Source organism: Spirosoma oryzicola (genome assembly GCF_021233055.1).
In the GTDB taxonomy this organism is placed as follows: domain Bacteria; phylum Bacteroidota; class Bacteroidia; order Cytophagales; family Spirosomataceae; genus Spirosoma; species Spirosoma oryzicola.
Genome location: NZ_CP089538.1, coordinates 2577940 through 2632495 on the forward strand (window position 1 = coordinate 2577940; position 54556 = coordinate 2632495).

The window sequence follows — 54556 nt, forward strand, 5'->3', positions numbered from 1 at the left end:
GGTCTTCATGCGCCGGATGATGTAGTAGTCGACCGTATCCGATAAGTGCGTGGCCAGCTCCTGATCAGCGTCACCCGACTCGCTTGACTTGTCCTTCTCGTAGTTCATCTTGATGGGACTGTTCTCCATCGATATCACCGTGGCCTTAGCCTTCACCCCATCGATACGTACCTTGAACAGGTCATCGCCTTCGTGCTGCTCGCCCAGTACCTTGTTGATGTCATTGTGCTTGGTTACGTGTAATGGGTTATAGGTGAGTGGTGCTAGTACCACATCCCAGCCCGCCCCATCTAGTACAGCATACACCTGCTCATACATCGTCTGCTTACTGCCTGCTGACTTGTTGTGGCCATTGCGGTCGCCGGTTAGAACGATCTTCTTTTTAGCGTGCCCAGAAAAACGCTCCACAAATAAAGCCGCCCAGGCTTTGGCCATCGAGTTATCTTCCCCGGCCTCTTTCACAAACACGTTATCCACCAGACGCCCGTATATCATATCCTCCTGCCACAATGTAGCACTGGTAAAATGGGCGTTAAAATCCAGGCTGGCTACCAGCTCCTGCTTGGGGTTATAAAACAGGTTGCCATCGAGCGTTAGCGGCTCGTCTTCGTCGTGATCTTCCAGCACGTGCTTCTCACGAGTCAGGGCTGGGTAGAAGGTTTTAGGCAGCTTGGAAATTCGCTTGCCTTCGACTTCCACTTCAAAGACCATTCGGGTCAGGATTTTTTTAAGCCCTGCTATATAATCCTTTGGTAAAAACGCCTGGTTATCCAGCGTCTTTACTTCCTGGTAGAAATAATCGTTGGGCTCTTTTTTGGCGTTGGCTTCAATTTCGTACATCCACTGGCCTTCGGGCGTCCAGGGCGGAGACGAAAACACGAAAAACGAGTGGTGTAAAAAAGAGTCAAATTTTCCAGGGTTTGCCCGAAGGGTGGGCAATACGACGGTTAGCCAGGCTTTCTTAAAATTCAAGCCTTCGTCGACAACGTACATATCAAAGTTAGCGCCCCGGTTTTCTTCGGACGCCATTTTGAAGCCTTCGAACTCGATGGTAAAACCGTTGGCAAAACTGATGCAGTTTTCCCAGTTGTCGGGCGCTTCATAGGCACGATCAAAACTCGGCGGTGGCTCCCGCCAGAGCACGTATTCACCCGCTCCGGTTTTCCAGTCATACTCGAAGCAGTTCCACCGTTTCCAGCCGGCTTTTAGCCCCGACGTTAGCTTCGATTTTGCTTTGGCTACGGTCTTTACGCCCCAGCCGCACTTGGCCATCGGCATTTCTTCAGCGGCTAGTTTAAGCAGATCGGCGAGCGTGATCGATTTGCCCGATCCACGCCCGCCGACCATACCCACCATTTTATAATGGTGGGTCGTGACCGCATTCAGGAAAAGCCCTTGTTTTTCGTTGACCTCCAGTTCGATCTCGTCCTGGTTTTCAACTTCACTAGCTGATGACTTCATGGGCGATATCTTCGACTTTTTTGGGTTCAGCAGGGGCCTGGCCAATGTTGATTGTTTTGACCTTGATGGTCACCTTAGTTGGCTTTTTCTTCGATTCGACATCAACTTCCTTCTGGTTGTCGTAAGCGCCGTCGATTTTGGCTGCTTCCTTCAGTAGTGCAGCCTGGGCTTTGAAATCACCCATGTCGCCCGCATTTTTCGCGGCCTGGCGAAACATTTCGGAGTAAACAGCCTTGATGCCATCTTTATCACGGGATAGACGCAACTCGGCAAACACCGCGTAAGCCAGGGCTAAGATTTCCCGGCCCCGGCGCTCCTGAAGGCGAAAAATGCGTTTGATGCGGGAAAGCACCTGGCCATCGCTGAAGCCTTCGCGTAGCCAGGATCGGACGGCTTCGATGCGCTCGAAGTTTTCGGCCTGGGTCGTTGTCAGATCGGTGTCCGGATTGAGCAGGAATTTTTGATAGATGCTCAGCTCTTCCTGCACCTTGATTAGGTACTGATTGTGCTCTCTCATGGATGATTGATCAGGTAGTTTTATAAGAGGATCAAAACGATGGAAAAAATTTTGCGCTTTCTCAGAAAAGGCCATTCATTGCGTGGAAATGGCCTTTTTCTTAGCTTCCAGATCCTAGCTTTTTTGTGGATATCGCCAGGAAAAAGCCGCGATTTTTGGGGGTCTTCTGTTTTTGGGCGTTAGCGGGTTAATTCGGCTTCGTAGGCCAGTTTCAGACTTTGCAAACGGTCCAGCTCAGCCTGCCATTCGAAGGCGTTCTTGTGATCGGGGCGCTCAGCCAGTTTGGTCTGGTTTTTCGAGATATTGGTCCGGATGCGGCTCAGCTCCAGTTTGATCTCGGCTTCGCTCAGCCCTTCTTTTGGCTGGGTTGGTTTAGTGGCTTTCGGCTCCCGGCGCTGTTTGCCGGTCTTCAGCTCGTACTGGGCATCCTTCCACAGCTCCCGGATCTCTTCCAGCTGCTCGACTACCTTTAGCCGTCCCGCCACGTCATCGTCGGCAAAGTCAGCCAGTGTATTACTCAAAAGAGCAGCCTTGCTGTTAAGCCGTTCGGCTTCCAGCAAGAGCTGCTCTTTGCGTTCTTGTGATAGATTACTCGGCTCGTCTATTCGCTTTTTTTTTCTTCAGATTGGCCAGAATCACCATTATTGGTGGTGTCTGCAGGCTGGCCACCATCCTGATTGGTGGTGTCACCAGGTTGATTTGTTTCTGGTTTAGCCGGTTCAATCTTCGGTGCTGGGGGAGCCGGCAAGGTATTTACCGGCGCTGGTTTTGGGGCTGGGCTGTTCTCCTGCACAGCTGCTTTCATCGCCTGGTGGGCCTGCTGCTTAATGGCGTCCGGGTCATCGGTCGACACTTCGCCTGCTTCTGCAGCTACAATAGCGGCTTTCAGGTCCGATTCGGCTTTGTCCAGAGCCGCCTGGCTTTGTTCGCTTTTGTGAGAAAAATGATTGAGCAGAGCCAGGTCGCGGGCTCCTTTGAGTTGGGTGAGTGTACTCATGGTTGTAAAACGGGTTAAGCAGCGGCCTTACGCTTCGCTGCTGGTTTTTGGATCATTGATAAGAACGTACTGGCCCGGATGCTGATCAGCGACCAGCTCGGCTTGCTCCAGCGTCAGATCACCGACCCGGATTGTATCCGAGCCGATGCCAAACGTCGTACTGGGATCGCAGATCACCTGCACGGTGCGGGTTGGTTTGTCTTGTAGTTTGGCCATTGGGCAAATCAGAAAAAAAGGCTTCTGGACCTTTTGCGAGTTGGTCCAGAAGCCTGGTTAACGAATCAATTAAGCAACGCCCGGAATCGTGACCGAAGCGGCCAGGATGGGGTAGTTGAACATGTAGCCGTCCTGCTTGGCCTTGAGCGTCCATTCCCGACGGTCAGACCCTTTAGCGCCCGACGTATGGGTGATCTCGAACTGCAGACCCAAAAAGTTAGAGCCCAGTACCGCCCGCTGACCGTCGGTCATCGTGACTACGGCTACGACTTCCTGGTTGAGCAGCTTGTCGATGGCCGCACACTGAGCCTTGGTAAAGCCCGCAATTTTTACTTCCAGGCTTTGTTCCCAACTCTGATAGCCAGTCGGTCCTTTTAAGGCTCCGTCCGTTTTCAGCGAGTTATCCGATACTGATACTTCGATAAATGCGCCGGCTGGAATGGCAGGTGGCCCGACTACAGCAGCGGTCATCGTGGGCGCTACGGTCAGCTCGCCTTCGATAATATCCGCTTTCTTTGGCCATTCGCCCGAAATGCCATCGACCGGAGCCAGGAACAACCGGCGACCACCGCCTGGGTTAGCTACGCCCTGTTCGGGCTTTTTGACGGCGGTCAGTGCTCCAAACGCCAGACCCGATCCGGAAAATAGCGACTGACCCGTCACCAGCTGAAAGCCATACGTTAAGGCCGGAATGGTGGCCACGCCAGCCAGTACGTTACCTGTCTGATCAGTCACTAAGGCTGCAATGAATAAAAGGGACAAGCCCAGTAATACCTTGATACTTTTCATTTTTGTTAGCTGTCTAATAAAACCTTGGGTACTTCTAAAAAAAGAGGAAGGAACTAGCCGCCCACCGTCGCCAGTGGGCGGCACTGGGTACTCGGTACGCGGTACTGACTTAGATGGCGTCGTTCAAAAACAACAGCTCAGGGCTGGCGTAATCGAAACCAACCGACACCCGGATGCTGATCTGCCAGCTCTTCACCTGCTTGACGATGTTGATCGAGTACTGGCCTGGCGCTTCGTTGGCGATGAACTTCAGGTTGTCTTTTGGCGTGATCACTTTCGTGTTTTTGCCCGCCAGACCCGGATCGATCACGAAGGTGATGTTGGTGTAGTCGTCGAGCGTTGTTGGCTTGTCAGCGGGTCCAACGTGCTCTTTAAAGAGCGTCCGGCGATTCTTCCGGTACAGATCGTAATCGGTCTGCGAGATGTAGTAATTGAGCGGGATGCTCAGCAGATCGGGCCGGGCCGTGGTGATCAGGTTGGCCACGCCATTCACCTGGTCGTAGGCGTTATTGACCGTGATGGCCGCTGACGTAAAGACGTGGCTCGCTTTGATCTCGCCTGATGCCCGGCCAGCTGCCGTTTTCTTCAGTAGACCGTCTGCGATGTTCTCAGCACCCACTGGCGTTGGGTTGTAAATACCCTTCCAGGAAGTTTTCTGGCGCACGAACATGAAGTGGGCGGCAATGATCCGGCGCACGAAGAACAACTCAAACGGATTTTCGCGCACGTCGGCTTCGGTACGAGTCGGCTCCATGATCCAGCCCGCGTACGAACGGTAGGCTTTCTGAATATCGTCGAAGGTAATCTCCAGATCGATGTCGCCCTGGGTGAACTCGGCGTAACGGGGCCGGAGCACCATCGCCTGTTGACCCGTGAAGCTCTGCGAAGCCGCTTTGAAAGCGTCGATAAATTCCGCCGAAAGCAAAAGCGCCCGGTCGCGGGTCAGCTCGGTGGCGAAGTCGTTGCGCAAAGCCGCTACGCCATCCATCACCGCATTGGTGACAATGATGGTACCGCCATTGTCCTGGACGGTACGCATCAGGTCAGCCCCAAAATTTGAAAAATCAATTACTGGCTGTGCCATTTGTTAAAAAAAGAGAAAGGTGATACAGTTAAAAAAAAGCAAGCTGAAAGCCGCTTTTAAACGGCTTGAGCGGGCGTCCGGCGCTTGCGGAACATATCCAGAGCGGCACTGGAAGCCTCCGATAAATTGTTCTCCGCCTGCTCGCCCTTGTTCGTTGAGTCCGTTGCCGGTAGGGCCGTGGCCAGCGTCTTATGCTTATCGTGCCAGGCTTTGTAGCGGTCGCGGTCTGTAGTCAGGGCTGTTACCTGAGCGTTCAGCGTTGTTACCTGACCTTCGGCGTTCGTAGCGCGAGTGGTCATGACCGTTAGCTGGCTAGTCAGCTCCGAAGCCGATGGCTGGGGCGCTGGGACTTCGAGCGGCATCTGACCCGCTGCCGGAGCAGCGGGAGCAGCTACCGGAGCCGCTGGGGTAGCGGGAAGAGCTGCTACTGGAGCGGCTGGCGTTCCAGCGGCTGGCGTTCCAGCGGGTGGCGTTGTCTCCACGCCAGCCTGCATTTGCTGGTGCAGCACAGCCGCTTCCTGCTCGGCTTTGTTGACTTCATCCTGGGAAGCGTTCTCCAGGAACCACTTCGATGCGTTGGGGAACAACTTGGCGAAGAAGCTCCCGTTAACGGTGTTTTTAGACATAGTTTTTAGAAAGAGAAATTACACGGTTATAAGCCAACGTCAGGTCGCCTTTGCGGTCGGCCAGCCCGTTGCTAATGGCTTCATCGGCACCATACATCTTGCCGGTAAAAATTTCTTCGGATTTGATCTTGCCACCCCGACCCGCACGTATGGCTCCTTTGAAGGCTTTATTGGAGACGTCCAGGCTTCGCTGGATATCGGCTTCGGATTTTGCGTCGAGCGGCTCGATGCTGTTGGGCTTGGCTTTGTCGACTGATCCCGTAGACCGGAACAGCCTTACGTCGATGCCTTGTTGCTCCAGCGATTTGGCGTAATTGGTGTACATGTAGATGGTACCAATCGAGCCGATCTGAGCGACGGGGCCAGGCCGCATGATGATCTCGTTAGAAGGCGAAGCCGACCAAAGAGCCGCACTGGCGCAGCAGCTAACCAGCGAAACAAGCGGCTTTTTCTGCACAAAAGCGGCTACGGAAGCACAAAATTCATCGGTGGAGTCGACGGTACCCCCGCCCGAATTGTAGTCCAGAATGACACCTTTCTTCGCGTCATTTTCGGCGATGCTATTCAGCAAACGCATCAAGAACGTGTTGGAGAAATAATTGTCCCAGGAATAGCCCCGTGACATGGTACCCACCACGGGAATGACCACCACGTCGCCCTTGGTACCGACGCTTAGCTGATCAGCGTAGTAGCCCTCAATAGTAAAGCCGGCAGCGGCCATCGCACTGGCGGGAATGTCCGGGTGACCAGCCATGTAGGGTTTGAACTGGCTTGCCTGCAGAGCCGCCTGGACGGCGTAGCTGTGAACTTCGGATATGGCCCAGACGCCTAAAAGATTTTGGTACATCGCCGTAGCGGTTTAAAACGCTACGAAGGTGGAGCCGTGCCCGCCAAACGGAAAGGACACAAAAAAAGCCTGGCTCATTGCGGCCAGGCAGTCGTATCAGAACCAAACCACGAGCGGGGTGGTAGGGGGTGTTTTCATCACCAGCGGGCGGAGCACGTCCGGTAGATCACCGCTCAGCAGCCGAAAATTAGCGTGCCAGCCAGTACACAGCTGAGCCGGTGCCAGTTCGACGCCAAATTCGTCAACGATAGGCGGATCATACAACTTGCCCAGGTATTGCAAAGCGAAGTTTTCACCAGCCATTACCAGGTTGCCTTCCCCATCGATCAGGCCCGCAGCCGCCAGAGCCGCCATCAAGCCCTTGCGGGTGTCCGATTTGATATAGTAATCCATTAGGCAGTGAGGGCTTGAAGGTAGGAATTAGACAAACGACGTGGGTAGTAGACGCACTTACGCAGGTAGCCGTTTAGGCTGGCAGATCCACCACTTGAACCTAGATACATAGATGTAACAATAGGTATGTTGCCACTAGTAGCTTTTTGTACGCCTACGCCAGTATGACCAACCGCAAAATCATTTACCCGCCAGCTTCCAATTAGCTTATAGATGGAATTTGCAACGGCATTGTTGATTGCTGATAGAATGACCTGATCCACATTACTAGCCGTTACCCTGAGACGCTGAACTGAAGGTGTGGCTGCGCCAGATTCTAGCGCAATAATATTGCTCCCTGAACCAGACAAGAGCGCAAAGAACGATTGGTAGTTAGTTGCGGGTACTACTCCCCGAACGAACTCAATTAGCATCGTACCTTCACCTTGATTATACCAGCTGCCTAGGTTCGTAAAACACATATCCGCCGACCGTGTAACAGCCGCCGTAGTGGTCGGTATGTAGCTGGTGGCAAATGAGCCAACTTCAAACTGAGCTGCTAAGACAACAATCGTTTCATTCGACGTAGTACTATCCGGGCCTATACCTAGTCTAAAACCACCCGTATAATTAGGTACATATGTGTACGTAAATTTGCGTACCGTAGGGGTTATAAAGACATCCGTATAGGTGATTGTTCCTGCATTTGAGTTAGTGACACTCGAAGAACCAATTAAGCCATTCACAACCGTTTCGATTGCTCCATCTTGATTGCGAAACACGAATCTTAACCGGCCAGAGTTTCCCGTATTCTCGTACAATATAAAGCCACTGTAAGCTGTGCCTGATGTAAGATTGAAAGCAGGTGCCTCTGCTCGATGCCAATTTTGTCCCCCGCAGGCAATTGCATAGCGGTTAAGCCCCAGCGATGTGCCGGAAAGCAGTGTTGTTGTAGCACCCGTTTGGTTCCAGCTTGTTAACGTGTTACTAAAGTTTATGAAGTTCGTCCGCTGTTCTTCGATCAATAGCCCCCGCAACTGTTTACTGACCGGGTCGTAATCGAATCTAGGCGTGTTGATAGGGGCGGTTTGCAAAGTGCCTGTACTATCAAAATACGTACCCTGTGTGGCTCTGGTGAAGTTTAGTCCGACAGGCAGCACCCCCTTCATAAAATCCAGATTGAGCGAAGGTGTAAACTGGCTTACCGTAGCTCCAATGTGTCTAACCATGCCCGTTACTGTTTAGAGTAGAAACCATCCAGCGCATTACCTGCACTGGCCACGAGGGTAAACACCATCACGCTACCAGCAGCCGTGCTCCAGTCGATGGCCGCACCCGCTGGAAAGCGAACGGTAGCGGGGAAGGTAATTGTAAAGCTACCCGCCCCGCCCTGCACGGCCCGGATGTACAAACACTTTCCCTGTCCCACGTTGGTAAGGCTGAGCGTAACGTTACCAGTCAAGTTTAAAAACAGGTACGTGTTGTCATTCACGGCCATATCGACCGAGTAGGCCCCGGTTACATTGCCCGCATCGATCTTGCGATTGGTAGCCGCTGCCAGTGCATTGTTTTCGCTGGTCTTGGCGTTAGTCTCGCTGGTCTTTGCATTGGTTTCACTGGTACCGGCGGCATTCTTGGAAGCCAGGGCTGCAGCTGCCGATCCGGCGGCATTGGTCTCGCTGGTGCCAGCGGCATTCTTGGAGGCCAGGGCCGCTGATGCCGAACCAGCAGCATTGGTCTCACTGGTGCCAGCCGCGTTCTTGGAAGCTAGGGCCGCTGAAGCCGATCCGGCGGCATTGGTTTCGCTGGTGCCGGCGGCATTCTTGGAAGCCAAAGCTGCAGCGGCTGATCCGGCGGCATTGGTCTCGCTGGTCTTCGCGTTAGTTTCACTGGTACCAGCCGCGTTCTTGGAGGCCAGGGCTGCAGCCGCTGAACTGGCGGCATTGGTCTCGCTAGTGCCAGCGGCATTCTTGGAAGTCAGGGCTGCAGCGGCTGATCCGGCGGCATTAGTTTCACTGGTCTTCGCGTTAGTCTCGCTGGTACCGGCGGCATTCTTGGAAGCCAGAGCTGCAGTGGCTGATCCGGCGGCATTGGTCTCGCTGGTCTTCGCGTTAGTTTCACTGGTACCAGCCGCGTTCTTGGAGGCCAGGGCTGCTGAAGCCGATCCGGCGGCATTGGTCTCGCTGGTCTTGGCGTTGGTTTCACTGGTACCAGCGGCATTCTTGGAAGCCAGGGCTGCAGCCGCTGATCCGGCGGCATTGGTCTCACCCGTCTTGGCGTTGGTCTCGCTGGTACCAGCCGCGTTCTTGGAGGCCAGGGCTGCAGCCGCTGAACCAGCCGCGTCGGTAGCTTTCTGGGTGGCTACGCCGGCAGCGGATTCAGCCGCCTGCCGATCCGGAAAGATTGACTCTTTGAGATCGTCGATAATGGGCTGGAGCCCTTCGACGGTGAGTACTTCAATTTCTAGGCTCATAACAACGTGATGCTGATGGTTTTATAGCGGTTCTGGTTTTGGGTGTACTGAATACTTCCGCCTAAGCCGAGCCGTACACCCCGCTCGGTTTTGCCCACAAACGTCATAATGTTACCCGCCACTAGTACCGCCGTGTCAGCCGCTTCAGTAGCCAGCTCAGCGCTAGTATGGGCGGCTTGCTTGGAGGCCAGCGCCGAACTCGCCGAGTCCGTAGCACTGGTCGCACTGGCCTGGGCGATCTGTTTACTTTCCAGGGCCTGAGCCGCCGACTGCATGGCCGCTGCCGCTGCCTGGGCTACCAGCTCGGAAGCCGTCTGAACGGGTACGGTGAAGGTGACCTGGTCGGGTAAGCGAACCGTCAGTGGCTGAGCGGGTAGAATCGGAGCCGCCAGCGAAGCCGTCAGCTCCAGCACAAATTGCACCAGGCCGTACCAGCCGATCTCGATCAGGAGCGGCCCGCCCGATAGGTCCCGAAGAATGGCCATCTGCTCCAGGTTTAGCTGGAGCAGCAGCGTCGTGCCCTGACGCTGGATGGAAGGCTTGAGCGACGGGTAATCGCGCTGACCGCCTTCGCTGCAGGCCCGCACCGTCAGATCGAGCGGTACGCCCCCAGGAAAGGTGAAGGGAAAGGTAGCCGGGTTTTTGGCGTAGCGGATCATCTTGACCCGCCCGATTGAGTTATTCATCGTTCGATTAGTTTACCCACCAGGATCGACCAAAGAGCCGGCAGGCCAGGTACATACAATAATTGCGCAGGGGTTTGCGGGGCTCTACTTCCCGAAGCCGAAGGTACAGCTCCCGATCCGCCAGTCGCCGGGCCTGTTTAGCGCCCAGCGTATTCTCAAACAGCCGGTTATCGTACCAGTAGTCGTGCAGGATGGTGGCCCGGTTGTGCCGGCCAATGGGCGGGAAAACGCCCCAGAGCAGCATCGGTACCGACGCGAAATCGGTCACGTAGCCACGGGGCACGACTACCTTGCCCGCGTCGGTCTGAAACGTAACCGAATACACCAGCTCCCAGCGGTCAGCTTTGGGGTCTTCTTCTTTGTAGCGGACGACGATGGGCTGGTTCATAAGCCGCTCCGCGCATCGATGTTCAGAATTTCACCCTGCAAAAGCGCGTATAGCAACGAAGCGAAAGAGGTTTCGTCGTTAACCGTAAGCCCTTTTGCCTTCAGATCGCCCAGGGTGATGGCCTGAAAATAAGCCAGCTGGGGCACGGCTCCTGCCGTGCCTTCCGCTACGACCAGGCCCGTAGCGTCGACGAATGCGCCTGCCGTCTGGCGGGTGACGATCTGATCGGCGTAGCGCTGTAAACCCGCCAGCCGTTGTTCTAGGGTCAGCGTTTGATCGGCGCTAATGCGCTCGGTGAGCGGTTGGCCCTTGGCGTCGACGGTGATCACCCGCACCTGCTGCACCATGTTCAGGTCGGGGCCAATGCTGAAAATTTCGTGCTGAGCGATGCGCTTGAAGCTGGTGACGGGCTCGTCAGAAATGGGGGCTTTGATGGTGTTCATACGGAGGAAGGAAAAGGTGACGATTACCAGGAAGAAAGTTGAATGCGACGCCAGCCGTTCACGGTTTTGATATAGAACCAGGTGTCGTCCCAGCAGACGCTACCTGGTTGGCCGTTTGGATCGTTCGGCCCGCTGGGCGTGTATTTGTTCTCCAGCCGAAGCTGATCGTAGCCATTTGGCCCCTTCGCATGGAGCCGGGCGGTGGGGCTTGGGGTACCTACGCCCATATTGCCATTGGTGTCGATCCGTAGCCGCTCCGGGAAAGCGCCCCCACCGTAGCCCTGAATGATAAAGGAATCCGAACCGGCAGAAACCCCGTAACGCCAGATACCAATGCCGGCCTGGTGGATCTGAATGAGCGCCCCATTACCGCCTGATAGCCGGGTGTTCTGAAATTGGGTCAGTACGCCATTGTCGGGGTTGTCAGCCTGTACATCCAGTTTAAAGCCTGGCGTAGCAGCGCCAATGCCTACCTGGCCGCTACCTAAAAGGATCATCAGCAGGTTACTGGTATTGGCGGAACTGCCCGCGTAGAAAGCATGCTTGGAGGTCGGGGCATCCACCTGGTAGCGCAGTGTACTGGCATTGATCCCCAGCCCGTAAAACTGATGGTCGTTACCCGTAACATCGTTGAGTACGATCTTTCGGTTGGCGACATCGTTGCTTAAGCGAAAAACTTTGGTCAGCGAATCGATCACGATGGCGTAAGCCGCCTGCAGGCCCCAGGGGCCAAACTTGAAAACGCCATTCTGGTCGGTACCGATCTTGTCGATCCGCACGCCCGGATGGTGCAACTCGATGTACGAAGGCCCGCCGTTGACCGAGCTGACCCGCATGCCGGCCTGGTCGTTGGCCACTTCGGCCAGCGGTTTGCCGTCCGGTGTGCGGGTATAGGCTTCGATACTACCCTTGAAGCGGGTGACGCCGATCCGGTAGATGTCTTCGTTGTTGGAACCGCCTGGGCTGTTGTCTGCCGTGCGCTGCCAGGTCGACACGTTACTGTTGACCGCATCGCGCACCCAGCGCACAACGGTCTTTAGAATAAAACGCAACACACTCGGCTTGATATCGCGGGTGACGTTGTCGGCTAAATTCGAGTCGATCTGACTCTCTAGGGGAGCGGAATCTAAAGGCATGTTATGAATCAAAAGAAAGGTTGAAACCAAAATCAAAGGCTGAGCCAGCAAACAGTACCTCCGGATCGGTACTCTCCAGCCGCCAGATCGGGTGCGCACTCCGACCCGTAAACGTAAGCTGGATACCATTCGTGGCTCCCTGCAGCCGGGTCACCCCAAGCCGGAGCCCGTTGGCCGGATCGCCCGCGATCCAGCCCTGGCCATTATAATCCGCCCAGAACACGACCCAGCGGGCGCTGGCGTAGCGGGCGATGTAGTCGTCGAAAGCCGCCGATGGGCGGGGTAGGGGAAACTGCAGGGTAGGTACGTAGGTCATGCCCGCCAGCTCACGGCTGCTGGCTTCGTCGAAGGTGGCTGTTTTGGCTGGCAGCTGCAGCCGGCTCAGCAGCGCTCCGTTCCTGACCAGCAGGCCGGCCTTACTGACCGTCTGGGGTTGGCCGGCGACGGGATACTGCTGGGGGCTGAGCACGGCGGCTACGTCAGCGGCCCTAAGCAGCCAGGCCGCACGAACAAAGCCCGCGTTGGGCTGGCCCGCCGGCTGGCCCAGTATCTGTTGGGTGGTGGTCATACCCCAAAAGTAGACCGCAAAACCCCCGCCCGAAAGGACCGATTTGCGCACACTTTTTTTTAAAAAAAAGGCCCTGGCGATACACCAGAGCCCCTTTTAGCCGGACTTTTTACGCATGAGCCGGACTTTTTTGTCTGTAGCCGGACTTTTTAGTCTACAGCCGGACTTTTTACGCATAAATTTTCCTGCCTTTTTCGATTTTTCCGGTCATTTCGGTTCAAATAATCCCGGTAAATCTTGCGAACCGTCTCCCAGTCGATGTCCACGTCGCGTTTGATGTCGTAGCGGTCGAGAAACTGCCGGATGTGGGGCGCGTAGTCACCCCCCACCAGTTCATGCACTTTGCGCACCTCGAAGATCATCGCCGTGCGAAAAATCTCTTCCAGCTGGCGAACCATCGCCACGAGTTTGTCGGGTGCAATGTCGTAGCTTTTCTCCCGGCAGTAGTAGGCAAACGTGACGCTGGTACCGGGTACGGGTCGGGCGGGAATAGCCAGTGGGTAGGGCCGGGAGACCAGGTTGATCAGCTGCCCGATCTGGCTCGACTTTTCAACTTTGATAACGCCGGTTTGTGCGTTGTATTCCCCTTCCAAAAACTTCTTTAAATAGACAGGTACTGGTAAAGTAATGCGCTTTAGCATGAATGTTAAGTTAAAAAAGAGCAAGGTTTTGTGGGTGCGTCATGAGGGGAGCATTAAAGATAGGGCTCCCCGGTGACATTGCAAAGCAGGTAAAACTACCCGCACGGAATATTCTCCGCCAACCGTTACTTATTTACCCCCAAAGGTGCTGATAGCGCCTATCAACGCGTCCAGTCGACCTGCCTGGTTGCTGCCCCAGACGGCTCCCTGCACGCCATCGACGGCCCCCCGCACCTGCCAGACCGCGCCTTCGACGCTGTTGATCGAGCCTTTTAAACTGCGTACTTCTACCGATAAGCTGTCCACTGACTGAGTGGTACGAGTCGCTGATCGATCCAGAGCCGTCTCAGTGCGGTAGCCCAGGGTGCCCAGTGCCTGCTTCTGGTCTTTGTTGAGCGTATCGAGCGAGCCCGTCACGTCTTCGTCGAGTACGTCCAGCGAGCGGGTGACGTTCTGGCTCAACAGGGCCAGCGCCTTGGTCATATCCTTATCCAGCAGGGCCAGGGCCGTCTCGGTGCTATCGGCCAGCTCGTCCAGACTGTTGACCGTTGCTTTCTTCAAATCCAGCAGGGTCGTTTTCATCTCGTCCGAGAGATTGTCCAGGCTGGTGACCGTTTTTAGACTCAGACTCGCCAGCGCTTTCTGGTTGGCGGTGCTGGCCGCTGACATGGCCAGAATGGTTTTGGCCGTGGCTTCGTCCTGGTTTCTCTGGAGCTTATCGGTCAGCTGGGTAAAGTCGGTCTTTGACTGGGTCGCCAGTTTGTCCAGGCCCGTGGCCGTGGTCTTCTCCAGGCTGCTGAGCGATTTAGTCGTATTGGTCGAGTGGCGCTGTAGTTCGGTGGCCGTCGTTTTCTCCAGACTGCTGAGCGAGCGGGTCGTGTCGGTCGACAGCTGCTGCAACTCGCGCACGGTGGTTTCTTCCAGGTTGCCCACCGCCTGGGTCGTGTCGGTCGATAGGGCTTTCAGACTTGATACCAGCTGCAGCGTCAAACTAGAAATGGCCAGCGTATTGGTCAAACGATTCGTGCCCAGCGTGGCCACCAGCTGGGAGCGGTGCTCGTTGATCGATAGCAGCAGGCTATTTCGGAGCGTGGTCAGCTCAGCGACGATCACTTTGGAATCGGTCGTCTGGCTGGTCGATATCCGCGTCAGGGCGCTGCTTAGATTCGTACCCAGCGTTTCCAGCCCGGTCAATAGCGAGCGGTTGTTGTTGCTGTCGTTGATCCACTGGCTGAAGGCGACGTTCGCCATCGCCGTGCGCAGATTGTTCTCCAGATTCATCAGCAGCTGGCGCATGGTTTCGGGCTCTTTTTCGAGCGCATCCTTGATGGCCGTTAGTAAACGAAGCTGCTCCAGTCCCTGCTTTTCGGCCCGGTCGGCTGCTGCCCTGGCTTCGGCGTCATCGTAGCCGCTGTAGTTATCACTACCGCCGTAATTATCACTGTAGCCTTCATCGGTCATGCCCCCGTCGTCGTAGCGCTTACCACGGCCTGGCGTGGCCCGTCCCGGAATACCGCCGTAGAGATACATCCGGCCTGGCCAGCTGGGTGGGTTCAGTAAACCACCATCCCGGAAGCCGGCTGGCTGGCCCCAGGCTGGATGGCCCAAGGCATCACGGTCGGCTAGTACGGATCGACCCCGCCGGCCTGGCGTGCGGGCGTTGGCGAACATGCGCTGGATCAGCGGCATATTGGCCTGGGTTTGTTCCCGGCTGATGATGGCTTCCCCGCCTTCCATTTCGCCCACGTCGCGCCCACTCTGACGGTCGATCAGGCCAATGCCCCCCGTGCCGTAGCTCGCCCCGTGGCGACCGCCCTGGGGAATAAAGCCCCCCTTGGCGAACTGGGGAGCCGGCTGGCTTTTGATCATGGCTACCTGCACGCCCGTCATCACTGCCGACATGGCGGCAAACACCAGGTTAGCCGGCCAGAACGATGACGCCAGCGCCTTCAGCGTGGCCAGGGCTCCGGTGATCAGCGCACTGGCGATGTCGGCTTTTTTCTGGGCTTCCCAGGCTTTGCGCTTGGCGGCTGCTTCGGTCGCGGCTGCTTTCTTATTTTCGGCTTCGATCTGGCGGTTCAGCTCCTTCTGGTTCTGAATCCGGGTCTGCTTTTCCTGTTCAACTTTTTTGAGTTTTTCCCGCTTCTCCTTTTCGGCTTCTTCGATTTTTTTGTCGGCTTCTTCCTTGGCCAGCCGGATCTTCTCTTTCTGGTCTTCCTTGGCTTTAGCCAGAATTTCCTTGGCGGCTTTTTCGTCCCCTTTTTGAACCGCTTCGATGGCCTTCAGCTCGGCTTCCTGCTGATCTTTGGCCAGCTCAATTTTGGTTTTCTGGGTATCCTTCGCCAGCTCGGTCTGGGTCTTGGCCGTGTCTTTGGCTTTTTCGATCTTGTCCTTGGCTTCGGCTTCGGTCTGCTCTTTGGTCGTCTCAAAAGCGGCTTTTGCGTCGGCCAGTAGCTGCTTGCGGGTAGCCTGGTCGATATCCTTACGCTTATTGATAGCGGCTATTTCGGCATCACGAGTGGCTTCGGCGGCATCGATCTTTTCGTTTTTCTCATTAGTCGCCGATTTGATGGCTTCCTTTTCGGCTTTCTGGGCGGCATCGATGCTTTGCTTGGCTTCGTTCTGAGCAGCTTCGATGGCTTCCTGAGCGGCATCTTTGGCGGCTTCCGACTTGCCGTCCGCATTTTCTTTATAGCCCTGCAGCTGTTCATCGAGCTTCTTTTTTTCGGCGGTGCTGGAAAGCTGACGATACTGCTGTTCCAGACTGGAAATAGCGCTTTCGGAAGCGGATTTGATGGCCGAAATCTTGTTGTTGCTTTCCTGAGTGACCCGCTGCTTTTCCATTTCCGCAGCGTCCTGAGCCGCCTTCTCCGTAGCGATCAATTCCTGAATCAGCGCTACCTTTTCGTCACGCTCTTTCTTGGCAGCGGCAATGGCGTTAGCCGCCTTCTGCTGTTCGAGCTGATTGAGGAATTGGACGGCAGCGGTCGCCATCTGAGCCACGGCCTGGTACTTGGCCATGTTTTCTTCGATGCGCTTTTGCCAGGCTTCCTTTTCCCCCTTGACGATGTTGCTGGCGTGTTCGACGAACGCCATCAGATCACCTTTCAGTAAGGCCGAAAACGCGTTGGATGCTTCGCTCCAGATAGCGTTTTTCTTTTCCTTCAGGTCGCGCTCAATCTTGGCTTTGGTATCAGCCGCCTGCTGGGTCAGCACGATCCGCTCGTTTTCGAAGCGGGCTTCGATGGCCGTCAGCATCACGCCTTCCTGCTCTTTGCTGGTCGCTTCCCGGATGGCTTTGGCCCGCTCGGCGGCTTCTTCGGCGGTATTCTTGGCCAGCGATGCCGCCAGCTCACTATCGACCCGGCGATGGTGGATCGCTGCCAATTGAGTCGCTGCCGTCGCCGACGAAATAACCTGACTATCCAGTTTAGCCTGCACGGTCATTTCCTGCCAGTCGTAGAGAGCCGCGTACGCCTGGCGTTCCTGCTCGGCGATGAACTTCTGATTGTCGAGCCGTTTTTTCTCTTCTTCTTCGGCTTTTTTGCGCTTCTTCTCAGCGTACTCACCAGCCACGCGGGTGATATCGGCCTGCAGTTTTAAATCCAGGTTGGCGATCTGCTGATTCTTGATCGTTTCGCTCTGCAGGCCCCGCATGATGTCTTCGGCTTCCAGATCACGTTTGGCCTGCAGCTTGGCAAACTCGCGCTGCATCTCGTCTTTGATGCCCGCGATATGGGCTTCGGCTTCTTCCTTGGCCAGTAGCTCCAGCGCTTTCTGGTTGGCTTTACGTACGTCCTCCAGCGCTTTCTCGTGATCTTTTAGCTCTTTTTTGCGGGCCTTCTCAGCTTCTTTTTCCCGTTTAGCCTGGGCTTTTTTCTGCTCGTCGGTCATGCCCTCCTGGCGCTTGGCTTCGGTATCTTTAGCTGCAAAAATCGCTTCGGGTGCTACCTTCTTGGGGGTGTCGACCATCGCATTTTTCCAGCCATTAGCGATAGCATTGAAGTTTACTTTAGCGGTGTCGCCCACCTGGGTGAAGGTTTTCTTCGCCTGCTCCCAGGCCGCTTTACCGCCGACGACATCGCCACTCAAATACTTCTCCAGAGCACGGGCGGCCTGGACGACTCCCCCGAAGGTCTGACCCATGCCAATCAAAACAGCAATCGCGGCCTGCACTGGAGTGATCACCGCCCGGAAGGCCAGCGCCACAACTTTCATGGTGGTATTAAGTGCCGTGCCGCCCGATATCATGTTGGGAAAAATGCGCTGCACTATCGGTTGCAGCGAGCCAGCCAGTGCGCCAATCGCGTCGAATAAATCAGCGAATACAGTCACCAGTGGCTCGGTAGCTACGGCGATCTTGAGCATCCACTGCACACCCGTCGACAGAAAATCCAGCAGCCACAGAAAGACGGGTTTGAGCCGGTCGCCCACGGCTACCTTTAGGGCATCCATCGAGTCGCCCAGGTTAGACGTTTTACCGTCCAGCGTTTGCATCATGGCCGCGTTCTGTCCCTGAACGCCCTTCATCTCACCCAAGGCCGTCATCACGCCCAGGGTAGCATCTTCCTGGTTCTTAAAAGTATTGACTACCTTGCCCGTCACTTTATCGAGCACCTCGAAACCAGCGCTGGTATTCTTGACTACCAACTGGGCGTTTTTAAATTTAAAGGTGACTTCCTCGCCGGCTTTGGATGCCCTGGTGCCAAACTCTTTAAGTCGTTCAAATTCGCCGGTAGCAGCATCCAGCAAGCCTTCAACCAGCTGATCAAAGGTTTTACCCTGGGAAGCGGCCAGGTCAGTGAGTGCAACCATTTCGGCTTTCGATGGGCGTAGACCCCGGTTCACCATCTTAACGTAGCCTTCGGTTAGCTCGTCGACTGAGAAGGCCGTTTTGCTACCTAGCTCTTTGAGCGCTTCCATTGATTCCTGGGCCTGCTTCTGGGAGCCCAGGGCGTTAGTGAGTACCTTTTCGTACTTCTCAAACTTGGCCGTCGTTTCAAAAATGGCCTTGCCAATATCGATGATGTAGCCGACGATCTGGAGCGCAAAAAATGCTTGAAACGCTGTTTGCATCCCACCTACTCCCGAAGTGATTTTTTGCCAGAGCGTTGGTTTGCCCAGATCATCACTCGATTTTTTAACGTCGTCGACCTGCTTACCCACGGCTTTAAAATCCTTCTCGGCTTCGCCCAGCTGCTTGGTGGCTTTGACAAAGTCGTCGGTACCGGGCTTGAGTTTTTTTAACTGCTCATTGAGCAGCTTTACCTTGGCTTCGAGTTGGCCGTACGTTAGCTCGCTGTTTTTGGCTTCCAGCAGCTGCTTATGCAAAGCCTGGGTTGCATCGTCGACCGAATCTTTGACGCTATCGTAAAGCTGCTTTGTTGTCGTAAGCTGCTTGCTGGTCGCGATAAATTCTTTGGTGCCCGGTGTCAGTCCGTCCAGTTTGGTTTTTAGCTGCTCGATCTTGGTGCGCAGCTCGCCGAAGGTCAGCCCCGAATCGGCCATCGTGGTCAAATCCTTAGCGGCCTGCTTGGCATTGGTGCTGACATTTTTCGTCGACGCCGTGACGTTGTCCAGGTACTGGCGGGCGGTCTGCAGTTTAGCTGAAGCCGCGATGAATTCGTCGGTGCCAGGCTTGAGCGTTTTCAGATCTCGGGCCAGCTGCTTGACGTGGTTTTCCAGCTGACCGTACGACAGCGTCGTGATATCAACGTCCTTCCGCAAGGCTTCACTGGCCTTGCGGGTGTCGTCGAGTTCAGTCTTGAATTTTCGCCACTCGTCGGAGTTCTTACCGGGTCCGGTTTTTTCGATCTCCTTGAGCGTTTTTGTTAGCTCGGTAGCCCGGTCGTTGAGCGCCTTCAGATCGGCGTTAAACTGGCCCGTGTCGGACTTGATCTTGAGGGTAGCTTCCTCGTTAAGATTTAGTGCCATTGTGGTTAGTTGAATTCGAAAGCGAGTTTCATGCCCTTCATTGCCGTATGGCCAGCGGCTTCTACCAGATCGCGGAACAAGTAGGGTAGTACGTCTTTCAGCAGTGGATCGGAGTACATGCCCCGGTAGCCGCGTATGACGTTGGGAAAGCGCTGGAGCGCCATTTTGTAGCCCCAGGCAATGCGTTCGATGGCCTGAGTTTCCGATGCCGGCCAGACGCCCTTGGGATAGCCCGGAACGCCCTTGTAAAAATGCGCCCGCCCGTATTTGGCCAGGTTATTCTCGACCATGCGTACCATCGCTGACAACGGTGGGGTGCGGGCGTAGTTGAGCGACTGTAAGTCTTTGATGCGGGCCAGTGGCGACATCGTTAGCCGGGCTTCGACGTAGCTACCAGCTTCCTGGGCCGCAAACGTGCGGAACGAGTGCAATAGCTCACCCGTCAGATTAAGGCCAGCGTCCTGAGCGCGTCTGATGAATAGTTCCTTCGCCTTTTCGATGTAGGTGTCCAGAATCTTCGCTGCATCGCGGTTAGTGGTCAGCCAATCGCCCCGCGCATCGCTGGAGCGCAGGCCGGTCGCTTCGGTGCCTGGGGAATTTGCCATGCTACGAAAGTGCAGGGTAGGGCAGGCAAAGGGAAGGACGAAAAGTCTTGCCTTAAAGCTAAGTTAGTAGGGTATGATATTAACAGTAATTAGAACTCTTCCTTAAATAGCTTTAGTGATTCTAATCTACATAATATGGCATCCACAATCAGATTAATCGAAGAAAAACTAAACGAGTTCAGGGGAACTCAAGCACATTTCGGACCGCGTCAATCAACGGTTGAAACAGTTATAAAAGCACATAATGGCTTTTACAATGGTTCTTTGGTAAATCCCAATGGAACAGGGGAATTTTATAATGGCGTACGATGCTTATTGCCCTCTTTTGTATTATTTTTCTATAGTGCAGAAGGAACTATGTACTATAGAGAGGGAATAGTTCATGTTCACATTGAGCTGTTTCCTGCCCGTATAAATGCACCAAATTATGTAAGCCCAGAAGATCTTCAAGCAACTGTAGATGACTTGTTAAGTCAGTTACCCAGCGAAGAAAGTGGTATATCTTATCAGAAACATACACCAAGTATGGATATTACCTATGATCAATGGCAGAGGATAAAAAATAAGGAAGTCAGCGATATGACTGGAGGATGGGCGACAATGGAAGGTATAGAAGATCTGCTCAAAGCTGCATTAGAAAATGATTTTGAGGTAAATGTGCTCGACGAGAATGGATACAAAATTGGGAATTTGAATTACGATTCAGGTAGCGATGATTTTGTTTTCAAGAGTTACACATTTAATCCATAGAAGAAATAAATGAGAAGGAGCCCTGTCAACATTGACAGGGCTCCTTCTCATTATTGAATATCAATTTTTTGCTCTTACACCGCCACTAACAAGCATTCCGCCGGCTTCTGAATCGGTAGACTTACCGCTACGCTCAGCACAAAGTAATCCATCCCATTGATGTGTACTTTTTCATCCCAGCGTAGCATGGCCAGATCTGTTTCGGTCAGGTTCATCGACTGCTTGACGTAAAACTGATTCTGGCGCATGTCTTCCAGCTCCTGCCAGTGGTTTTCATGTAAGCCATTTGCGCCGTTCCAGTAGAGCGAATAGAAGCCGCTTTCGGGTGATGCGTCGGGTTCGCCCACGATAATGCCGTTCCAGAAAAGCAGTCGGGGCGAGAAGGTATTACTGAGCTGGCCGAATTGCGTCGTAATTCCGATCTGAGCGGTTTTCGTGCGTCCGGTGGTATCATCAGTCAATAACGTCGAGAAACGGCTTTTAAGGCCCGCAAAATTAGGGTCACTTCCCGCGCTCATGTAATCGGCCATCACCGCGGGCTTGTCCTTCATCAGCCCATCGTTACCATCCAGCTCGTAGCTCAACTGCAAACGCGTGTTGGTTTCGGGCGTTTTGAGCGGTTGACCTACGGCCTTTTTGCTCCAGTCCTTCACTGCCGGCTTTTTGATGGCGTCCTGCCAGAAACCAATCGTTAACCGACGAGCCGGCCCGTCAAAGTCGAATTGCAGGTTAAACAGCTTTCTGATCTCCAGCAGCAGTTCGGATAAACTCATACTGGGTAGATGTTTGCTGACCGTCACCTGGGTGGCTCCGTCCAGCGCCCTGGTATTGTAGAGCAATAGCCGGGAATAAACCGGGTGATTCAGGAAGGCACCGTCGATGGTGGTGTTAGTGGCCAGCGCTATTTTCTTCAGTAGCCAGGTCAGCATGATCATCGGCGTTTGCGGTCCCTGGCCCGATGGGTCGTTTACCTTGCCGCTGTAGCTGATCGATGCGCCATTGGTACCGTAGAAGTCCGGGTTACGAATAACCGGAAAGGCGGCAGCGATTAAGCCGCCATCGATCAGTTCCCCGTTGGCCAGGGTTGCCATCGATAGCGACCCCAGGTCCAGCTCCGGTAGGGGCAAGTTCTGCCAGTCACCAAAAAACTCGCCCAGCGCTTCAACCATCTGACCGACGTAGCCGCCTGGCCCCGCTTCAGTCAGTACGAACGTGGCTTCCCGGATCAAGTGCCCACCCCAGTACTGCTCGAAGCGTCGACGTTGCAGGATAGCGCCTGCCTGGGGCTGTTCCCAGTAGCCAAAAATCTGCTGGTTGCGCCGGGAGATTGGGAAGGTGGGCAGGTTGGCCGTGGAGCCCGGTATCTTGCTATAGTCAAAGTGCGGGTTGATTAGGTTCATCTCCAGCGCTGAGCCAGCGGCCAGCTCCACTGAGCGACCATCGATGCGAATGTCCAGATTCATCGATCTTCAAATTTTACGTAATACAATTCGCCCGATTGTGGTACGGGCCCCATGCCGTTAGCGCCTACTAAACTCATCTGCTCGTAGCCGTCTTTGTTGTGGGTAAAGTCCTGAGTCCGGAGCAGCACGCCGTTTTTGTAGAGTTTGAGCCGTTTGGTCGCAAAGGGTGCGCCCAGGCTATACAGCAGCCAGTTGGCGTCAGCAGCCGGAAAGTTCAGATCGTTACTGCCGGCCAGGTAAACGAACTGACCCGCCTGGCCCTGTAGGCTTTGGGTGTTGCCCATATCCGCCGGCCCGGCCTGGCCATCATTGTGGAAAATAGCGGAGCTGCCTGGACTGCTGAAGCGCACGTGCCACTGGCCCGCCGGCAGGTTCCAGGAATAGGTTTCCGACAGCGAGCAGCTGCCCCAGTTATCGGCGTAGGCTTGGGTATCGAGGCTGGCAAATTCGGCTTCAGCCCTGGCGTCAGCGTCGGCCTGGGTTTCGCTGCCGTACTTGCCCGCCAGAACGACGACGGTAGCCGGCCCGCCTTCCTGGCCCGATGGGCAGGTGCTTCGTTTGAACCGGCCCGTACGGCTGATGGGGGTACTGGGGTAGGGCGTCGATCCAGGTACTACGCCCGGAATTGGCGTCGGGCTGATGTAGTCGGCATTCCCCACGGCGTTGGGCTTTTCAATGATTGGCTTGACATCACTGCCGTCGTCGACGTAATACTTGCGCAGCCGGATCGGGGCTCCCAGGCCCGTCCGCTTGCCGTAGCCGTCCAGGATTTGCTGAAAGCCAATGCCCCGCCAGGCCGTGGGTCGGGCTGGTCCCGATGACGTGGCGGGCAACTGGCTATAATTCTGCTCAATTTTGGCTTTCCGGAAACTCAGCGTACGGGCAATCAGATCGGCGTCGTCTTCGTGGGTGACCAGTTCCGTGGTGGTTAGTAGCAGCGGCACGTGGCCCTTGGCTGTGACCAGGTAGATCGACTTGCTCAGCAGCAGCTCGTTCAAATAGCGAGCCCAGGCACCGGCCTGGCTGCTGAAGTAGCCCGTCGATACCGTCAGGCTCTGATCACTTTCGATCTGAATGACCCGCAGCTGAGCCGCGTCGATGGCCGTCGACTGGGGATCGGTTTCGACCGTTATGCGCTGCACGGTGGTCGCCAGCGAGCCCTGGCCCAAAATTCGCAGCGTGTCAAAGCCGCCCAGCGAATTCTCAAACAAGATAAAGCGCTCCTGGGCCTGCTCGGTCGAATCGATCACAAAGGTGCGCACCTGAGAAATCCTGTTATTGGCCCCGTCGCTGAGCCATACATCGTAGCTGGCCACGTCGTAGCCCAGCCCGTTGGGATACATGCCCACTGGCACGCAAACGACCTGGTTGATTGACGCCCCGCTGAGCGTCGACAGGGTGCGCACGTCGGAGTTCCCGTTCGGGTAATTGACCTGGATGCGTAAGTTAATGGTGGCCGGTACCGGCGAGCAGTTTAAGAGAAAGTACAAAAATTCGGGCTGGTGCAGCGAAACGATTTTCTCGTCGGGTTGCCAGGTCAGAAACTGGCGGGTGTCGCGCAGGTAGCTATCGAAGAAATGATCGGACCAGCCGGCAAAATCTTCGCCCGTCAGCCCACCTTTGAAAACCCACTCTTTGGGCCGGGTCCGTTCGGTGTCGACCGCCGGATGGCCCCCGGTGACGGCTTCCCGTAGGCAGTAGGGCATCGTCATCGTTGGAACGATACTCATAATTGACTGATTGAAGTCGGGCTTCTGGGTTTCCAGAAAGCCATCCAGTACCTGGTCGATGCGAAACTGAGCCCCGTCAAAGCGCTGCAGCCCACCCACCGTCTGGGGCGGGCGCTCCCGGCCTACCAGGGTGGTGAGTTCCTCCAGCTCGGAACTCTGGGGAAAACTCGGCACAAGTACTGTCAGGGCGTAGCGCAGATCGGAGCGGTCTGTTAGCGTTGTATCCGCCGGATCAATGAGCACGTCCAGCCGATTGCGGGAAAAATGAAGGGGTTGGAAAACCAGATTGGTTGCCAGCGGGTCGATCATAGCAAAGCGTGTTTTGCCAAAATTGGCGCTATCGACCCGCTGGGGAAAGGACCCGAATAAGGGCTATCTATCGCTTAATCCAGAAACGGTAGCGATCCATCGACAGGACGCGACGCCGAAGGGGTTTCTCGATGACTAAATTTTGCCAGACGGATTGATAGACGAGCTGGGTTCTGATCAGGACGCTTCGACGGCGTCGGGAGAAAAGAGCAACCCCGCAAAAGTACACCATCACCAGTGGGCCTAAGATCAGCCAGGTAAGCCAGAAAAGAATTTTTTTGCGAAGCATGGGGTCAAAGATAAATTCGTAACACGTCGTTAGCCTGTAAGGCCAGTCGAAGTTTGACTTCGTAGCCCTGGGTCGATTCGAGCGTCATCATGGTTACGGGTTCCAGCGCCGTGGTGTTATACTCGTACTCGACGTTTTCGGTCAGCTGGTGCTCCTGCCGGAGCTTGTGGGCAATTGAAAGCGCGATGGCTTCGGCGTCATTAAAGGCCGCTTCGATAGTCTCCTGCTTGCTGTAGTTGCTTTTGCAAAACACGTAAAAGGTGACATTAAACCAGAAGTAAAATTGCTCGGCTCCGTTGTCGTGCAGTTTGTAGGCCGGGCGCATGACAAACACCGCCGGGAAAAAGCCTCTGGTGCTGACGGATGCCGTCATCAGTTTCTCCATCTGATCGCCGTCGGATTGCATCACGGTACCCGCCCCGTCCGGTACGATCTCTTTGGCCAGCGGCTCAAAGTAATTCCAGAATAAATTAGTGCTGTTCATGGGCTTGCTGGCGCTCGATCTGATCGGCGCGGTGTTCTTCTAGAAACAGTAAAACTTCGTGGGCGTTGGCCTGCTGGGTTTGTTTGAGGTTACCAAAGATACCCTTTTCGGCCAGCAAATGGGTGTTCTTGATAAAGCCCTGACCCGTATAGGATTCGGCTGAGCCGGCGTTTTTCTTATCGTTAGCATCGAAGAGCGTGTACTTGCCCAGTACGGCCTGGATGGTGCTGGCCACAAATAACAGCACGCTTAGTTTGTGCTCGAAGGGTACTTTCTTCAAGCGCCGGACCCGCTCGCGCACGATGAATTCGTTGTAGCGCTCGCGGTGATCGCCGTCCCAGTCCGGATGGCTCAGCTGATCAGCAGGCCGGGCCGGTCGGCAGGCCGTGGCCACCAGGTAGTCCAACTCTCCTTCGCCGGCTTCCTGCTGGGTGATGTATGCCTGCAGGTGTACATACAGATCAGTCAGCTCGCCGTAGCTAACCGATACAAAACCGGGTTCAGGAAGTAGCCATTCTACTTTGTCGACTGTGATGGTCTTGAAAGGTTGCTCGGTCATTGGCTGCTGCCATACCCATCGGCTCATAAATACCAGATCGTGCAGGGCAACCGCGTTTTTCTTCCGGACGGCTTCCGGTAAGTTGGGGTTAAAATGCTTCTGGTGGAGCTTTTTCCAGGCTTTAGGTTTGATGCCCAGCAGGGCCTGCAGTAACTCGTGGTACATCTTGCCGTTTTCGGGCGTCAGGTAAACCAGCCGGATCAGTTTGGGCAACTGATCCGGGCTGACTTCGGCCCAGTTCTGGGGGAAGGGGTAGCTCACCCCGTCGAGCTGGATGGTGCGCATTACTGAAGGGCTTTTTTGATTTGGTATTCCTTCAGATCGACCGTGAACTGGCTCACCAGGGCGGCAATAATGCCCGCCACCGTAGTGACGCCAGTGGCTACCATTTCGATGCTGTCGGGAACGATCACCCCTTTAGCCTCCAGTCCCAGAATGGTACCGGCAAATGCAGCCAGGATCACCCCGACGTTCCGCACCTTCTGAAACAGTTTCGGCGTGGGCGCTGTCAGTCGCTGGGCCAAACTCAGTTCATCTTGCAAATCATTCATGGAAATTAATTGGTTTGGTTAAACAATAGAGTTACTCGTAGTTAGATACATATGGCCAGCAAGTAGAAACCAAAAAACCGCCCCCTAAAGGACGGTTTCGTAACACTTACATTTAGATCGTTTGCCGTAGCGCTTTCGCAGCTTGACCCAGTCGCCGGTTTTGTAGTGAAGCCAGACGGCCCGCTCGACATCAATATCGCGTCCGCCATCGCCGTCGTAAATGCTGAGCACAAAGCGTTCCGGGTGATGGGTGGTTTCAATTTTCAGGTGGGAGTACTTTCCATCCTGGACAACGACGGTTCTGTGTTCGTCCCAGGCTGGTGAATGATATTTGTCGACGAGCTGACCACTCGTCTCAATGTCGGTGCCCTGGGCGCAATCAACCAGGTGGTAGATGAGAAAGCCGATGCCTACAGCGATCAGCAAGGCCAGGGCAATACCGCCCAGGGTGTCGGTGTCAATATTTCTTAGCGTTCCGCTCACGGCTGATCAGTCGTTTTGTCTAGTAAAAAATGAGTGCTCTTTTATCGCCAGGTGCGATTTACTTCAGCTAGTGAGGTGCTCAGCTTGGCACTATAAGCCGGGTCTTCAGCGTAGTGCTTGACAATCCATCGGCGGAACGCCCGCTCATCGGTCAGGCCATATTTAGTGCAGATGTTGTATTCCCAGGCTTGATAGTCGGCCATCATCATTTGTGCGCTGGCATACTCACCGTAGCCCTTCCGAACGCACTTTTGAAAGCCTCGGCTGTTACGCCGGAATCCAAACCAATTGTGGGTTTTCATCATGTGCCGTGAGCTAAAGTGCCCCGTCTCCAGCACCGCAATGGCGACCGCCGTTTCAGGATAGAGTAGCTCGGCTTCGGTAATCATTCGAACAGGATCGCCCCAACGTCGGACTAATCGCTCAGCCCGCCTGCTCTTCGTTGGGGCCGTTAGGGGTTTTCAGGACTGACCACGATCTTACTGGCTGAGCCGCTCTGCTTGACCAGCAGCTGCTCAACCTCTTGGAGTGACACCAGATTCTGCATTAGTGATTGCCGCTTTTTGTTGAGCTTGGTTTCCAGCTGCTGGTTCTGCTTTTGCAACAGGGCGTTCTGCTCTTCCAGATAGGCTTTTTTCTTTTTACGGGCTTCAAAGCTGTAGCTCAGACTGTCGCTGATGGCGTTGGGCAGGGTCATTGTTACGGCTTCCGTGTCGATGATCAGACTGTCAAGCTCGGCACGCGAGAGCGTATCGGCCCGAATCGAATCGGCTACCGACTCAATGCCAACGGCGTTATTGAGCTGGCCCCAGGGTCGAGCTACCACCAAAGCCAGCAGGCCCATCAGTAGCCCTGCCAGCACGTAGAGGTGAATGGATTGTTTCATGCGTTACGGTTTAAAAAGTGATGCGGCTGACAACGATCATTTCGCTTTTCAGTCGCTGCTTCAAAAAGACGCCTTCACCCGATCCGTTGGGGTTAGAGGTATTGCCCCCGATCACCCAGCAGTAGTTTTCATTGCTCGGCCAGTTGACAATGACTTCGACGTGATTGATGCGCTTGCTTTTAAAGCGAAACAAGGCCAGATCGCCCGCCAGCGGCACCCGACCGTTTACGGGCCGGTTATTGCGCCAGACGATGACGCTGACGGGTAGTGACCAGTTGGCGGCAATGGCTGGCCCTTTGACCCCGTGTTTGACGCTGGCCGTAACAAAGACGTGGTGACAGAACAGACCGCACCAGAGGCTTCCAGGACCATAGCCGTAAGGCTTCATAAACAGCTCATACGGTTTGCCCCGATTCTGGCCCTCTTCCCTAATGCCAACGTAGAGAACTGCCGCCTGGGTGACGGCTTTGCGCTGGTCGACTACCGACCGACGCTTACTGTCTGCGGTAGATTGACCAGAAGCAGGGCTATAAACAAAAGACAGAGCCCAAAAAAGGCTAACAAGAAGACGCATAACCGTTGGTAGGACGTTAACTCGTGTTTGATGGTGGTCATCATGTCTGGCCCGTTTTGAGTGTCCGGCCTAAAAAAGCGAAACAACTCAGGCCAGAACAGTCGAAGCAGCGCCAGGCTGGCCCCCAGAATGAACACCAGCCGAAAGCAGGCCGTCCAAAGCTGAGTCATCGTGTTGGAAAAGATCAGCTGACCAGGCCGCTGCTCAGCGGTGGTGTAGGCTGTATAGTCGGCCAGCGCGTAGAAAGCCACAAAGGCAACGGCCAGCCCGCCATACAGGCTCAGCAGGTAGCGGGAGTGGTTCAGCCATCGCACTAGGCTGGCCAGCACGCTGGCTATGATCCCCGATTTTGGTGCTGGTTCTGGTTCGTAAATTGGTAGGGGTTCACTTTCTCTGATCTCCTGGCCAGTGGCTCGATCAACTACTGTGATCACCGACTTTGGTGCTGGTTCGTTGACTGGTTCGGGATCATTGTTTGCTGTCGCTGACCAGGCCGCTGCTGCCATCTGTTTAAGCATAGCATCCGTTGGCAATCCGTTTCCCTCGTTTCCAGCAGGCTGCTCACTGGCAGCCCGCTGGTCATCCGCTTTTTTGCGTTTGAAATCCATTAATTACAACGTGTCTAAAAGGTTGGTCAATGTCTTCTGCGCTTCTTCACCCTCGGTGCGCAGCAGCTTACGAAACGCCCGGCTGATGGCCACTTTCTCGCCCAGGTCGTAACCGCTTTCGGTTAGGTGGTTCATAATTTCCTGAGCCGCTTCATCGGTGCTTAATTTGTCTTCTTGTGGGTTGCTTGCTGGTAACATGATTAATTGATTGGTAAAAAAAATTAGAGGATTACGTGCGCGGTATTGGTAAAGTCATCGGCAACGACCGTCGTGCTGCTGGTCTGTAGCCGCTGGTAGTAGGAGGGAAAAAGCAGGGGTGTCGATACCTGGTCCAGATAGCTGGTGATTCGATCCAGCCGGGTCTGGGCATCGCGGGCAATGGTCAGCCGTAAATTGTTGCGCTGGTCTTTGTCGGCGGCTACTTCTTCGCCCCCGGTACCATCTTTCTGCCGGCGTTCAGCCAGGCCGATCTCGGAAAAGGAAAGCGGCAGGTAGGGCCAGGCTTTGTCGATGGCCAGGTAAGCCACGGCTTTTCGGACCAGGCTGATCAGCTGCTCTTCCTGAAAACTCCAGGTCGAGCGGGGCGTCCGCCATTTCTGCTTGAGTACCTGGTAGAGCTGGGGCGTCAGGGTCGTGGCGATCAGCTCGTCTTCGATCTCTTCGATATGGACCAGCAGTTTCTGAAAAAAGCGGTAGTTGCGCCCCGCCATCGGTACCAGCTGACCCAGCTCGTCGGCAGAGCGAACGAAGTGCTGATTGCGGGTCCGGTAGCCTTCTGAATCGACCCAGGTATCGGGCCGCACGGCCTCCAGCTCGCGCCAGAAATACTCCAGCGACCAGTCGAGCATTGACAGGTTCGCGTCCCGGCTGTCGACGTACTCCCACTTGGTGACCGCGATGGTTGTGTTGGGCGTGCTTTTCATCATGCCCAAATCGCTGATGCGGAATTTCTGGTGGGGGAAAGCCAGTACGAAGCATTGCCAGGCCATACAGCTCTGGGCCAGCCAGAGCAGTTCCTTGTAGGTGGCCTGGCTGGCCTGATCGCTTTTCAGGAAAGTAAAGAGATCGACGCCCACTTCAGCGCGAAACCAGCGCTCCGCGTGACGGGCGAACGGGTTAATCGTTTCCAGGCTCATGTTGGCCTGCAGACTACCCAGCTGCTCTTTTAAAATGTCTTCGGTCAGCATGGTTAGTTGTGGTTGGTGACGGCCTGGGTGCCGGTCGGGTTGACATCGAGCGTGGTGATCTGCACGCCCGAAAAGCTGGGCACAATGTCTTTATAGCCCATCAGCCTGAGTGCGCACTGGATGGGTTCAAGTAGCAGTACATGGTGAACGGGCGTTCGGAAGTGCTGCTGAAATTCGGCCATGACCCGAATCTGGGAGCCCGAATCGTTGCCCTTGCCCGGATTGACGCCCGCCAAGGTAGGCAGAATGCCAGCAGCGTTCGCAATCGAGACGTTGGCCATCTCCCACACTTTGGAATAGGCATCGTCCGACATCTCGTTTTTTAAGGGCACCACGTCGATGGCGTCGTTGGGTTTGCCGTCGTCACCGCGCAGGTATTTCAGTACGAGCGTTTTGTTGACGTTCTTGGTGCCCGACATCCAGCTCGACAGGTTCTCGCCGAACGTACGCCATTTGGCCGCTATCTTCTCCGGCGCCAGGGGCTTGCCGCCTTCGGTATCGTAGTAATCCTTGGGCATTTTGACCAAGTACTTGATGTTGTAGCCGTTGGTAATGCCTGACGTGTGGAAGACAGGGATCAGGTTCGCCAGCTGAATCCATTCCGCCGCCCCCCACCAGGAAGGGAACGCATAGTGGGGATTACCCGACTGGTGCTCCCTGGAGTGAAAAAAGGAGACAATATTGGCTTCCGGATCACGCGGATTGAAGGCCGGTACCGGCTCGGAATCGCGGGGCCGGAAATAGGCAAAATCACCGAAGAACGGATTATAAAAATACTTTGGCTGCAACCGGGTGCTGTTCTGATCGATGCGGGCGCTGTAGCAGTCGACCACGCTCAACAGGGGCAAACCATCCATCTCCAGCTCGATGCGGGTGAAGTGGTTACCGTTGGTGACGCGCTCATTAATGGCCCCGACCGCGTAGCTGGCCAGCCGGGTCTTGATGGCCCATTCGGTGAGCTGCTCGTCGATGTAGGGAATCAGTTGTAGTTTGCCGTCGACAATCTGCCGGCGGTTAAAGCTGATACCCGTGCCGTAGATCATGTCCCGATTAGAATCGAGCAGGGGCTTGATCTGGTTGTTTTTCTGCACCAGCACGCCCATCGTGTTGGGCTGGTTGTCGGCCACGCCCCAGGGTACGTGATCGAGGCCGTTACCGATCACGCTGTAAGTCGACCCATAGGCATGGTCGCGGCCTACGCGGTCGGTCAGTTGCAGAATAGCCGCTGAGTGAGTTCGTGACGTGACCAGGGCCACGTCTTCGTTAATCCATTCCATACTTAAGACTGGTGGTTGATTCGCTGGCCGTTGTAGTAGAGCAGCCGGTCGATTGAGATTTCGAAGTGTTTTTTGGTCGCCACGTTATAGAGCAGCAGCACGAAGTTCAAACTCACGTTGCCCCGGTAGCCCCGCTCGCCGACCTGGCGGCTCTGGCTTTTGGTGACCAGTAGCTTTTCGCCCAGTGTGCCATCGCGTTTGCAATAGATCACCGAGAAGACGTGTGGCGTACCGTCGCCCCGAATCTCCTGGTGGATATCGGCAAAGACGGCCCGGCGGCTAATGCGTTTGTTTGAGCGTACCATAGGACGAAGGTGGCACGCGTCAGGGCCTGCAGGAAGGACAGAATTTCTTGTAAAGCAGGTAGCCCGCCCCCAGCCGCAAGGCCCAGAGTTGGAACTGACTGGCCCTATACTTCCGGCGGTAGCGGCCCAGCTGCTCTTTGGTGTTAAAGAGTTCGATCTGGATGTTGCCGATCTGCTGCTGGGCCTGGATGTAAGTCGTGGCCAGCCCATCGCGCTGGCTTTCCCGTTCGGTGAGCTGGGTCTGCAGCTTGCCAATTTTTAGGCGGGCAAAGTGCAGGGCCGTCAGGCTGTCAAGAAGGGGCTTTGCGTTTCGGACAAACTGCTGCACTACAGCAGCGCTGTCGGTGGGCAGACCTGGCTTATTTGCCGGAGCGATTCCGGTCAGCATTGATTGCCCCATTAATGAGCTGCATGGCATCCAGATCAGACAAGCCAGCATTTTCGCGTAAAGAGTCCTGTTCATCACGTTCGAGAAGTACATTGTTTAGGGAGTCGATGCGGCCCTGGAGTTTCCAGATCCTGACAGCCGCCACTGTTGAGTCCGCCTTGCGCTGAGCCGTCAGCACGGTGGTTAGTGTCGTGTTTAGCTCGGCGGCTGGTGATTCTTCCTTTGGCGTCAGCAGACCCACCAACACGGCGATGGTGACGGCTGTGATCACGCTGACGGTGATCTCGCGGAACAGATTGGCGCTGGTACCAAACTTGGCGTAGGTGCCCTGCAGGAAGTGGGCCAGAGTGATCAGGTGCTTGATCATTTCTTGCCCACCCGTTTTTTCCAGTCGGTCAGCTCGAAGTGCGGTAGATCGATCAGCGTTTTGAAGTTGCCGCCCCAGGTGATGTTCTTGTTCTGCAGCATCAGTTTGGCAAAGCGCTGGAAGTGTAGGGCGCTCCAGTCCGACTTGCCGGATTTGTCTTTGAACGCCACATCGAAAGCCAGTGATGGGTTGTAGTTGTGCGCTGATTCGCCAGGCCGGGCGTTGGTTACTTTTTCGTCCGCTTCGTCGATCTTACCGTCGCCGTCGTTATCGATCTTATCGGTCAGCTGATTGTAGAGTTTCAGTTGCTCTTCGTTGGAGCGGAAGGTGCAGGAAAGAAACGGCGTTGGCGCGTCCGGGTAGACAGCGCAGTACTGGGCTTCAGCCTTGCCAAAGGCATAGGCTAAAAGCGGGTGCAGGTCTTCAATTGAGCGAGAAGGCATTGGTCTGTTTTTGGTTGACTGACCAAAATTCACCTGGTAAATGCCTGCTGGAAAGGACGTAAAAAAGCCCGCCGATTTGGGCGGGCCTTAAAGTTGAGTAACCTAATATCAGACTTGTTCTTGTCTTCGCTTTGACTCGGTATCCCGCTGCTTTTGCTCAGCTTCATTGCGCTCGATATCTCTCTGTTGCTTTTGCTCAGCTTCGATGCGCTCGATAGTCAGCATAGAATGGTGCATTTGTCCGAAATTAAATACGTTAGAAACTAAGTTCGGTACGATAAACAACCCCCAGAACCCTAAAAAGGAGACTATAGCTACAAGCGACCCGTTAACTGTGTTGACTATCAGATCATTAGTTGATTTGAAGTTGTATTGATTTAAAAAATTAACAGAAAAGGCCACTATGAATGCAGCTAGCTGAAGTAAAATTGAGAAAGCGAAGACCCCGCTTAGTTTTTGAAAAATAGACGCTCTTTTGTTTGGTGCCTTTCTGGTCATCGCTTTCAGCAGATTACCATTACCAAAACCAACAATTAGTGCATATCCACCAAGATTGAACCCTAGAAGGTTTGGAAAGACAGCCATTATTTGAGCGACCCAAAAGGTTAGTATCTCATAATAAGATTTTTCCGAGAACTTTGTGATGAAAAGTATTCCTATAGAAAGGGCAATACTGAGTCTAAAGGGATTAGAATCCCTTATCTCACTAAAGTCGTAAGCGCGAAAGATTCCCTTATAGCTAAAAGGGTGATCTCTGGCAATCTGATCACGTTCATTCATCGTTGTTCCTGTATCGTTGCATTACCTCCATAAATATAACATTTTTTAGCCCATCTTCGGAGGTCGCCACCGTTTTATTTTTCTCAGGATGTTCCTTCGTTATAATTCTTCTAAACTTCCCATTTACGTCCTTCACTCTAGCTTGTACCTCACCATTTTCCCTAGCCAAGTCTAAGCCTCCTTTGATTAAGTCTGTATCTAGGTTAATAGTTTCATTTTTGCCTGCTTCAAAAGTGAGATTAGCCTCACTAATATTAGATGCTTTTAATTGAGCGTCAAGCCATTCGGCAGCATCATCTCCTATTTCATCTGAGTTTGTATACGTAACATTTATATATAAGTTTTCAACTTTTTGTGCTTTAAATATTTCTTCAAATATATCTGTTGACTGCTGAATATTTACTGAAAAATCTTCATCGCTACTTACTACTTTTCCTATCGCTTTTGTGAAGAAATCCTGTGCATTTTTAATGGTAAAATCAGAAGATAATTTCAGCGCTAATCTATGAGCTTGTGGCACAAATACGTACTCTGTTTCTTGTTTATTTGGGTATAAACCTTTTTCAAGATTCATAGTAATTTCTTCTCTTGTAATTACGCTGACCCAACTATTATTTTCTAGATCAGTAAACCGCGTAATTCGCCCATAGTAGAACTCTTGACCATCGATGTTTTCAGGAAACATTGTTCTTAGAAATGCTCTTTTACCCCTACCAACATGTTCTGTTATTGTGTTGCTGTAAATGTCTTGGAAAATCTGCTTATAAGCATCTTCGCCTTGACGTCTATTTGATATAAGCTTTATATTTAGAAGCAAATAGGTAAATGGGAATTGCTTAGGTTTCTTAGATTTATCTTTTCGGATAAAAGCCATAATTAATTGAGTGACTATTAAACAAAGTGGATACTTGACTGAAGGACAGTGAACTTGCTGTCGATACAATAATACGATAAGGCATTACCTTGGACAAATTTGAGGTTGATTTTCATCTTACCTTTTTAGAAACAGGTAGACGTCTACACAGCGACAGGTATTAAGTAGTAGTGATACTTAATCGAAGACTACATCTTTCAAGAGTGCAATCTTTTGGTAAAGACGGTTAAAATGGGCGTCACTGAGACGGTTATAACAAAGCTCAGCAGGCTAATAAAGATGAAGGCTGTCGCTAGTAGCAGCCTGAATGGGAACAGTAGTATTTTCATTGAGTGGATACCCATTTTGAGTTATTACGTGGCAGTCGACAAAGGCTCTATTGAGCTTTCCCAGCAGGGTGGTACGGTCGAGCGAATGAATAGCTCGTTTATTAAGCCATTCATAATAGGACCAGGCTATTGACATCGGTAGGGTGTATCGATACTCTTTGTTGGCTGGCCGTTCGGCCCAGTTGTATACCTGCTTTCGGATGCGCTCGTAGTGTTCGGCCAGCTGCATCGCTGATCCCAACATATAAGGCCGGTTGTTGAGATCGGACCAGGCCATGAATGCCTGAGTGCTGTACATATACAGCACGTTTACTTCGCCAGGGGTTAGTTTTAGTTTGATTTTTAGCATTGCTTCTGCATACTCTTGTTCATCTTTTTAAGAAAACCGGGTAGGGGTTCACCCTTTATCGGGACTGGCTCCAGGATTTCAACGTGCTTGCAGTGGAGATATAGCCCACCCTTCGGGCCTTGGGTCAAATGGGCTTCGATATGCACCTTGGCCATCTTACCAAGGCCACCCCAGAGGAAGTTTTTCCGAACTCGATACTTGCAGGTGATCTCCGTTTTTTCTGGGTTGTTGACCGCTTCCAGCAGATCAGAATGAACGGGTACCGTGAAATTGACCCGTAGACCATCGTTGTCCCAGGCTCGCTGAGCGTGATAGCTTACCCAGGTATCGAAACTGAAAAAGCCCAGGCTGACAGGTTCGACAATTTCCCGTTTTGGTCGCTTCTTCTGCTTCTTTTTCGGTGACGGATCGGGCGTGACCACGCTGGGCGAATCCACGCCGGGCGTAGGTATGGCAAAGAGTTCGGTTTGCATAGCGTCTATTGTTTAGGGAAATGAGCTAGAATTGAGCCTACTGAAACGGCTTTGTTCATGCGGCCATTTGTTGATGGCTGACAGGGGCGGTCGTTGATGGGGGGCGCTGTTGAACTTGGAATGCCGTTCCAGGCTTGTTCGGGAGCGGGCGCTGCTGGTGGAGTGCTAGTAAAAGGCTTGCGTTGGGGTTGAACCGTAGCGGGAGTAGGGGCAAGAAATACTTCTGGTGGTATGGTGTCGTAATGGTTGTCAATATGGTAGCAGCGATTGTCGTAAACCTCGACCTGGTGCAGCTTGCCTTCTAAAAACCATTTTCTAATGGTCGGATTTCGCTTGAAATAATCCAGACCGTAATACTGGATTTTCTTTTTAAGGGGTGAGTGACCCGGCACGGTACGGCCCTGTTCCAGATAATCCATGTTCCAGGATTTAATACCCAGATTGTCTGTCAGTAAATCAATTGTCTCGGTGTAGCGGGCTCCAATGTCGCGGGCAGTACTAATCATGTGCCGAGGCATATAGAAGGTTAGCTTGGGTGCCTGATCTGGTTGATTGACCCAAACAGGGTGGCATTCTTTAAGGAAGTTGTGCAGCTCCGCCCAGCGGTAAGCATCAAATAGTAGATTGGAATACAGCCCCCGTAGCTCATGGTCTAGTCCCCGTGGGAACATGGCCCGCTCATCCGCTTTGTCGAAGGAATACCAAACCCAAGGTTTGCCGTTTGGCTTGCTGAGATACTCCTGGGTGTGCGGATGAAAGTGGAGATGAAACTTGAAAAGGGACTGCTGAGGGTCACTAGGACAGCCGGTCGATGGGTGTTTTGCGCGTTGCATGACGAAATTTTCATTTTTCGCGCTTTCTATAGTATATACAGAGATTATACGACATTCTATCGATCTAACGATTTATCGATCTATCGCCTAACTCTATAGAATATTCTATAGAAAGCCGGGGGAAAAAATTAAAAAGTTTGGGCAATATTCTACCAGTCAGCCTTTTAGGGCTGTTTTTTTACGGGGTTGCTTTCTGTCAAATAGACAGGTAATATGTAGCTTCCCCTACCCAACGTATAGCGCTATACGTCGGTATTTTGACCTTTAGGGACCTTGTCAGCGAGGTTAAAGTTTCCGGCCAGTTGTTACACCGACCGGAAAGCTATCCCTTCATGCAAGTGACCAGGTCCCACCCTGATCGCACCGAAGGCAGGATTCGAACCTGCAACCTGTCGCTGCTTCTAGGCGAAGCGACCGCTCTACCATTTGAGCTACATCGGCCCGGATATGGCCCGGTTGCCATCCACTTCGCAGCCGTCCAGGGCTGGACGAGTAGTACCGTAGCTTGAGTGTCTATCTCGACGGTACTTTACTCGCAAAGGCTTGTGGCCCCTTAAAGCCCATTTAAGGGCGTATCGTCACCCAAATAATCGGGTCTGTTCGCTTATTATATGAGTCACCGCTGGCGAATCTCCCGCAAACTGGGCGATCTGGCGGTCAACGTCCGCTTCGATTTCGAGTGCAGCCTTCAGATTGGTCTGAGTTCTGCTTTTGAAATACTTTTTCTGAGCCGTTCGCATCTTAGCTACGGTAACGACAAACGTAATTTCTGGGGTCATGATGTAACAGGACTGGTTTGACGGTTCTGACAGCGGGCTTCGCCGTGGCCGTTGAGGGCTGTTTGCGTCTTAAAGGTGCGACCGCACGAACGACACTGGATAGACTCGGTTTCTACGGATGCTGGCGTTATAGGAGCCGGATCGGTCGCGGCTACCACCGCTGGTTGGTTAGCTAGTTCGGCCTGGAACTGCTCGTAGAAATAGCTCCGCAAAAATTCTAAGGGACTTGTTTTGGCTACATTGGCTCGATAGCCGATTGTCGTTAGTGCCATACGTTGGCGGTGGCCGTCGCCCGGCACTTGGATGGCTTTGTCCAGGATGGACCGCATGTCCTGTAAAATGGCTGTCTGGCTCATGCTGCTAACCGTACCAGTGACGGTGTTTTGAGTGACAGGCTTAACCAGATCAGTACCTTTTTGGTACGTAGCTCGGTAATTTCCTGAGCCAGATTCGCGTAGCTGACGCCCTGGTCGTGGAGCACTTTCTGACAGCGCTGGAGGTGGTCGATCTGCTGTTCGATTTCGTCGATAATCTGCCAGCGATCCGCTTTTGTCAGCTGTTCGAAGCCGACTAAAGCAATGAGTTGGGGAATAGTACGCATGGGAAGGGATAGTTAACTAGGGTTACTCGAAACGTCTACTTTGCCGCCAGTGGAGATAGCCAATCACAATCGCCCAGTAGAGCACATTAAAGCCAATAATCAGTAGAGACGATGTCATATAATTTGTTAGTTAAGGCTTGTTGGTTAAGTGTACCGGGCCGGTGTCCAGCCCGGTACAACTACTTCTATCCACACCATTACCTTCGAAAGCAGGTTCAACGTGCTCGAAGGTCTTCCGTGATAGGGAAGCTTGTCTGTAGCCAAAAGGCTACTATATCTTTTCGGTCGATAGCTCCAGTTCCCGCACACGCTGAGTCTGATATTCGACCAGTGCGTCCCGAAGCGCCGGATCATCGACAAAAAACTGCATCAGTACATTGTTGTCTGGATCGCGGAAACAGATACCGATCTGGGGCATCATCTGTATACGTTCCAGAAAAGCCTGCTCAGTAGGTAGTGTTGTGCGTGTCATGGCGCTGTTGTCTTTTAGTTAACCTTTCCCTGTCACTCCATTCGCTTATGTCACTGATACATTAGTATCAAAATAAAGGCGCACAATGCGCTTCAACTCATCTTCCTGTACTTCGGCAGAGCCGACGAAAAAATCATCGCTAACACCCAGATGGTGCTTGAAAATGACCCCAGCTCGAAAGCTGATTCTACCCAAATCCTTTCCTGGTTTACTTATTGTCTGCCGGTAATGCTCCCACAAACCCACTTCTACCAGATCTGCTTGGATACTTGCCCGTTTCTCTTTTGCGATGGCCGCTGGGAGGGCATCCAGTAGCCTTTCTAGTGGATTTACGTTTGGCATAGAGTACCTATATTGCAATGATTATATTTATTGTTTACCGATAAAAGCTAACTGAGAGTCATGTCGATTGATAAAGCGAGAGCACAAGACTTAGAGAAGTCAATTGAAGAGCTAAGAAATAAACACGTAACCTGGCTAGAACAGCAGTTGCAGGTGAAGGATCAGCAAATCGATGGGTATTTAAAATCGATAGAAAAATATCTGGAAATGATCCAGAACCTGATTGATCAGAACAAGCAGTATGAAGACATAATCCTCCATTTACAAGCCCAGCTTTCAGGGCAGGAGCAAGAAGATATGCAAGCGAAAGAAGCCCAAGCTGAGGATGATATCTCAAACCTGTCTGCACAATAAGCATTTCTCCATTGATCATAACTAGAGTCTATTTAATGCTACCACTTTTACCGTTCACGTATTTTTTTGTCTCACTTTCGATTAAAAACGATGGAAAAACATACCTTTGATATAATTATCACACAATGATAGTTAATTCTAGATTAATAAATTAAACTTTAGAAAAAATATTTTTATGGAGACACAAAATAAAACGGGTTTCTCCGAGAGATTTGAGCAAATAAAAGCTCGGTTTCGGTTGAAAAACAGGGATTTGTCAAGGATGGCGGAGGTATCTGATACGGCCATAAATAAAATAGTTACTGGTGCAACAGAAAGCCCAGATGTTAGAACTTTGACAACTTTAGGTAAAAAATTAAACCTAAGTGCGGAGTGGCTCTTCTATGGCGAAGGTCCGATGATAAAAGAAGAGGTCGTTGAGGATAATTCTTTGAAGAAAGGTCTGCAACTAAGAGACGAACTGATTGCTCAGCTTCAAAAAGAACTTTGGGGAAAGCCTAAGGGTGCCATCTATGGACCACTTTCCAATGATGAGTTAGAGTATCAAACTAGAATGCATGACTATTTGCTGTCTGTTTTCCAGCAGCCGTTTATGCAGTCTATTTTTTTGCACTAGTCGTTGGCAAAGTTGTTGGCACCCTCTTAGCTTACGTGGCTAAGTTGGTCATAATTAACAGTTTAATCTGTAGCGTACTCAATCCCTCGCTCTCTGCAGAACCGACCTTTTTAGTGACCAGATGCCTGATACGAAGCCGTATCAGGCTTTTTTTTTGCCCGTTTTTTAACTATTTCAGACCCATTTTGAAAGTTGGTATCACCCCTGGTATCACCTACATATGACTGGTATCACCTATGTGAAAAACAGATAGTAAGATTCATCCCCTTTTAATCGGGTTTTAATGTGCTTACTGCATGGTCAGCAACTACTGGCCTTGAATTCGTCCGCACCGAGGCTGCACCAAAATGCAGCTTTTATGAAAAATTCAAGAATGGAAATTAGTTTCTTTAGAAGAAGAAGCAAACAACAGGGTAAAGCCCAGCTTTACTGCCGGATCGCAGTCAGCGGGGAGCGGGTAAACATTGGCAGTACGGGCCACACCATCGAGTGGGATAACTGGGACGGCGACAGGGTCACCAAATCGGAATCCGGGTACTATCACATGAATGAACATCTGGACACAATGCGCGATCAGCTCCGGGCACACTACAGCGATCTGTTTCGGAAAAAGGAAAAGATTACGGCGGCCAAGATCAAGCGGCTCTACGAAGGGCAAACCGGCACGGTGAGTCTGCTGTCCGCTTTCGAGTTGTACATGAAGGATTGCAAGACAGATCCCGAGCGTAATCTAACCAAATCTACTATTACTGTTTACGACAATGTCCGAAAGAAGCTGACCGACTTTCTGATCAAAAGAAAGGCAACCGATCTTCTGGTCGAAGACTTTGACTTAGGTTGGGTGAAAGCCTACCGGGCCTGGATGAAAACGCTTCCTCAGTCGGACGGAAAAGCTGGCCACGCTGATAGCTACGTGGCCAAGCAGACGCAGACGATCAAGAACGTGATCATCTGGGCCAAACTCCACAAACTCTCGGATAAAAACCCTCTAGACGGCTACAAAGTGAAAGGTATTGTGTATGACGATCCAATCTTTCTGACCGATGAGCAGTTCATCCAACTGCGCAAGCACCGCTTTTCAAACCCAAGGCTCCAGCAAATCGCTGATGTGTTCATTATTCTGTGCCGAACCGGTTTCCACTATGGTGATCTGGAGGATTTTGTGAAGGAACACAAAACGGCGCTACGTCGGGGCATCGATGGTGAAGTGTGGCTAATGAAATCCCGCATCAAAACTGAGGTCATGATCAAGGTACCCCAGTTCGAGGAAGTAAAGCAGATCATTGGGAAATACGGTGGCTGGGAGAAACTGCCCATGATCAGCCTAGCTAAGTTTAATTTTTACCTCAAACTGGTGGCCGCCGAACTGAATCTGCATCCAGATTTGTCGAGTAAGGCAGGTCGTAAAACATTTACGGACTGGTGCTTCAATACGCTGAACTTGACGACTGATGCAGTACTCGTCTTACTGGGTCGAAAAACAGCCGATGGGCTAGAAGTGTATGGAAGGCCCGATGAAAGGCGAGTAGCCTCGGAGCTAAAGAACAGCAAAGTGCTCCAGCAGAAGAAAAAAGTGTCTGGTGATAACAGGCGTAATAAATCAGCCTAAATAAACGGAAATAGCCCGCTATCGCGGGCTATTTCATGTATATACACTAAAAGTAATTACTACCTTGACTAGCCCGTATAAATGTTTATCATATAGCTCAAGGTTAATAGACGTGACTACAATAAAAAGTCATAAGCGAATGCGGAGCCAATTGAGTCCCCAGTCAGGTACTACTGAAAACTGCGCGGATGCAGGCACCGCCTCCAGTAGGCTACGATCAGACTAAGCTCGGCCTTGAGATCCTCGAAGCTTATGCCTTTCAGGTGATAACCCTGAATAGGACCTTCATAAGCCTGCTCCACGAGCTTTTTGTTGGCCCAGGTCGAGAAATAAACGAAGGGAATAGCCTTCATATGCAGAACAGGATCGGCGGCAATACGATCGCGTAGTTCAAAGCCGTCCATGCCCGGCATGATCACATCGCATAAGATCACCAGCGGTACCTCGTCGGTTGTCTGCAAATACTGCAGCGCCTGCTGGCCATTCCTGAAAAAACGAACCGGGTTACGAATCGAGGCTGCCTGGAGTGCTTTTTCGACCAGGTAGTGATCGTCAACATCATGCTCAATATGAACAATGGGCATCCGATCCAAGGGATCCATTTGGGTAAAATCAACCATGAATAACGAGTAAAAGAAAGACTTGAATTCAAGTGCATGCCTTCGATTCAGTCGGGCAGGTACACACAAAAGGTGGCCCCATGCCCCGGCTGACTGTTGGCCGTGATACCACCACCGTGATTCTCTACCACCCGTTGACAGATCGCCAGCCCTACGCCCGTACCCGAGTAATCGTCCCGGTTGTTGAGCTGCTGAAATACCTGAAAGATACGGTCCAGGTATTTCCCATCGAAACCGATGCCGTTATCGGTCACACTGATCTGATGGTAGAACGAAACGGCGGAGGTACAACGAACATCACTGGGTAGCTCGTTAGCGGAGCGATGAAAGTACTCAACCTGAATCCGGGGCTTTTGTTTGGGCTTGACAAACTTGAGGGCGTTGGCCAGCAGGTTCTCAAACAGCTGGGTCAGCTGCCAGTTGTCGCCCCGGGCCGGGGGTAGATCGGCCACCTCAATCTGAGCGTCGGTTTGTTGAATTGTCCGGTGCAGGCTTGCCAATACACCCGCCATAACCGCCCGCAGCGAAACGGGTCCGAATGCCTGCTGACGGGTCGAGATCAGGGAGTAAGCCAGCAAGTCGCGCACCAACTGGGACATGCGCGCTGCCGCCCTGGCAATGCGGTGTAGATGCTCACCCACCGATGAGTCGGCATGATTGGCGAGCTGTGATCCCAGCAGGTCGCTGAAGGCTTGGATCTTGCGTAAGGGCTCCTGAAGGTCGTGGCTGGCCACGTAGGCGAACTGCTGCAAGTTGTCGTTGGAGCGTTGTAGGTCGTCATTGGCGAGCAACAGTTCCTGGGTGCGGGCCTCAACCCGGTTGTCCAAATCGGCGGCTAACTCCCGGTAGCTTTGTTCGCTTTCCTGCAGCAACTGACGGGCTATGTAAGCGTCCGTAACATCGACCGCCATGTTTAAAATGGCGTACACCTGCCCCTGGCCATCCAGCAGGGGTTGGTAAACAAAGTTGAACCAACGGGTTTGCAACTGGCCCTCAATCAGTAAGTTCGCGGACTGTTCCGTGGTACGGTACGTTTTTGCCGTCGCGTAAACCACGTTCAACAGGGGAATGAAGGGCTGATCGGCGATTTCAGGCAAAGCGTCGATTAGCGGTTGGCCGATCACGGCGTTGGTTTTGCCCCACAGTTTGATCATGGCATCGTTGGCCACCGAAATGAGCAGGTCGGCCGTTTCGTAAACGGCAATGGCAAAGGGGGCATCCGCTACTAGGCTACGGAAACGTTGCTCGCTTTTTTCAATTTCCTGGCGCGCTGCGACTTGTATGGTTACCTCGACGGCCAGAATCAGAACGCCCGTAATTTGGCCATCGACTGCCCGGATGGGAGAATAGCTGAAGTCGAAATACACATCCTCGAGTTTACCTTGCCGGACGAGTTTGGCTAACACCGCCGTCCCATAAAAGGGGGTACCCGTATCGTAGACGTTTTCCAGCAGCGCCATAAAAGGCTGGCCTTCCAGCTCGGGTAGGGCCTCCAGAATAGGTTTACCCACCACCGATGCATCTTTGCCCCATACTTCGAAAATGCGCTCGTTGCCTACCTCGATGACCATGTCACGACCCTTGAGCTGACCGATTGCCATGGGTGCCTGTTCAACGACGCTCCGAAACCGGCTTTCCCGCTCGGCCAGCTGCTGGCGAACGAGGACCTGACTCGTCACGTCAAAGGCCACATTGATGACCCCGTAAATCTGGCCCTTCTCGTCAAGTAGCGGATTATAGGCGTGGTTAAACCAAACTTGTTTTAGCTGGCCGTTCTCGATCACTTGGGCCATGCCTTCCTTTTGAAGGAACGGCTCGCCCGTGTCAAAGACGTGCTGGAGCTGGGCTAGAAAGGGTTGTCCTTCCAGTTCAGGCATCGCCGTGTGCAACGGTTTGCCTTTCACGGAATCGTCTTTGCCCCAGATCGATAGCATGGGGTCGTTGACCTGGTCAATGACCATCTCGCGACCCACAAAGACTGCCGTGGCGGTTGGGGTCGCCATGACCAGGTCCCCAAAGCGGGCTTCGCTGACCCGAAGTTGGTGCTGCAAATGGGCTTCCCGAATCGCCTTCCGACGCGCCGTCAGTAAAGTTACGACCTGTTTGGCCAGAATGTTGAGCGCCCTAAGTTGCCCCTCATCGAGCTGACGCACGGTTGAATCGATGACGCAGAGTGAACCTAGCGTTTGGCCATCCTCGTCGATCAGCGGTTCGCCGGCGTAGAAGACGATACGGGGATCGCCGGTTACCAGTGGATTTTGGCGAAAGCGTTCATCCTGGCGGGCGTCTTCGACAATCAAAGGGGTAGTAAGCAGTAGATTATGAGCGCAAAAGGCATGTTCTCGGGGCGTTTGCCGAAAGGAGAGTCCCCGGTTGGATTTAAACCACTGTCGCGACTGATCGACCAGCGTGATTAAGGCCACGGGCGTAGCGCAGATTTGGGCCGCTAGCAGGGTAATATCTTCGTAGTCTTTTTCGGGTAGAGAATCTAAGATGGCATAGCTATCCAGAGCCGCCAGGCGCTTGGTTTCCTCGTCCGACAAGCGTGTATTCATGAAGGGTACCAGTTACAAGTTAGGTTGGTAAAAATACGCGTAAATCTACTTACGAACAAGGTCAGATTTCGACACGGTCCATGAGCTAGGAACAGTATGAGCCGTAGTTACAAAAGCTCAGGTTCTTTTTGTGAACGTTTTTTATGTTCATCAAAACGCTCGATATACAAGACACTTTTTTGCTACGACGCGACTAGTTATTTGTAGCCCTAAAGTGTAAACCGAACTTGTCAATCATTGCGTGTCTAATATATCACCGTTATATTAGACACTATGAAGATTGGCTACGCTAGAGTGTCCACACTCGACCAGAATTTAGATATGCAATTGAACGCATTGAAAACGGTCGGATGCGAAAGATTCTTTCAAGACAAAATGTCGGGGGCTAGTACGGATCGTCCCCAGCTGCAGCTGATGGTTGATCAGCTGAGGCCCGGTGATGAGGTGGTTGTCTGGAAGCTCGACCGGCTAGGCCGATCCATTACCCACCTAATTGAATTGGTCAATTCATTTTCGGATAAGGGCGTGGCCTTCTCCAGTCTGTCAGATAACATCGACACTAGCACGCCGTCGGGCAAACTAATCTTTCATATTTTTTGCAGCCTGGCCGAATACGAGCGGGCGCTGATCCGGGAGCGAACAATGGCCGGCTTAGCCGCTGCAAAACTTCGGGGTAAAACGGGAGGGAAGCCTAAAGGTTTGACTGAGGAGGCCAAGAACACCGCGCGGGTCGCTGAATCCCTCTACAAAGAAGGGTATTCGATTAAGCTCATCAGCGATCAGCTGAAGATAACCCGCATGACAGTGTACAATTATTTAAAATTTAGAGGAGTAAATATAAAATAAATATATACTAACATTTTTAATGTCATTGTATCCCTATGCCTCAACACTGGAAAGAAAAAGCAACTGTTCAGTCAGCAATAGCGAACGCTTTAGTAGGTATTATACCGGCTACTATTGTTGCAATTGCAGCTATTTTAGTACAAGTACATTACGCCGATAAGCAAATAAAAATTAATGAAGTAGCGGCTAGAAGTCAGGATATCAAAGACAGTCTAAATACAGTGCGCGCAGCAGAACAGTATAAAAATGATAGCCTACTTGCTTTACAACAATTGAAATTAAATCAACTTCAATTTGAACTTGCTGCAATGAAAAGAAAAGATGACATGGAGCAAGGCCGTATATTAGCTGAGATTAACGGAAGTCAAGTTGATGTACTTAAAGCTCAGTTGAAATTTGCTGACAATAACAACCGTGTGGAAGTTTTGAAAAACTTGAATCAATTTGGCCGTAATCTCAAAAAGTATGGAGATGTTGTCAATAGTCAAAAGTTTTATAATAGCTATACAATGAATGATACTCAGCCAATACGGTATATATTGACGTATTTGCAAGAACAATCTAACAATCCTATTCTATTTGAAGATCCTGATTTGCTAAGAGGATTTTATTTAAATATTTATAGGTTTAATTCAACATTGGCGTTTACTTTATCAGCCAAAGATTCTTTACAGAACGACAATATTTTTGATGATTATGAGCATAAAGCTCGTATTGAGTATCACCAGATACGAGAATTTTATGTTAGGCAAAAAGAGTTTTATGAAAGTATGCTGTATAGGTATTTAAAGATTCGAAGTGGACAAAAGATTATAGGCTATGAATTAGAAACCCAGTGGTAGAGTGCTGCTTTGTATAGGCAATAAATCTCAGTTTACTTTTAATCAATCCAGTTTGGAAACCTATAAAGTAATTTGGTTAAGGCTGCCTAAAGGTTTGATGGAAGAAGCCAAGAACACCGCGCGGGTCGTTGAGTCAATGTATACAGAAGGATACCCAACTAAGATGATCGCAAAAAAGTTAAGTCTTTCTAGATAGACAATTTATAAATTCCTGAAATATAGAGAAATACACTTGAATAGCACCATATAAAATGAACTATTACTTAGATACTAATGCGGTTTATAATATAAATCAAATTCCTAGTCAAAAATTGGCTGATTGTTACACATCTTATCTAGCATACTTCGAACTCATTTCCGGTATAAACGATCAGAAAGATTTTCAGAGGAGACAAAGCATACTAAGGAAAGCATCAAACAGTAGAATTAAAGTAGTGTATCAAACCCCCTCTCAAATGATGCATAATAGCTTTAATTTGGGCTACGAAATTGTTCCGTATGAACTTGAAGCCTTGCGAAACCTTGTAAATGTAATTGTAGAAGCTACAGACTTCGCCACTCTACAGCAATCAATAGAATACAATAACATTGACTATGGAATAAGCTATTTTAATAATTTAGACAACATTATTGGTAAGAACTTTGTGGAGGTTACTCAAAGAGGCTATAATAATTACAAAAAAATTTTATTAGAGGGCTGTGAGCCTGTTGTAATAAATGATAAGACTTATGAATTAAGCTCTTTGCCTCAACTCGTCAAGTTTATGAGCAATAGCGACGGACGAAATTTGTTCCGCTCAGCACACATTCAAGGAATTGCTGAATTAATTTTGAATAACCTCAGTACAGAATTGACTAATATAACGATAGATGAGGTTATTCGTAGCTATAATGGAAACATGGATATACATACAGACTCTACTATAAATTACGACATATATAGACTTGGCGCTGGTGGTACACCAGGTACAAATGATCTTATTGATTTGTATCACTTACTGTATGTAAGAAACAATCGTCCTACACGCGTAGTAACCAATGATAAGCTGTTTCGTCATATAAGCCCTGATCTTTGTATAACAATTAGGGATTTTATTAATGGTTGAAAAGTAGAATTAATCAACTAGAATAAACTTTATTCTGAATAGGCGGTGCTGCTCTGACCCATCGCTCTAATTTTCCTGAACACAGGGTAAGTTGTGCATACCATTATGGAAACACGCACACGGGGGAACAGCACCGCCTTCTCATTGGCGATGCCGTCCCCTGTGTTCAACAATTAGACAAAATAGAGCATGACAAAGGTACGAACTACAGCGACGTTTCCATTTCGATCTGGTCTACTTTGTCTTCTACTTCACGCACTTTGAAGTAATTCTGGTTGATGGGTCGTTTTGCCATTTCCTCCATACGCTGGTTATTCAACTGCAGCTGCTGATGAATTGCCAGTAAAAGACCGTCTGACATTCCCCCGCCCGACTGACTAGTACTGCCCCCATTCGCCCCCGCTGAAGTGCCTACGGAACCCATGCTTTTGTACTGGCCCGAAACCTGCAGCGCCTGCAAAGCACCGGCGATATTGGCCATCACCGGGTTTTTCAGCATCGGAGCCGACATGATCCATTCGGTGCCGGCTTCACCGGCAATAAAGTTTTTCCGGTTGTAATACGTCGGTCCCGTGGTGTAACCGCTTGGAGCGTCAGAGGAGTTCGTAAATCCACCGTCCGCGAAGGCAGGTGCATCAAACTTCTGGGCGCGGATGTTGGCTACCGCTGAGGCCATTTGCAACGTTGGTATGGCAATCCCTTTAGCGATCGCCAGCAGGTTGCCCGGAAAAGGTACGGTCGACGCCCCCGCAATCACACCCATTACGGCCCGGCTGTAGTTAATGGCCACGTCCTTCAGCGCGTACGCCTGCTGGGCAAGCATGGCCGCTTTATAGACCAGGGTATTTTCTTTGAAAAAGAACTTTAGAACCGTTACCGAATCATTGAAGATCTCCTTTTTGCGGTTAAACAACTCACGTTGATCTCTGGCCTGCTGATCGGCGGACTCCTTACTACGAGTAACTTCGGCGTCGGCTACTTCAGCACGTGCCGTAGCCTGATCCCCTTCATTCTTGGTAATGTCACCCGCAATCTTCGCATTCGATTCTTTCTTTTTGGCTTCGATCTCCGCTTTTTTAGCTGCATCCTTCTCGTAGAGTTCGGCCAGTGACTGGTAATGGACTTCGTTAAGCGCAAGCGCGTCCTGCAGATAAGACCATTCCACCATTAGTTTCGCCTGGTTGCCGACCTCTTTGGTCATTTCACCATTGGCAACCATTTCGTCAATCTTCGCCAGATTTTTGGCTTTTTCCAGATTCAATTCTTCTTCGGCACCTTTACGAAGAAGCTCCATCTGTTTATCTTTTTCTTCCGCCCGTTTTTTAGTGTACTTCTCTTCGATTTCGTTCAACTCAACCTTCAGCGCATCTTCCACCCCTTTGGTCCAGGTTGCTTTTTTGGCTGCGTCGGCAGCTGAGGTGCGGATCTCCTCTTTCTCTTTATCCGATTTCCACTGAGCACGGGCCATCTCACGCTGCTCTTCGTCAGCAATGGCGTTCATCTCCATTTCCTTGATGGCCAGATCTGCCCGTTTATTGGCCGTGATCTTCGCTTCAGCCTTCCGCTCGGCTTTGTCTTTTGCCTTTTGCTCATCATCCGATAGGCCACCCCCTTTGCTACCACCACCACCGGTATCAGCGGGCTTCCCACCGGTGCCCGTGGCGGGAGACGCCGGCTTATCGGTTGGTGCATCCAACAAACCACCCGACAACCCTTTTACGACGTCCTGTTTCTGCTGAATCTCTGCCGTGGTAGCGGCTAGTTCACCGCGCAACTTATTGAGTTGCTCCTGGCTCATGTGAATGACTTTCTCACTAACCTGACCATTACCCAGGATGGTACGGATCGTCTGGGCCCCACCGCTGTTGAGCAGGTCCTGCTGCTGTTTCTGGGTTTTCTGCAAATCGGTCAGCGCCTTCTTATTTTCGTCGATGGCTGCTTTATTGGTATACTGCAGCATGGCTTTCTGCACGCGGATAAATTCACGCGCTTTGTCGGTATTCAGCCCCAGCGCATTCCCGTACTTATCAAATTCAGTGACCGCACCTGGTACGACATTGGCAACCTGGCTAACAATTTTCTTCAGCTCATTCTGCTCATCTGTCGTCAGGACCGTTTTTTTCTTCAGCTGATCATGCCGATCCAGTAGGGGCGTCAGGTTAGTAGTTAAATCAGCGACTTTCTTTTTCTGATCGTCAAATGCCTGGGTAGCCGTTTCAGCAGCGGGTGTTAACAGATCCGTGAACTGTTTGGCCAGATCAATGGCGCCACCTAAGAACTCATTGACCACCGGCATGACCTTCGTGCCGATCAGTACGGCGAGGCCAGACATCCGCGACGAAAAGACCTCAATCTGATGGTCAAGCGATGCGTTATTTTTGGCCGCCTGGGTGTAAGCCTCTGAGGTGCCGGTGATATCGGTGGTCATTTTAGAAATCTCACTCCGGTGCGCAATGATGTGCTGAGCCGCCGTGATATTCTCTTTACCGAAAAGTTTGGTCATTTCTGCCGTCGACAGATTTTTCTTGCCCAGATTATCCAGCGCTTTATCCAGACCGACAACTTTGGGGTTTGTATCGTCCGAACCTGATCCGAGGGTTAATAGGACGTTTCGCAACTGGGTACCCGCTTCACCACCTTTTAAGGCGATCGTACTCAAACTTTGCAAAACGGCGTTGGTCTGCTCGAACGAAACATTCTGAGCCGCTGCCACGGTACCGGAATTTTTCAGCGCGGCTCCCATTTCGTCGATCTCGGCTGAGCCTTCATTGGCACCGGCTGCAATGGCGTTGATAAACCGGTTTGCCTGATCAGCACCTTCCCCGAACTGGTTTAAGGATTCAGCCGTAACCTTGGTTGCTTCTGCCAGATCAATCTTACCAGCCTGGCTTAAGGTGATGGCCGCTTCAGTGGTGGCCACCAGCAGTTCTTTTTGATCCAACAGTTCGGGTTTTGCTGAGGCCATTAATTTGTAGGCTTCCAGCATTTCAGCCGCACTCTTACCCAGGGCGGGACCGGTACGGGATGCGGTTTTATTTAAAAACTCCAGATCCTGACCAGTTGCCCCCGTAACCGCACTCAAATCTTTACTAGCGGCATCGAACTCCCGGAAGTTGGCAATGGCTGAGGAGATACCGCTACCGATCATGCTGATCGTCGAGGTGATCAAATTTCCGGCTGTCACGGCCCCCGTCATGCTGGGCATATCAGCGGTGAAACGCTGCCAGGCTGTTTTCTCCTGGTTGATTTTAACGATGCGTTGTTGCTGAGCGGCCAGCAGCGCTTCTAATTCCCTTTTCTGCTTGGCATAGCCCGGATCGGTTTCCGCCATGCGGGAGAGCGCTTTCTGAGCGTTGACCGCAGCCGTTTTGATGTTATAGAGACTGGTTTCCGACTGTTTGCCATTGATGACTAAGTCGATTACTGCCTTGTCCTGTTGAGTTGCCATTACGGTAGGTTATAAATCTAGGTGGACACTGATATTGAGCGCGGTTTCAACGGTGTTGAAGGCCAGGCTAATGTTGCGCTGAGCCAGCAGTTCGTTGAGCTGGTGGATCTCGTAGCTTTTGCGTTTCGAATACCAGGCTTTTTTAATGCGGGTGCTGCGGCCCTGCTTGAGTTGACGATCGACGACACGCCGGGTGTGGGTAGTGCCCCGGCCAACACCCATATCCAGGAAGCGTCCGTACAACAGAAATTGAATCATGACCCGGTCCACACCCGCGCCCTCGGCAATGTTCTGGTACCAGGTTCTGCGCAGCTGGTTGGTACGACTTTTACCTGAGCCAAACCGGTAGCCAGACAAGGAGCTGCGTTGTACCCCACTTTTGTTCGTGCGCAGGCCGTAGACCTTTTTGTCGAGTTCCTGCCCAAAGTGCTGCACGGTGTAGGTAGCCCACTGACGCAGAATATCCTTCAGGTTAATCTTCTCGTTAATGCTCAGGCTATCGTAGTTATTCATGGCAGAACCGTGTAGCCTTCGCCTGGATCAAGCTGGAGCGTTAAGGTATAGGCATCAATCGGCGGGTTGCGCTCGATGATATCGGGCAGATAGTAGCTGATCACGTCCGCGAACAGACTTTGACCCGCGCAACCTGCAGCGGCTGGATCGAGCGGGCCACCGCTTCCGATCGCGGGATATACTACGACAGATTCCTCGTGAAAGTCCACCCGGATTGCCTGGTTACCGGCCCCCGGAATCCCTTTGCGGATGCGTCGCATATTGATGCTTCGATTCACCAGACCAGCGGGCTGAGTCTTGGCTGCATCCAACCAGTAGCTAAGCGTGTAGGTCGTCAGCTTGAGCGTTAAAGGCATCGGGAAGGCTATCGAAACAAACGGACCTTCCACCGCTGTCATCTGTACGTAGAAGTGCGGCTCCTCGACCTGCTGAGATAAATCAAGTCCGTCCGGAATCGAATACGCGTAGAGCTTGGATTCCATGATGCCCGATGGCCCCGGACTTTCCGATCGGAGTTTTTCAATCAGATAACTCCGGCGCGACTGACCCGAAAGTGCCAGGCTAATCGGCTCGTGCAAATTCAGGGCAGCGGCTACGCCGGTGGGCAGGTTGAGGTCTACCGTCACTTCCCGCGTCTGATCCCGGAAATAGTAAAAATTGCGGAGTATGGTTTGCCATAGCCCATTCTTACCCGTGAGGCTGCTCGAAGCCGTCAGCGCTTCTTGCTGTCTGCCATCCCGATCGGCGGGGGTAGCGCAGGGATAAACGGCCCCGTTTGAGCTTGGTACCACGCCCAGGTAGCTGATGATCCGCAGGCCCATCTGGTTGCGCAGGGTGCCGTCCTCGGTCGGATAGCGATCGGACGCGTAGTAGTTCGGATCGAGCATATTACCCGCCTGGCGAACGGTGGGCAACACCCATTTGGTATTAGCTAGAAAACCCGGCTCCAGGATCTGTTGACAGCTGCCCACACCGAGCTTTACTTCCAGCCGATCGCTGTCAGCGGTACCACCAATCTGCAGGCCCTTGGGAATGATGGTTTGTTGTTTGGTATCCCGGTAGAGCTCGTCTGCTGAATCAATGTAGTCGACAACCGAAAAGCCCTGATTGGATGGGGGTTTGATACCGTACTTATCGGGATTGACAATGTATTGGGTCAGATCCACCGGCTTACTTTTCACCACATCCGTAAACCGCCGAATGGTTACCACCTGCCGGGTTGAATTAAAGGTGTACATCAACCCATAGCGTTGCCGAATTGCCTTCAAAAAATCGCCAACCTGCATATCGGGCAAGTGCTGACCCGGTTTGACGGTGTGCGATTTGAGGTTGGTCACCGACACCAGTCGCGCATCGATGGCCGTCATGTTGAGAATCACCAGGCGCTTCACGTTCGGATCAGCCAGCCAGTCACCCTCCACGCTGTAGCCGGCTTTGGCAAACAGCTGCTCGATGACCCAGGACAGGTAGAAAAACGGCACAATGGGATAGCCCAGCCGGCTCAGCGAATCCTGACGAAAGCCAGCCTGGTACCAGGCGTTGACGTAGGGCTGACGAACCATCGTTGTCAGCTTGGCCGCATCGAATCCTTCTTCGAAGAATAATTCGTTCCGAACGGTAAAGAAGGTCAGCGGAAACTGACCCGGCTTCATATCCGCGATCTGCCGCATCCGGGTAGGCAGCTGCAACGATACATTCGTACCTAAATCAATGGGCGTATTGAGTGCATCCGATAACTTGAGCTTACGCAGTTTGGAGAAAACCTCACCACCGTCGATTTTTAGGTAAGCCGATCCTTTGCCTTCGTTGATCTCATAGGTGAACAGACAGCGCCGGTAGAGCACGTTCTGAAACTGAGCCGTCACAGGAAATTCCATAACAGGCTTAGCCGCATCCGGACGGTATCCGGACGACAAAAAAGCCTCGTTAGGCGTGATGGGGAAAGAGATGGGATAACTCTTTGCGCCGGGCAGGGTGTCATCCTGAAGCCAGCCAGCGGCCTGCTCAAGCGTCAGGTGCTGATCAGGATCGATGACCAGGGAAACGCCGGCTGCGTTCCGGATGTTAATCATTATTGTTACGGTTAGGGTACTGGTAGGTTGACTTAAAGCAGCTTATTCCTAATGAGGATTTGGATCGGCGGTACCGCTTATGAAATTGCCGTTGTAGAAAACATTGCTGTACTTATTGGCCGCATTGGCGTTGTCGGAGGCAATCTGCTTGCCGTTCACCGATCCACCCAGCAGGCGGATATTATTCACGACATTGTTATTACTACCGCTGTAGAAGCCGACCCACTCATACGCATCCTGCGCCTGGTAGTTGTCGTAGCTACCCCCATCGAAGGTGTTGTAGCTGCTATCGTCCAGGTAAAAACAGTAATTCTTGTTCGTCCGCACGCTACCCAGCTGAATATCGAACGCGCTGGAGTGCTGGAGTAAACTACCTTCACCACCGACCCAGCGACCGCCCGAAATCGCCACACGCTGGGCGTAAAACGTTTGGATCGGTCTACCCGAAACGTTGACCAGCCCGCCCGTAATCGAGCCTTCTTTGGCTCCCCGGTTCGGGTTACCCCGTTCGGTGTTGCCTCCGTCAGTCAGATTGTAGCCGTTGCTTCCGTACTGATCGTTGTTCGTACCACCAAACCGCTTTGTGGAGGTCAGGATGTTGCCTGTTGCGCTGAAGTTGGTGGTACCAATAAACTCCACGGCATACCCCCGAAACCCGTAGGCTTTACAGGTATCGATTCCCACATTGGTGATATCCCCAGAAAAGCTGTAAGCCATGCCGTGCTCGGAGCTGAGACCCGAATTTTGGACCCGGCAATCGGTGACGTTAATCCCATCGTAGCGGGGTACGCCATCCCATTTGTGCGCGTGAAGCTCCAGAAACATCCGGTTCAGATCGAAGCCCCGACAATTCCGTACGGTCCAGTTTTTATTGAAGCTGCCCGCATTGGCGTCCGGACTCCATGCCTGCGCGGTGATTGCGTTGTAATCGCCAAAAGGACAGGTAAACCACAGATCTTCGAGTACCAGGTTGTTTACGGGGCCTTCTTCGTTGATCAGCAGAAGCGCGTAATCTTTACCCCCTTCGGTTGATCGTAAACCGAAGTTTTTTAGCGTCAACCCACTGGCATTGTTGACCTTCACCAAATTGTGGTTGGTGCTGCCCCCATCCAAAAAAGCGTTGTAGCCTTCAATGACAATTCCTTTCTGGATCAGAATCGTTTTGCTCGGATCGGAGCAATCATAGCCACCACTGAGCACCAACGTTTGCCCTGGTGAGGCCGCGTTCACCGCGTTCTGAATACCCGTGCTCGTCTTGGTTTCAACTACGGTGTAGGTGTTTCCCGTAACAGCAGCAGCTGGAGTAATCCAGCCGGTGGCGTAATCCTGGTTGGACGATTTGGCAAGAACCTGTCCAACCGTGCCCCCAGCGGGAATACTACGATTGGACAGGTTTTTTACGTCGGCCCCAACAGCTTGAACAAAGGCAGTTATTTTACCGACTAGACTCATAATGATTAGGCTTTAGCAGTGTTATAGACCGTGACCAGATCCGTGTCCGGATCGCCAATTTCCGCAGAGCCATAGGCCGAAATATTAGCCCGTGCTTGGGTCTGCTGAGCCGTCGTAAACGTCTGGGCATCCACGCCCACCCGCTTACCCAGGGCGGTCGTGGTCGTCGTGGCAAAGTTTGCGTCACCGCCCAAGGCGTCAGAAAGCTCCTTTAGGGTGTCCAGCGTGGTCGGAGCCGCGTTGACCAGGGCGGCT

Annotated in this window: 62 protein-coding genes and 1 tRNA gene (2 of these 63 running past the window's edge); 7 read left to right on the top strand and 56 right to left on the bottom strand. The window is 52.3% G+C overall.

From position 1 onward, the window contains the following. The 20 genes from LQ777_RS10785 to LQ777_RS10880 all read right to left on the bottom strand — a co-directional run. Window positions 1-1461 carry the 5' portion of a hypothetical protein gene (locus LQ777_RS10785; protein WP_232562526.1) on the bottom strand. The gene continues 45 nt to the left of window position 1, outside the view, so the window shows 1461 of its 1506 coding nt (coding positions 1-1461); the start codon lies at window positions 1459-1461; the stop codon falls past the left edge of the window. Next, window positions 1445-1978, bottom strand: coding sequence for a hypothetical protein (locus tag LQ777_RS10790; RefSeq protein WP_232562527.1), 534 nt, complete (start codon window positions 1976-1978; stop codon window positions 1445-1447). Before LQ777_RS10790 ends, LQ777_RS10785 begins: the two co-directional genes overlap by 17 nt. A gap of 179 nt (window positions 1979-2157) precedes the next feature. Further along, window positions 2158-2538, bottom strand: coding sequence for a hypothetical protein (locus LQ777_RS10795; protein WP_232562528.1), 381 nt, complete (start codon window positions 2536-2538; stop codon window positions 2158-2160). Between the two features lie 41 nt (window positions 2539-2579). Further along, window positions 2580-2975 carry a hypothetical protein gene (locus tag LQ777_RS10800; protein ID WP_232562529.1) on the bottom strand — a complete coding sequence of 132 codons (396 nt, stop codon included), beginning with the start codon at window positions 2973-2975 and terminating at the stop codon, window positions 2580-2582. Window positions 2976-3002: 27 nt separating this feature from the next. Next, complete coding sequence (locus tag LQ777_RS10805; protein ID WP_232562530.1) at window positions 3003-3191, bottom strand: hypothetical protein; 189 nt, start codon at window positions 3189-3191, stop codon at window positions 3003-3005. Between the two features lie 69 nt (window positions 3192-3260). Further along, a complete protein-coding gene (locus LQ777_RS10810) occupies window positions 3261-3980 on the bottom strand; it encodes a hypothetical protein (RefSeq protein ID WP_232562531.1) in 720 nt (239 codons plus the stop codon). A 109-nt stretch (window positions 3981-4089) separates the two neighbouring features. Continuing rightward, on the bottom strand, window positions 4090-5064 hold the full coding sequence (locus LQ777_RS10815) for a hypothetical protein (RefSeq protein WP_232562532.1): 975 nt from the start codon (window positions 5062-5064) through the stop codon (window positions 4090-4092). Window positions 5065-5120: 56 nt separating this feature from the next. Continuing rightward, complete coding sequence (locus LQ777_RS10820; RefSeq protein WP_232562533.1) at window positions 5121-5690, bottom strand: hypothetical protein; 570 nt, start codon at window positions 5688-5690, stop codon at window positions 5121-5123. After that, complete coding sequence (locus LQ777_RS10825; protein WP_232562534.1) at window positions 5683-6537, bottom strand: S49 family peptidase; 855 nt, start codon at window positions 6535-6537, stop codon at window positions 5683-5685. Before LQ777_RS10825 ends, LQ777_RS10820 begins: the two co-directional genes overlap by 8 nt. A 96-nt stretch (window positions 6538-6633) precedes the next feature. Further along, the gene (locus LQ777_RS10830; protein ID WP_232562535.1) at window positions 6634-6930 is read right to left on the bottom strand and encodes a hypothetical protein; all 297 of its coding nucleotides are present in this window, start codon (window positions 6928-6930) and stop codon (window positions 6634-6636) included. After that, a complete protein-coding gene (locus LQ777_RS10835) occupies window positions 6930-8138 on the bottom strand; it encodes a phage head spike fiber domain-containing protein (RefSeq protein ID WP_232562536.1) in 1209 nt (402 codons plus the stop codon). Before LQ777_RS10835 ends, LQ777_RS10830 begins: the two co-directional genes overlap by 1 nt. Before the next feature lie 5 nt (window positions 8139-8143). Further along, window positions 8144-9382: a hypothetical protein gene (locus tag LQ777_RS10840; RefSeq protein ID WP_232562537.1), complete on the bottom strand. Its 1239-nt coding sequence runs from the start codon at window positions 9380-9382 to the stop codon at window positions 8144-8146. Then, a complete protein-coding gene (locus LQ777_RS10845) occupies window positions 9379-10068 on the bottom strand; it encodes a hypothetical protein (protein WP_232562538.1) in 690 nt (229 codons plus the stop codon). Before LQ777_RS10845 ends, LQ777_RS10840 begins: the two co-directional genes overlap by 4 nt. 7 nt (window positions 10069-10075) lie before the next feature. After that, window positions 10076-10456 carry a DUF1353 domain-containing protein gene (locus tag LQ777_RS10850; protein ID WP_232562539.1) on the bottom strand — a complete coding sequence of 127 codons (381 nt, stop codon included), beginning with the start codon at window positions 10454-10456 and terminating at the stop codon, window positions 10076-10078. Beyond that, window positions 10453-10899: a hypothetical protein gene (locus LQ777_RS10855; RefSeq protein WP_232562540.1), complete on the bottom strand. Its 447-nt coding sequence runs from the start codon at window positions 10897-10899 to the stop codon at window positions 10453-10455. The genes LQ777_RS10850 and LQ777_RS10855 overlap by 4 nt, the downstream gene beginning before the upstream one ends. A gap of 23 nt (window positions 10900-10922) precedes the next feature. Next, a complete protein-coding gene (locus LQ777_RS10860) occupies window positions 10923-12035 on the bottom strand; it encodes a hypothetical protein (RefSeq protein ID WP_232562541.1) in 1113 nt (370 codons plus the stop codon). Window position 12036: 1 nt separating this feature from the next. Further along, window positions 12037-12603 carry a hypothetical protein gene (locus LQ777_RS10865; protein ID WP_232562542.1) on the bottom strand — a complete coding sequence of 189 codons (567 nt, stop codon included), beginning with the start codon at window positions 12601-12603 and terminating at the stop codon, window positions 12037-12039. A gap of 149 nt (window positions 12604-12752) precedes the next feature. Continuing rightward, window positions 12753-13244 (bottom strand): hypothetical protein, encoded by a 492-nt coding sequence (locus tag LQ777_RS10870; RefSeq protein ID WP_232562543.1) that lies wholly within the window; start codon window positions 13242-13244, stop codon window positions 12753-12755. Between the two features lie 129 nt (window positions 13245-13373). Next, window positions 13374-19178, bottom strand: coding sequence for a hypothetical protein (locus tag LQ777_RS10875; protein WP_232562544.1), 5805 nt, complete (start codon window positions 19176-19178; stop codon window positions 13374-13376). Window positions 19179-19183: 5 nt separating this feature from the next. Further along, the gene (locus LQ777_RS10880) at window positions 19184-19783 is read right to left on the bottom strand and encodes a hypothetical protein (protein ID WP_232562545.1); all 600 of its coding nucleotides are present in this window, start codon (window positions 19781-19783) and stop codon (window positions 19184-19186) included. 135 nt (window positions 19784-19918) lie between these two features. On the opposite strand from LQ777_RS10880, the gene LQ777_RS10885 reads away from it, so the two are divergent. Then, on the top strand, window positions 19919-20533 hold the full coding sequence (locus tag LQ777_RS10885) for a hypothetical protein (protein ID WP_232562546.1): 615 nt from the start codon (window positions 19919-19921) through the stop codon (window positions 20531-20533). A gap of 74 nt (window positions 20534-20607) precedes the next feature. Here LQ777_RS10885 and LQ777_RS10890 read toward each other — a convergent pair whose 3' ends face one another. From LQ777_RS10890 to LQ777_RS11030, 29 genes are all read right to left on the bottom strand, one after another. Continuing rightward, window positions 20608-21996 carry a hypothetical protein gene (locus tag LQ777_RS10890; protein WP_232562547.1) on the bottom strand — a complete coding sequence of 463 codons (1389 nt, stop codon included), beginning with the start codon at window positions 21994-21996 and terminating at the stop codon, window positions 20608-20610. Then, complete coding sequence (locus tag LQ777_RS10895) at window positions 21993-24035, bottom strand: DUF5977 domain-containing protein (RefSeq protein WP_232562548.1); 2043 nt, start codon at window positions 24033-24035, stop codon at window positions 21993-21995. The genes LQ777_RS10890 and LQ777_RS10895 overlap by 4 nt, the downstream gene beginning before the upstream one ends. 67 nt (window positions 24036-24102) lie before the next feature. After that, window positions 24103-24324 carry a hypothetical protein gene (locus tag LQ777_RS10900; RefSeq protein ID WP_232562549.1) on the bottom strand — a complete coding sequence of 74 codons (222 nt, stop codon included), beginning with the start codon at window positions 24322-24324 and terminating at the stop codon, window positions 24103-24105. A gap of 4 nt (window positions 24325-24328) precedes the next feature. Then, the gene (locus tag LQ777_RS10905) at window positions 24329-24808 is read right to left on the bottom strand and encodes a hypothetical protein (protein WP_232562550.1); all 480 of its coding nucleotides are present in this window, start codon (window positions 24806-24808) and stop codon (window positions 24329-24331) included. After that, on the bottom strand, window positions 24795-25652 hold the full coding sequence (locus LQ777_RS10910; protein ID WP_232562551.1) for a hypothetical protein: 858 nt from the start codon (window positions 25650-25652) through the stop codon (window positions 24795-24797). Before LQ777_RS10910 ends, LQ777_RS10905 begins: the two co-directional genes overlap by 14 nt. After that, window positions 25652-25918 (bottom strand): hypothetical protein, encoded by a 267-nt coding sequence (locus tag LQ777_RS10915; protein ID WP_232562552.1) that lies wholly within the window; start codon window positions 25916-25918, stop codon window positions 25652-25654. The genes LQ777_RS10910 and LQ777_RS10915 overlap by 1 nt, the downstream gene beginning before the upstream one ends. 84 nt (window positions 25919-26002) lie before the next feature. Then, the gene (locus LQ777_RS10920) at window positions 26003-26401 is read right to left on the bottom strand and encodes a hypothetical protein (RefSeq protein WP_232562553.1); all 399 of its coding nucleotides are present in this window, start codon (window positions 26399-26401) and stop codon (window positions 26003-26005) included. Between the two features lie 41 nt (window positions 26402-26442). Next, a complete protein-coding gene (locus LQ777_RS10925) occupies window positions 26443-26790 on the bottom strand; it encodes a glucosaminidase domain-containing protein (protein ID WP_232562554.1) in 348 nt (115 codons plus the stop codon). 62 nt (window positions 26791-26852) lie between these two features. After that, window positions 26853-27287: a hypothetical protein gene (locus LQ777_RS10930; protein WP_232562555.1), complete on the bottom strand. Its 435-nt coding sequence runs from the start codon at window positions 27285-27287 to the stop codon at window positions 26853-26855. Between the two features lie 10 nt (window positions 27288-27297). Further along, complete coding sequence (locus LQ777_RS10935) at window positions 27298-27861, bottom strand: C40 family peptidase (RefSeq protein ID WP_232562556.1); 564 nt, start codon at window positions 27859-27861, stop codon at window positions 27298-27300. Next, window positions 27768-28469 (bottom strand): hypothetical protein, encoded by a 702-nt coding sequence (locus tag LQ777_RS10940; RefSeq protein ID WP_232562557.1) that lies wholly within the window; start codon window positions 28467-28469, stop codon window positions 27768-27770. The genes LQ777_RS10935 and LQ777_RS10940 overlap by 94 nt, the downstream gene beginning before the upstream one ends. Before the next feature lie 3 nt (window positions 28470-28472). Continuing rightward, entirely contained in the window at window positions 28473-28667 is a 195-nt protein-coding gene (locus tag LQ777_RS10945) for a hypothetical protein (RefSeq protein ID WP_232562558.1), read from the bottom strand. 23 nt (window positions 28668-28690) lie between these two features. Beyond that, the gene (locus LQ777_RS10950) at window positions 28691-29656 is read right to left on the bottom strand and encodes a DUF6712 family protein (protein WP_232562559.1); all 966 of its coding nucleotides are present in this window, start codon (window positions 29654-29656) and stop codon (window positions 28691-28693) included. Between the two features lie 2 nt (window positions 29657-29658). Next, window positions 29659-30933 (bottom strand): hypothetical protein, encoded by a 1275-nt coding sequence (locus LQ777_RS10955; RefSeq protein WP_232562560.1) that lies wholly within the window; start codon window positions 30931-30933, stop codon window positions 29659-29661. Between the two features lie 2 nt (window positions 30934-30935). Next, window positions 30936-31238 carry a hypothetical protein gene (locus LQ777_RS10960; RefSeq protein ID WP_232562561.1) on the bottom strand — a complete coding sequence of 101 codons (303 nt, stop codon included), beginning with the start codon at window positions 31236-31238 and terminating at the stop codon, window positions 30936-30938. 19 nt (window positions 31239-31257) lie between these two features. Continuing rightward, entirely contained in the window at window positions 31258-31626 is a 369-nt protein-coding gene (locus LQ777_RS10965) for a hypothetical protein (RefSeq protein WP_232562562.1), read from the bottom strand. Next, window positions 31598-31993 (bottom strand): hypothetical protein, encoded by a 396-nt coding sequence (locus LQ777_RS10970; protein WP_232562563.1) that lies wholly within the window; start codon window positions 31991-31993, stop codon window positions 31598-31600. The genes LQ777_RS10965 and LQ777_RS10970 overlap by 29 nt, the downstream gene beginning before the upstream one ends. After that, window positions 31990-32436, bottom strand: coding sequence for a M15 family metallopeptidase (locus tag LQ777_RS10975; protein ID WP_232562564.1), 447 nt, complete (start codon window positions 32434-32436; stop codon window positions 31990-31992). Before LQ777_RS10975 ends, LQ777_RS10970 begins: the two co-directional genes overlap by 4 nt. Window positions 32437-32544: 108 nt before the next feature. Continuing rightward, on the bottom strand, window positions 32545-33216 hold the full coding sequence (locus tag LQ777_RS10980; protein ID WP_232562565.1) for a hypothetical protein: 672 nt from the start codon (window positions 33214-33216) through the stop codon (window positions 32545-32547). Beyond that, complete coding sequence (locus tag LQ777_RS10985; RefSeq protein WP_232562566.1) at window positions 33209-34090, bottom strand: DUF4747 family protein; 882 nt, start codon at window positions 34088-34090, stop codon at window positions 33209-33211. The genes LQ777_RS10980 and LQ777_RS10985 overlap by 8 nt, the downstream gene beginning before the upstream one ends. 270 nt (window positions 34091-34360) lie before the next feature. Next, window positions 34361-34768 (bottom strand): hypothetical protein, encoded by a 408-nt coding sequence (locus LQ777_RS10990; RefSeq protein WP_232562567.1) that lies wholly within the window; start codon window positions 34766-34768, stop codon window positions 34361-34363. Continuing rightward, entirely contained in the window at window positions 34762-35241 is a 480-nt protein-coding gene (locus LQ777_RS10995) for a hypothetical protein (RefSeq protein ID WP_232562568.1), read from the bottom strand. The genes LQ777_RS10990 and LQ777_RS10995 overlap by 7 nt, the downstream gene beginning before the upstream one ends. Before the next feature lie 5 nt (window positions 35242-35246). After that, a complete protein-coding gene (locus LQ777_RS11000; protein ID WP_232562569.1) occupies window positions 35247-36074 on the bottom strand; it encodes a hypothetical protein in 828 nt (275 codons plus the stop codon). Between the two features lie 361 nt (window positions 36075-36435). Further along, window positions 36436-36515: transfer RNA gene (locus LQ777_RS11005), tRNA-OTHER, on the bottom strand. A gap of 137 nt (window positions 36516-36652) precedes the next feature. Beyond that, window positions 36653-36853, bottom strand: a complete 201-nt coding sequence (locus LQ777_RS11010) for a hypothetical protein (protein WP_232562570.1) — start codon at window positions 36851-36853, stop codon at window positions 36653-36655. Then, on the bottom strand, window positions 36850-37209 hold the full coding sequence (locus LQ777_RS11015) for a hypothetical protein (RefSeq protein WP_232562571.1): 360 nt from the start codon (window positions 37207-37209) through the stop codon (window positions 36850-36852). Before LQ777_RS11015 ends, LQ777_RS11010 begins: the two co-directional genes overlap by 4 nt. Then, window positions 37206-37454: a hypothetical protein gene (locus LQ777_RS11020; RefSeq protein WP_232562572.1), complete on the bottom strand. Its 249-nt coding sequence runs from the start codon at window positions 37452-37454 to the stop codon at window positions 37206-37208. Before LQ777_RS11020 ends, LQ777_RS11015 begins: the two co-directional genes overlap by 4 nt. A 271-nt stretch (window positions 37455-37725) precedes the next feature. Then, complete coding sequence (locus LQ777_RS11025; RefSeq protein ID WP_232562573.1) at window positions 37726-37926, bottom strand: hypothetical protein; 201 nt, start codon at window positions 37924-37926, stop codon at window positions 37726-37728. 45 nt (window positions 37927-37971) lie between these two features. Next, a complete protein-coding gene (locus LQ777_RS11030) occupies window positions 37972-38268 on the bottom strand; it encodes a hypothetical protein (protein WP_232562574.1) in 297 nt (98 codons plus the stop codon). A 60-nt stretch (window positions 38269-38328) separates the two neighbouring features. Here LQ777_RS11030 and LQ777_RS11035 point away from each other — a divergent pair, with 60 nt between their 5' ends. The 3 genes from LQ777_RS11035 (at window position 38329) to LQ777_RS11045 (ending at window position 40847) form a co-directional block, all read left to right on the top strand. Next, entirely contained in the window at window positions 38329-38622 is a 294-nt protein-coding gene (locus tag LQ777_RS11035) for a hypothetical protein (protein ID WP_232562575.1), read from the top strand. A 175-nt stretch (window positions 38623-38797) separates the two neighbouring features. Then, entirely contained in the window at window positions 38798-39238 is a 441-nt protein-coding gene (locus tag LQ777_RS11040) for a hypothetical protein (protein ID WP_232562576.1), read from the top strand. Window positions 39239-39596: 358 nt separating this feature from the next. After that, window positions 39597-40847, top strand: coding sequence for a phage integrase SAM-like domain-containing protein (locus LQ777_RS11045; protein WP_232562577.1), 1251 nt, complete (start codon window positions 39597-39599; stop codon window positions 40845-40847). 170 nt (window positions 40848-41017) lie between these two features. On the opposite strand, the gene LQ777_RS11050 is transcribed toward LQ777_RS11045, so the two are convergent. After that, window positions 41018-41449, bottom strand: coding sequence for a response regulator (locus tag LQ777_RS11050; RefSeq protein ID WP_232562578.1), 432 nt, complete (start codon window positions 41447-41449; stop codon window positions 41018-41020). 65 nt (window positions 41450-41514) lie between these two features. Further along, a complete protein-coding gene (locus LQ777_RS11055) occupies window positions 41515-44022 on the bottom strand; it encodes a PAS domain-containing protein (RefSeq protein ID WP_232562579.1) in 2508 nt (835 codons plus the stop codon). Between the two features lie 321 nt (window positions 44023-44343). On the opposite strand from LQ777_RS11055, the gene LQ777_RS11060 reads away from it, so the two are divergent. From LQ777_RS11060 to LQ777_RS11070, 3 genes are all read left to right on the top strand, one after another. After that, on the top strand, window positions 44344-44868 hold the full coding sequence (locus LQ777_RS11060; RefSeq protein ID WP_425276947.1) for a recombinase family protein: 525 nt from the start codon (window positions 44344-44346) through the stop codon (window positions 44866-44868). A 35-nt stretch (window positions 44869-44903) separates the two neighbouring features. Beyond that, a complete protein-coding gene (locus LQ777_RS11065; RefSeq protein WP_232562581.1) occupies window positions 44904-45710 on the top strand; it encodes a hypothetical protein in 807 nt (268 codons plus the stop codon). 251 nt (window positions 45711-45961) lie between these two features. Continuing rightward, entirely contained in the window at window positions 45962-46816 is an 855-nt protein-coding gene (locus LQ777_RS11070) for a hypothetical protein (RefSeq protein ID WP_232562582.1), read from the top strand. Window positions 46817-47021: 205 nt separating this feature from the next. Here the strand turns inward: LQ777_RS11070 and LQ777_RS11075 are convergent, their stop codons facing one another. The 5 genes in view from LQ777_RS11075 to LQ777_RS11095 are tightly spaced (at most 48 nt apart) and all read right to left on the bottom strand, a layout consistent with a single transcriptional unit that may run on beyond the window. Next, window positions 47022-50264 (bottom strand): phage tail tape measure protein, encoded by a 3243-nt coding sequence (locus tag LQ777_RS11075; protein ID WP_232562583.1) that lies wholly within the window; start codon window positions 50262-50264, stop codon window positions 47022-47024. A gap of 9 nt (window positions 50265-50273) precedes the next feature. Then, entirely contained in the window at window positions 50274-50777 is a 504-nt protein-coding gene (locus LQ777_RS11080) for a hypothetical protein (RefSeq protein WP_232562584.1), read from the bottom strand. Beyond that, complete coding sequence (locus LQ777_RS11085) at window positions 50774-52849, bottom strand: hypothetical protein (RefSeq protein ID WP_232562585.1); 2076 nt, start codon at window positions 52847-52849, stop codon at window positions 50774-50776. The genes LQ777_RS11080 and LQ777_RS11085 overlap by 4 nt, the downstream gene beginning before the upstream one ends. Window positions 52850-52897: 48 nt before the next feature. Further along, window positions 52898-54301 carry a right-handed parallel beta-helix repeat-containing protein gene (locus tag LQ777_RS11090; RefSeq protein ID WP_232562586.1) on the bottom strand — a complete coding sequence of 468 codons (1404 nt, stop codon included), beginning with the start codon at window positions 54299-54301 and terminating at the stop codon, window positions 52898-52900. A 5-nt stretch (window positions 54302-54306) separates the two neighbouring features. Then, window positions 54307-54556, bottom strand: partial view of a hypothetical protein gene (locus LQ777_RS11095; RefSeq protein ID WP_232562587.1) — the 3' portion only. Its footprint extends 242 nt past the window's final position; the window shows 250 of its 492 coding nt (coding positions 243-492); the start codon falls outside the window, past its right edge — the gene reads right to left on this strand; the stop codon is at window positions 54307-54309.

What these genes read in the sequence shown, in the direction of transcription:
- LQ777_RS11035 (WP_232562575.1), top strand. Translation starts at nt 38,329, where the DNA reads ATGTCGATTGATAAAGCGAGAGCACAAGACTTAGAGAAGTCAATTGAA.
- LQ777_RS10910 (WP_232562551.1), bottom strand. Translation starts at nt 25,652, where the DNA reads ATGCGCACCATCCAGCTCGACGGGGTGAGCTACCCCTTCCCCCAGAAC.
- LQ777_RS11000 (WP_232562569.1), bottom strand. Translation starts at nt 36,074, where the DNA reads ATGCAACGCGCAAAACACCCATCGACCGGCTGTCCTAGTGACCCTCAG.
- LQ777_RS10835 (WP_232562536.1), bottom strand. Translation starts at nt 8,138, where the DNA reads ATGGTTAGACACATTGGAGCTACGGTAAGCCAGTTTACACCTTCGCTC.
- LQ777_RS10935 (WP_232562556.1), bottom strand. Translation starts at nt 27,861, where the DNA reads ATGCGTCTTCTTGTTAGCCTTTTTTGGGCTCTGTCTTTTGTTTATAGC.
- LQ777_RS10825 (WP_232562534.1), bottom strand. Translation starts at nt 6,537, where the DNA reads ATGTACCAAAATCTTTTAGGCGTCTGGGCCATATCCGAAGTTCACAGC.
- LQ777_RS10905 (WP_232562550.1), bottom strand. Translation starts at nt 24,808, where the DNA reads ATGAACAGCACTAATTTATTCTGGAATTACTTTGAGCCGCTGGCCAAA.
- LQ777_RS11065 (WP_232562581.1), top strand. Translation starts at nt 44,904, where the DNA reads ATGCCTCAACACTGGAAAGAAAAAGCAACTGTTCAGTCAGCAATAGCG.
- LQ777_RS10865 (WP_232562542.1), bottom strand. Translation starts at nt 12,603, where the DNA reads ATGACCACCACCCAACAGATACTGGGCCAGCCGGCGGGCCAGCCCAAC.
- LQ777_RS10830 (WP_232562535.1), bottom strand. Translation starts at nt 6,930, where the DNA reads ATGGATTACTATATCAAATCGGACACCCGCAAGGGCTTGATGGCGGCT.
- LQ777_RS10965 (WP_232562562.1), bottom strand. Translation starts at nt 31,626, where the DNA reads ATGCTGACCGGAATCGCTCCGGCAAATAAGCCAGGTCTGCCCACCGAC.
- LQ777_RS11040 (WP_232562576.1), top strand. Translation starts at nt 38,798, where the DNA reads ATGGAGACACAAAATAAAACGGGTTTCTCCGAGAGATTTGAGCAAATA.
- LQ777_RS10805 (WP_232562530.1), bottom strand. Translation starts at nt 3,191, where the DNA reads ATGGCCAAACTACAAGACAAACCAACCCGCACCGTGCAGGTGATCTGC.
- LQ777_RS10820 (WP_232562533.1), bottom strand. Translation starts at nt 5,690, where the DNA reads ATGTCTAAAAACACCGTTAACGGGAGCTTCTTCGCCAAGTTGTTCCCC.
- LQ777_RS11060 (WP_425276947.1), top strand. Translation starts at nt 44,344, where the DNA reads ATGCAATTGAACGCATTGAAAACGGTCGGATGCGAAAGATTCTTTCAA.
- LQ777_RS10880 (WP_232562545.1), bottom strand. Translation starts at nt 19,783, where the DNA reads ATGGCAAATTCCCCAGGCACCGAAGCGACCGGCCTGCGCTCCAGCGAT.
- LQ777_RS10980 (WP_232562565.1), bottom strand. Translation starts at nt 33,216, where the DNA reads ATGAATGAACGTGATCAGATTGCCAGAGATCACCCTTTTAGCTATAAG.
- LQ777_RS10995 (WP_232562568.1), bottom strand. Translation starts at nt 35,241, where the DNA reads ATGCAAACCGAACTCTTTGCCATACCTACGCCCGGCGTGGATTCGCCC.
- LQ777_RS10815 (WP_232562532.1), bottom strand. Translation starts at nt 5,064, where the DNA reads ATGGCACAGCCAGTAATTGATTTTTCAAATTTTGGGGCTGACCTGATG.
- LQ777_RS10870 (WP_232562543.1), bottom strand. Translation starts at nt 13,244, where the DNA reads ATGCTAAAGCGCATTACTTTACCAGTACCTGTCTATTTAAAGAAGTTT.
- LQ777_RS11020 (WP_232562572.1), bottom strand. Translation starts at nt 37,454, where the DNA reads ATGCGTACTATTCCCCAACTCATTGCTTTAGTCGGCTTCGAACAGCTG.
- LQ777_RS10940 (WP_232562557.1), bottom strand. Translation starts at nt 28,469, where the DNA reads ATGGATTTCAAACGCAAAAAAGCGGATGACCAGCGGGCTGCCAGTGAG.
- LQ777_RS11030 (WP_232562574.1), bottom strand. Translation starts at nt 38,268, where the DNA reads ATGCCAAACGTAAATCCACTAGAAAGGCTACTGGATGCCCTCCCAGCG.
- LQ777_RS11070 (WP_232562582.1), top strand. Translation starts at nt 45,962, where the DNA reads ATGAACTATTACTTAGATACTAATGCGGTTTATAATATAAATCAAATT.
- LQ777_RS10930 (WP_232562555.1), bottom strand. Translation starts at nt 27,287, where the DNA reads ATGAAACAATCCATTCACCTCTACGTGCTGGCAGGGCTACTGATGGGC.
- LQ777_RS11045 (WP_232562577.1), top strand. Translation starts at nt 39,597, where the DNA reads ATGAAAAATTCAAGAATGGAAATTAGTTTCTTTAGAAGAAGAAGCAAA.
- LQ777_RS11075 (WP_232562583.1), bottom strand. Translation starts at nt 50,264, where the DNA reads ATGGCAACTCAACAGGACAAGGCAGTAATCGACTTAGTCATCAATGGC.
- LQ777_RS10875 (WP_232562544.1), bottom strand. Translation starts at nt 19,178, where the DNA reads ATGGCACTAAATCTTAACGAGGAAGCTACCCTCAAGATCAAGTCCGAC.
- LQ777_RS10945 (WP_232562558.1), bottom strand. Translation starts at nt 28,667, where the DNA reads ATGTTACCAGCAAGCAACCCACAAGAAGACAAATTAAGCACCGATGAA.
- LQ777_RS10925 (WP_232562554.1), bottom strand. Translation starts at nt 26,790, where the DNA reads ATGATTACCGAAGCCGAGCTACTCTATCCTGAAACGGCGGTCGCCATT.
- LQ777_RS10850 (WP_232562539.1), bottom strand. Translation starts at nt 10,456, where the DNA reads ATGAACCAGCCCATCGTCGTCCGCTACAAAGAAGAAGACCCCAAAGCT.
- LQ777_RS11025 (WP_232562573.1), bottom strand. Translation starts at nt 37,926, where the DNA reads ATGACACGCACAACACTACCTACTGAGCAGGCTTTTCTGGAACGTATA.
- LQ777_RS10960 (WP_232562561.1), bottom strand. Translation starts at nt 31,238, where the DNA reads ATGGTACGCTCAAACAAACGCATTAGCCGCCGGGCCGTCTTTGCCGAT.
- LQ777_RS10790 (WP_232562527.1), bottom strand. Translation starts at nt 1,978, where the DNA reads ATGAGAGAGCACAATCAGTACCTAATCAAGGTGCAGGAAGAGCTGAGC.
- LQ777_RS11080 (WP_232562584.1), bottom strand. Translation starts at nt 50,777, where the DNA reads ATGAATAACTACGATAGCCTGAGCATTAACGAGAAGATTAACCTGAAG.
- LQ777_RS10810 (WP_232562531.1), bottom strand. Translation starts at nt 3,980, where the DNA reads ATGAAAAGTATCAAGGTATTACTGGGCTTGTCCCTTTTATTCATTGCA.
- LQ777_RS10840 (WP_232562537.1), bottom strand. Translation starts at nt 9,382, where the DNA reads ATGAGCCTAGAAATTGAAGTACTCACCGTCGAAGGGCTCCAGCCCATT.
- LQ777_RS10990 (WP_232562567.1), bottom strand. Translation starts at nt 34,768, where the DNA reads ATGCTAAAAATCAAACTAAAACTAACCCCTGGCGAAGTAAACGTGCTG.
- LQ777_RS10970 (WP_232562563.1), bottom strand. Translation starts at nt 31,993, where the DNA reads ATGATCAAGCACCTGATCACTCTGGCCCACTTCCTGCAGGGCACCTAC.
- LQ777_RS10915 (WP_232562552.1), bottom strand. Translation starts at nt 25,918, where the DNA reads ATGAATGATTTGCAAGATGAACTGAGTTTGGCCCAGCGACTGACAGCG.
- LQ777_RS10900 (WP_232562549.1), bottom strand. Translation starts at nt 24,324, where the DNA reads ATGCTTCGCAAAAAAATTCTTTTCTGGCTTACCTGGCTGATCTTAGGC.
- LQ777_RS11090 (WP_232562586.1), bottom strand. Translation starts at nt 54,301, where the DNA reads ATGAGTCTAGTCGGTAAAATAACTGCCTTTGTTCAAGCTGTTGGGGCC.
- LQ777_RS11015 (WP_232562571.1), bottom strand. Translation starts at nt 37,209, where the DNA reads ATGAGCCAGACAGCCATTTTACAGGACATGCGGTCCATCCTGGACAAA.
- LQ777_RS11055 (WP_232562579.1), bottom strand. Translation starts at nt 44,022, where the DNA reads ATGAATACACGCTTGTCGGACGAGGAAACCAAGCGCCTGGCGGCTCTG.
- LQ777_RS10985 (WP_232562566.1), bottom strand. Translation starts at nt 34,090, where the DNA reads ATGGCTTTTATCCGAAAAGATAAATCTAAGAAACCTAAGCAATTCCCA.
- LQ777_RS11010 (WP_232562570.1), bottom strand. Translation starts at nt 36,853, where the DNA reads ATGACCCCAGAAATTACGTTTGTCGTTACCGTAGCTAAGATGCGAACG.
- LQ777_RS10885 (WP_232562546.1), top strand. Translation starts at nt 19,919, where the DNA reads ATGGCATCCACAATCAGATTAATCGAAGAAAAACTAAACGAGTTCAGG.
- LQ777_RS10895 (WP_232562548.1), bottom strand. Translation starts at nt 24,035, where the DNA reads ATGATCGACCCGCTGGCAACCAATCTGGTTTTCCAACCCCTTCATTTT.
- LQ777_RS11085 (WP_232562585.1), bottom strand. Translation starts at nt 52,849, where the DNA reads ATGATTAACATCCGGAACGCAGCCGGCGTTTCCCTGGTCATCGATCCT.
- LQ777_RS11050 (WP_232562578.1), bottom strand. Translation starts at nt 41,449, where the DNA reads ATGGATCCCTTGGATCGGATGCCCATTGTTCATATTGAGCATGATGTT.
- LQ777_RS10955 (WP_232562560.1), bottom strand. Translation starts at nt 30,933, where the DNA reads ATGGAATGGATTAACGAAGACGTGGCCCTGGTCACGTCACGAACTCAC.
- LQ777_RS10855 (WP_232562540.1), bottom strand. Translation starts at nt 10,899, where the DNA reads ATGAACACCATCAAAGCCCCCATTTCTGACGAGCCCGTCACCAGCTTC.
- LQ777_RS10860 (WP_232562541.1), bottom strand. Translation starts at nt 12,035, where the DNA reads ATGCCTTTAGATTCCGCTCCCCTAGAGAGTCAGATCGACTCGAATTTA.
- LQ777_RS10845 (WP_232562538.1), bottom strand. Translation starts at nt 10,068, where the DNA reads ATGAATAACTCAATCGGGCGGGTCAAGATGATCCGCTACGCCAAAAAC.
- LQ777_RS10890 (WP_232562547.1), bottom strand. Translation starts at nt 21,996, where the DNA reads ATGAATCTGGACATTCGCATCGATGGTCGCTCAGTGGAGCTGGCCGCT.
- LQ777_RS10950 (WP_232562559.1), bottom strand. Translation starts at nt 29,656, where the DNA reads ATGCTGACCGAAGACATTTTAAAAGAGCAGCTGGGTAGTCTGCAGGCC.
- LQ777_RS10800 (WP_232562529.1), bottom strand. Translation starts at nt 2,975, where the DNA reads ATGAGTACACTCACCCAACTCAAAGGAGCCCGCGACCTGGCTCTGCTC.
- LQ777_RS10975 (WP_232562564.1), bottom strand. Translation starts at nt 32,436, where the DNA reads ATGCCTTCTCGCTCAATTGAAGACCTGCACCCGCTTTTAGCCTATGCC.